Source organism: Neobacillus solisequens, from assembly GCF_051233465.1.
GTDB lineage: Bacteria > Bacillota > Bacilli > Bacillales > Cytobacillaceae > Neobacillus.
On record NZ_JBKFGJ010000020.1, the window covers coordinates 115,344 to 165,007 of the forward strand.

At 34.9% G+C, this 49,664-nt stretch carries 43 protein-coding genes, 9 tRNA genes and 1 rRNA gene (1 of these 53 only partly in view); 11 read left to right on the forward strand and 42 right to left on the reverse strand.

Annotation, left to right across the window (positions count from 1 at the left end; translation table 11 throughout):
* Positions 1–445: the 3' portion of a sensor histidine kinase gene (locus ACI3K6_RS19150; RefSeq protein WP_435556078.1), read on the forward strand. Its footprint begins 1,124 nt before the window's first position; only the last 445 of its 1,569 coding nucleotides appear in the window; the start codon falls outside the window, past its left edge; its stop codon occupies positions 443–445.
* A 26-nt stretch (positions 446–471) separates the two neighbouring features.
* Here ACI3K6_RS19150 and ACI3K6_RS19155 read toward each other — a convergent pair whose 3' ends face one another.
* Entirely contained in the window at positions 472–1,260 is a 789-nt protein-coding gene (locus ACI3K6_RS19155) for a hypothetical protein (RefSeq protein WP_435556079.1), read from the reverse strand.
* Between the two features lie 124 nt (positions 1,261–1,384).
* Between ACI3K6_RS19155 and uvsE the strand changes: the two genes are divergently transcribed.
* Entirely contained in the window at positions 1,385–2,338 is a 954-nt protein-coding gene (gene uvsE, locus ACI3K6_RS19160; RefSeq protein WP_435556080.1) for a UV DNA damage repair endonuclease UvsE, read from the forward strand.
* Between the two features lie 66 nt (positions 2,339–2,404).
* Here the strand turns inward: uvsE and ACI3K6_RS19165 are convergent, their stop codons facing one another.
* From ACI3K6_RS19165 to ACI3K6_RS19190, 6 genes are read right to left on the reverse strand one after another with little or no spacing between them, the layout of a single operon-like run.
* Positions 2,405–3,877, reverse strand: a complete 1,473-nt coding sequence (locus ACI3K6_RS19165) for an aldehyde dehydrogenase (protein WP_435556081.1) — start codon at positions 3,875–3,877, stop codon at positions 2,405–2,407.
* Positions 3,874–4,074: a 2-hydroxymuconate tautomerase gene (locus ACI3K6_RS19170; RefSeq protein ID WP_472850925.1), complete on the reverse strand. Its 201-nt coding sequence runs from the start codon at positions 4,072–4,074 to the stop codon at positions 3,874–3,876. The genes ACI3K6_RS19165 and ACI3K6_RS19170 overlap by 4 nt, the downstream gene beginning before the upstream one ends.
* A 31-nt stretch (positions 4,075–4,105) precedes the next feature.
* Entirely contained in the window at positions 4,106–4,897 is a 792-nt protein-coding gene (locus ACI3K6_RS19175) for a 2-keto-4-pentenoate hydratase (protein ID WP_435556083.1), read from the reverse strand.
* A gap of 19 nt (positions 4,898–4,916) precedes the next feature.
* Complete coding sequence (locus ACI3K6_RS19180; RefSeq protein WP_435556084.1) at positions 4,917–5,693, reverse strand: 2-keto-4-pentenoate hydratase; 777 nt, start codon at positions 5,691–5,693, stop codon at positions 4,917–4,919.
* 31 nt (positions 5,694–5,724) lie between these two features.
* Positions 5,725–6,738 (reverse strand): 4-hydroxy-2-oxovalerate aldolase, encoded by a 1,014-nt coding sequence (dmpG, locus tag ACI3K6_RS19185; RefSeq protein WP_435556085.1) that lies wholly within the window; start codon positions 6,736–6,738, stop codon positions 5,725–5,727.
* Complete coding sequence (locus ACI3K6_RS19190; protein ID WP_435556086.1) at positions 6,735–7,649, reverse strand: acetaldehyde dehydrogenase (acetylating); 915 nt, start codon at positions 7,647–7,649, stop codon at positions 6,735–6,737. Before ACI3K6_RS19190 ends, dmpG begins: the two co-directional genes overlap by 4 nt.
* A gap of 215 nt (positions 7,650–7,864) precedes the next feature.
* Between ACI3K6_RS19190 and ACI3K6_RS19195 the strand changes: the two genes are divergently transcribed.
* Entirely contained in the window at positions 7,865–8,632 is a 768-nt protein-coding gene (locus ACI3K6_RS19195; protein WP_435556087.1) for an IclR family transcriptional regulator, read from the forward strand.
* 75 nt (positions 8,633–8,707) lie between these two features.
* On the opposite strand, the gene ACI3K6_RS19200 is transcribed toward ACI3K6_RS19195, so the two are convergent.
* The 5 genes from ACI3K6_RS19200 to ACI3K6_RS19220 form a co-directional block, all read right to left on the reverse strand.
* Entirely contained in the window at positions 8,708–9,688 is a 981-nt protein-coding gene (locus ACI3K6_RS19200; RefSeq protein WP_335475914.1) for a catechol 2,3-dioxygenase, read from the reverse strand.
* A 196-nt stretch (positions 9,689–9,884) separates the two neighbouring features.
* Positions 9,885–11,765: a XylR N-terminal domain-containing protein gene (locus ACI3K6_RS19205; RefSeq protein WP_435556088.1), complete on the reverse strand. Its 1,881-nt coding sequence runs from the start codon at positions 11,763–11,765 to the stop codon at positions 9,885–9,887.
* Between the two features lie 214 nt (positions 11,766–11,979).
* Entirely contained in the window at positions 11,980–12,864 is an 885-nt protein-coding gene (locus ACI3K6_RS19210) for a cytidyltransferase (RefSeq protein WP_435556089.1), read from the reverse strand.
* A gap of 18 nt (positions 12,865–12,882) precedes the next feature.
* Entirely contained in the window at positions 12,883–13,362 is a 480-nt protein-coding gene (locus ACI3K6_RS19215; RefSeq protein ID WP_435556118.1) for a flavin reductase family protein, read from the reverse strand.
* Positions 13,363–13,387: 25 nt separating this feature from the next.
* On the reverse strand, positions 13,388–14,944 hold the full coding sequence (locus ACI3K6_RS19220; protein ID WP_435556090.1) for a 4-hydroxyphenylacetate 3-hydroxylase N-terminal domain-containing protein: 1,557 nt from the start codon (positions 14,942–14,944) through the stop codon (positions 13,388–13,390).
* Between the two features lie 337 nt (positions 14,945–15,281).
* Between ACI3K6_RS19220 and ACI3K6_RS19225 the strand changes: the two genes are divergently transcribed.
* The 4 genes from ACI3K6_RS19225 (at position 15,282) to ACI3K6_RS19240 (ending at position 18,429) form a co-directional block, all read left to right on the forward strand.
* Positions 15,282–15,986, forward strand: a complete 705-nt coding sequence (locus ACI3K6_RS19225) for a response regulator transcription factor (RefSeq protein WP_435556091.1) — start codon at positions 15,282–15,284, stop codon at positions 15,984–15,986.
* Positions 15,983–17,335 (forward strand): sensor histidine kinase, encoded by a 1,353-nt coding sequence (locus ACI3K6_RS19230; RefSeq protein WP_435556092.1) that lies wholly within the window; start codon positions 15,983–15,985, stop codon positions 17,333–17,335. The genes ACI3K6_RS19225 and ACI3K6_RS19230 overlap by 4 nt, the downstream gene beginning before the upstream one ends.
* Before the next feature lie 69 nt (positions 17,336–17,404).
* Positions 17,405–17,992: a PepSY domain-containing protein gene (locus ACI3K6_RS19235; RefSeq protein ID WP_435556093.1), complete on the forward strand. Its 588-nt coding sequence runs from the start codon at positions 17,405–17,407 to the stop codon at positions 17,990–17,992.
* A 119-nt stretch (positions 17,993–18,111) separates the two neighbouring features.
* Positions 18,112–18,429, forward strand: coding sequence for a hypothetical protein (locus ACI3K6_RS19240; RefSeq protein ID WP_435556094.1), 318 nt, complete (start codon positions 18,112–18,114; stop codon positions 18,427–18,429).
* A 313-nt stretch (positions 18,430–18,742) separates the two neighbouring features.
* Here the strand turns inward: ACI3K6_RS19240 and ACI3K6_RS19245 are convergent, their stop codons facing one another.
* Both ACI3K6_RS19245 and ACI3K6_RS19250 read right to left on the reverse strand, forming a co-directional pair.
* The gene (locus tag ACI3K6_RS19245) at positions 18,743–18,961 is read right to left on the reverse strand and encodes a helix-turn-helix domain-containing protein (protein WP_435556095.1); all 219 of its coding nucleotides are present in this window, start codon (positions 18,959–18,961) and stop codon (positions 18,743–18,745) included.
* Positions 18,962–18,971: 10 nt separating this feature from the next.
* Complete coding sequence (locus tag ACI3K6_RS19250; RefSeq protein WP_435556096.1) at positions 18,972–19,457, reverse strand: DUF2975 domain-containing protein; 486 nt, start codon at positions 19,455–19,457, stop codon at positions 18,972–18,974.
* A 176-nt stretch (positions 19,458–19,633) separates the two neighbouring features.
* Here ACI3K6_RS19250 and ACI3K6_RS19255 point away from each other — a divergent pair, with 176 nt between their 5' ends.
* The 3 genes from ACI3K6_RS19255 (at position 19,634) to ACI3K6_RS19265 (ending at position 22,075) form a co-directional block, all read left to right on the forward strand.
* Positions 19,634–20,308, forward strand: coding sequence for a hypothetical protein (locus tag ACI3K6_RS19255; RefSeq protein WP_435556097.1), 675 nt, complete (start codon positions 19,634–19,636; stop codon positions 20,306–20,308).
* 511 nt (positions 20,309–20,819) lie between these two features.
* Positions 20,820–21,167 (forward strand): hypothetical protein, encoded by a 348-nt coding sequence (locus ACI3K6_RS19260; RefSeq protein ID WP_435556098.1) that lies wholly within the window; start codon positions 20,820–20,822, stop codon positions 21,165–21,167.
* 722 nt (positions 21,168–21,889) lie between these two features.
* A complete protein-coding gene (locus ACI3K6_RS19265) occupies positions 21,890–22,075 on the forward strand; it encodes a hypothetical protein (protein WP_435556099.1) in 186 nt (61 codons plus the stop codon).
* 45 nt (positions 22,076–22,120) lie between these two features.
* On the opposite strand, the gene ACI3K6_RS19270 is transcribed toward ACI3K6_RS19265, so the two are convergent.
* The 5 genes from ACI3K6_RS19270 to ACI3K6_RS19290 all read right to left on the reverse strand — a co-directional run bounded on the left by ACI3K6_RS19270 (position 22,121) and on the right by ACI3K6_RS19290 (position 27,644).
* Positions 22,121–22,564, reverse strand: a complete 444-nt coding sequence (locus ACI3K6_RS19270) for a hypothetical protein (RefSeq protein WP_218936524.1) — start codon at positions 22,562–22,564, stop codon at positions 22,121–22,123.
* A gap of 286 nt (positions 22,565–22,850) precedes the next feature.
* Complete coding sequence (locus ACI3K6_RS19275; RefSeq protein ID WP_435556100.1) at positions 22,851–23,891, reverse strand: hypothetical protein; 1,041 nt, start codon at positions 23,889–23,891, stop codon at positions 22,851–22,853.
* A complete protein-coding gene (locus ACI3K6_RS19280) occupies positions 23,891–24,310 on the reverse strand; it encodes a hypothetical protein (RefSeq protein ID WP_098576347.1) in 420 nt (139 codons plus the stop codon). Before ACI3K6_RS19280 ends, ACI3K6_RS19275 begins: the two co-directional genes overlap by 1 nt.
* 96 nt (positions 24,311–24,406) lie before the next feature.
* Positions 24,407–26,863 (reverse strand): DEAD/DEAH box helicase, encoded by a 2,457-nt coding sequence (locus tag ACI3K6_RS19285; protein ID WP_435556101.1) that lies wholly within the window; start codon positions 26,861–26,863, stop codon positions 24,407–24,409.
* Between the two features lie 13 nt (positions 26,864–26,876).
* A complete protein-coding gene (locus ACI3K6_RS19290; protein ID WP_435556102.1) occupies positions 26,877–27,644 on the reverse strand; it encodes a hypothetical protein in 768 nt (255 codons plus the stop codon).
* Between the two features lie 220 nt (positions 27,645–27,864).
* Here ACI3K6_RS19290 and ACI3K6_RS19295 point away from each other — a divergent pair, with 220 nt between their 5' ends.
* Positions 27,865–33,435 carry a sacsin N-terminal ATP-binding-like domain-containing protein gene (locus ACI3K6_RS19295; RefSeq protein ID WP_435556103.1) on the forward strand — a complete coding sequence of 1,857 codons (5,571 nt, stop codon included), beginning with the start codon at positions 27,865–27,867 and terminating at the stop codon, positions 33,433–33,435.
* Between the two features lie 144 nt (positions 33,436–33,579).
* Here the strand turns inward: ACI3K6_RS19295 and ACI3K6_RS19300 are convergent, their stop codons facing one another.
* From ACI3K6_RS19300 to ACI3K6_RS19410, 23 genes are all read right to left on the reverse strand, one after another.
* A complete protein-coding gene (locus tag ACI3K6_RS19300; RefSeq protein ID WP_435556104.1) occupies positions 33,580–34,521 on the reverse strand; it encodes a DUF4268 domain-containing protein in 942 nt (313 codons plus the stop codon).
* 169 nt (positions 34,522–34,690) lie between these two features.
* On the reverse strand, positions 34,691–34,819 hold the full coding sequence (locus ACI3K6_RS19305) for a hypothetical protein (protein WP_435556105.1): 129 nt from the start codon (positions 34,817–34,819) through the stop codon (positions 34,691–34,693).
* Positions 34,820–34,991: 172 nt separating this feature from the next.
* Positions 34,992–36,011 (reverse strand): hypothetical protein, encoded by a 1,020-nt coding sequence (locus tag ACI3K6_RS19310; RefSeq protein ID WP_435556106.1) that lies wholly within the window; start codon positions 36,009–36,011, stop codon positions 34,992–34,994.
* A 167-nt stretch (positions 36,012–36,178) separates the two neighbouring features.
* Positions 36,179–36,916: a type I restriction enzyme endonuclease domain-containing protein gene (locus ACI3K6_RS19315; protein ID WP_435556107.1), complete on the reverse strand. Its 738-nt coding sequence runs from the start codon at positions 36,914–36,916 to the stop codon at positions 36,179–36,181.
* Positions 36,917–37,111: 195 nt separating this feature from the next.
* Positions 37,112–40,246 (reverse strand): AAA family ATPase, encoded by a 3,135-nt coding sequence (locus tag ACI3K6_RS19320; RefSeq protein WP_435556109.1) that lies wholly within the window; start codon positions 40,244–40,246, stop codon positions 37,112–37,114.
* The gene (locus tag ACI3K6_RS19325) at positions 40,239–40,778 is read right to left on the reverse strand and encodes an ABC-three component system middle component 1 (protein ID WP_435556110.1); all 540 of its coding nucleotides are present in this window, start codon (positions 40,776–40,778) and stop codon (positions 40,239–40,241) included. The genes ACI3K6_RS19320 and ACI3K6_RS19325 overlap by 8 nt, the downstream gene beginning before the upstream one ends.
* Entirely contained in the window at positions 40,768–42,093 is a 1,326-nt protein-coding gene (locus tag ACI3K6_RS19330) for an ABC-three component system protein (RefSeq protein WP_435556111.1), read from the reverse strand. Before ACI3K6_RS19330 ends, ACI3K6_RS19325 begins: the two co-directional genes overlap by 11 nt.
* Complete coding sequence (locus tag ACI3K6_RS19335; RefSeq protein ID WP_435556112.1) at positions 42,090–43,139, reverse strand: ComEC/Rec2 family competence protein; 1,050 nt, start codon at positions 43,137–43,139, stop codon at positions 42,090–42,092. Before ACI3K6_RS19335 ends, ACI3K6_RS19330 begins: the two co-directional genes overlap by 4 nt.
* 846 nt (positions 43,140–43,985) lie before the next feature.
* The gene (locus tag ACI3K6_RS19340) at positions 43,986–44,627 is read right to left on the reverse strand and encodes an amino acid ABC transporter permease (protein WP_435556119.1); all 642 of its coding nucleotides are present in this window, start codon (positions 44,625–44,627) and stop codon (positions 43,986–43,988) included.
* A gap of 69 nt (positions 44,628–44,696) precedes the next feature.
* Positions 44,697–45,479, reverse strand: a complete 783-nt coding sequence (locus tag ACI3K6_RS19345) for an ABC transporter substrate-binding protein (protein ID WP_435556113.1) — start codon at positions 45,477–45,479, stop codon at positions 44,697–44,699.
* 18 nt (positions 45,480–45,497) lie between these two features.
* Complete coding sequence (locus tag ACI3K6_RS19350; RefSeq protein ID WP_435556120.1) at positions 45,498–46,220, reverse strand: amino acid ABC transporter ATP-binding protein; 723 nt, start codon at positions 46,218–46,220, stop codon at positions 45,498–45,500.
* Positions 46,221–46,919: 699 nt separating this feature from the next.
* On the reverse strand, positions 46,920–47,405 hold the full coding sequence (locus ACI3K6_RS19355) for a hypothetical protein (RefSeq protein WP_435556114.1): 486 nt from the start codon (positions 47,403–47,405) through the stop codon (positions 46,920–46,922).
* 68 nt (positions 47,406–47,473) lie between these two features.
* Positions 47,474–48,094 (reverse strand): histidine phosphatase family protein, encoded by a 621-nt coding sequence (locus tag ACI3K6_RS19360; protein WP_435556115.1) that lies wholly within the window; start codon positions 48,092–48,094, stop codon positions 47,474–47,476.
* Between the two features lie 354 nt (positions 48,095–48,448).
* Positions 48,449–48,519, reverse strand: a tRNA-Trp gene (locus ACI3K6_RS19365).
* Positions 48,520–48,522: 3 nt separating this feature from the next.
* Positions 48,523–48,607, reverse strand: a tRNA-Tyr gene (locus ACI3K6_RS19370).
* A gap of 18 nt (positions 48,608–48,625) precedes the next feature.
* Positions 48,626–48,718 (reverse strand) — tRNA-Ser (locus ACI3K6_RS19375).
* A gap of 18 nt (positions 48,719–48,736) precedes the next feature.
* A tRNA-Met gene (locus ACI3K6_RS19380) sits at positions 48,737–48,813 on the reverse strand.
* A 23-nt stretch (positions 48,814–48,836) separates the two neighbouring features.
* Positions 48,837–48,912: transfer RNA gene (locus tag ACI3K6_RS19385), tRNA-Ala, on the reverse strand.
* A gap of 94 nt (positions 48,913–49,006) precedes the next feature.
* Positions 49,007–49,083: transfer RNA gene (locus ACI3K6_RS19390), tRNA-Arg, on the reverse strand.
* Positions 49,084–49,096: 13 nt separating this feature from the next.
* Positions 49,097–49,185, reverse strand: a tRNA-Leu gene (locus tag ACI3K6_RS19395).
* 5 nt (positions 49,186–49,190) lie between these two features.
* Positions 49,191–49,265 (reverse strand) — tRNA-Gly (locus tag ACI3K6_RS19400).
* Positions 49,266–49,278: 13 nt separating this feature from the next.
* Positions 49,279–49,363, reverse strand: a tRNA-Leu gene (locus tag ACI3K6_RS19405).
* A 78-nt stretch (positions 49,364–49,441) separates the two neighbouring features.
* Positions 49,442–49,664, reverse strand: a 23S ribosomal RNA gene (locus tag ACI3K6_RS19410); the annotation flags it as partial.

The following is a 49,664-nucleotide window of genomic DNA, read 5'->3' on the forward strand; positions in this document are numbered from 1 at the left end:
CGTAAACCAACTTCTAAGGCAGCTAATGGAGGAACTTGACCCCATTGCTCAAGATCACAACGTAAAGTTTAAAAGTGAACTTCCGAAAGATCATATTTTGATGGAGGTTGACCCCAATCAAATGGTCCGAGCGTTAGAAAATGTATTAAGCAATGCGATAAAGTACAGCACCCCTCCAGGAAACATCTATGTAAAAATGTTAAAAGAGGGTTCTAACGTGAAAATTTCCATTTCAAACCCCTGTGAAACTTTATCGGAAGATGAGGTTGCCAGATTATTTGATCGGTTCTATCGAGTAGATACTTCTCGCTCTTCCAATAAGTCCGGCGCTGGATTGGGATTAGCGATTACCAAAAGTATAATCGATTTGCATAATGGTTCAACATGTGTCTCCTATGATGATCAAGTCATTCAGTTTTCAATAGTTTTGCCAATTAACCCATGAGAGGACCGTCAAAAATGACGGTCCTTTCAGCGTTTCGTAACATGAAAATCTAAAACACGGTCGATTTGTAAAATGATATCAATTAATTCTTGATAATCATGGTAGATTTCTTCTTGGGCATGTGCCGTATTATTCCGTAACACCTCAAGATGTTTAAAGAATTCCCTGCACTTACTATTGCTTTCAAACCCTAACTGACTCATCAATTTCGGTGTTTTTCTGATAATCGTCCCCTTATCCCCTAGTTGAATGTTATCCAGTAACGATAATCCCTCATTTTTTTCCATTCGTTTTTGCAGCATTTCAGTCGCTTTCACTAACCGTTCATCGGAAAGATGCTCTTTCCAACTATCATCCGGAAAGACATCTTTAATTAAAGAAATTAACAACATTTCTAAAAGCGAAATCAAACTGAATACCAACATCCGAATGGGTTGCTTATGAAGATCCGCAATGGTCACAATTTTACTAACCTTATTTTTTTCCAGAATAAATATATATTTTCTGTCTCTCAGTATTTCCAACAATTCGATTAAAGAGGTTGAATCGGATATGAGGTCCTCCGAATGAAACGGTCTATAAAAATCTTCAACCGTCCCTTCGAATAATTCGTCTCGTAAAATAAATCCGGCAATTTTCCCTTTGATCTCTACCCCATACACATCAAAATCCCTTTGATGCATTTCATTTTTTATTTTTAAGGCATGATTATCCGGCTGACATGTATATAGTTCTTCCGAAAGCAAATCAACATTTAAGTTTTTTTCGTAGATAACCTTTAACTTTTCATAGCCTTTTATGGTTTTTGAATTCATAGAAATCCTGTCCTTTTAGAAAATTAATATTTCACACTATTATAATGCTAATGATGTATATTGAATAGAGAATAGAAGAAGATAAAAGTACTTACTATAGATTGGGAATTTAAGGGGAAAACAGATGAAGATTCGATTCGGCTACGTAGCAAATGCATTGGGATTATGGGATGCAAGTCCATCTAAGGCACTTACTTTTGCAAGATATTCAGCACTTCCTAAAAGCGAACGAATGGAAAAACTAAAATCCATTACAGCACAAAACTTATACCATACTAAAAGAATCCTGTATTATAATCTTGCACACGAAATCGAATTGTATCGATTATCTAGCTCGCTCGTTCCCTTGGCTACCCATCCGGAAGTCATGTGGGACTTTATCTCCCCTTTTAAACAGGAATGGGAAGAGCTTGGTCAGCTTATAAAAAATTTTAATTTTCGAGTAAGCTTCCACCCCAACCAATTTACCCTTTTTACAAGCCCTAGGGAAGAAGTAACAATAAATGCTGTGAAAGATATGGAATATCATTTTAGGATGCTGGAAGCGATGGATGCAATTGGATCGGCTTTAATAAATATTCATATTGGCGGAGCCTATGGCGACAAAGAAACCTCTTTAAACCGCTTCCATCAAAATATCAAAACTCTGCCGCTAGAAATTAAAAAGGTTATGACGTTGGAAAATGATGATAAGACCTATGATGTTCTAGAAACACTCGTTACTTGTGAAAAGGAAAACATCCCCATGATCCTCGATTATCATCATTTTATGGCCAATAAGGGAGAAGTCGACCTTCCCCTTTATCTACAGCGCATTTTCGATACATGGAACTCGTTCCATCTCTCCCCTAAGGTACATATATCTTCTCCAAAATCAGAAGAGGCCTATCGTTCACATGCGGATTATGTAGACTTAGATTTTGTACTCCCCTTTCTAAAAATGGCAAAGGAGCTGAACCAGGACTTTGACATTATGATTGAAGCGAAACAGAAAAACCTGGCGATGCACAAACTGGTTGAAGATATTGCTTCGTTAAGAGGGGTTAAACGAATTTCTGGGTCTTCGGTGGATTGGTGAATTTACTTAAGCCGATTTTAAAAAAAGACGTACACTTCTGTACGTCTTTCCCATTATCATTTTATATTAATTTAATGCAATGCAAATATTTTTCGCTTCTGTAAAGAACTCCATACTGTGGTGGCCTCCCTCACGGCCAATTCCACTTTTCTTAAAACCGCCAAATGGAGCACGCAGGTCACGAACAAACCAGCAATTTACCCATATGGTCCCTGCTCGGACAGAATGGGAGATTCGGTGTGCACGCTGGAGGTTTTGAGTCCAAACGACACCATTCAATCCATATTCTGTATCATTCGCAATTCGTAATGCTTCTTCCTCTGTATCAAATGGAATAATCGTTACAACTGGTCCAAAAATCTCTTCCTGACACAAACGTGACTTCGAGTTTTCTGTAACATACACCGTTGGCTCCAAATAATATCCATTTTGTAAATAGTCAGGAAGCTCCGGACGTTTTCCACCGCAGATTAAGTCAGCCTCCTCCTCTTTAGCAATTTCAAGGTAACTCATTACTTTTTTATAATGTTGCTCACTCACAAGCGGTCCCATTTTCGTGTCTTTAATTTGCGGGTCGCCAACTTTTAATACCAATGCAGCTTTCTTAAACCTTTCCAAAAAGATATCAAAAATGTTGCGCTGTACTAAAATCCTCGAGCCAGCAAGACATACCTGTCCTGAGTTCATAAATGCAGCATGTATGGAACCCGGTACCGCTTTATCTAGATCTGCATCTTCAAACACGATATTGGCGGCTTTCCCCCCAAGCTCAAAGGAAACTTTTTTAAGGGTATCTGCTCCATTTTTCAAAATCCTCTTCCCCGTTGAGGTAGAACCTGTGAATGAGATTAGATCTACTTCAGGATGTGTGGTCAGGGAGGTACCCGCTACATTGCCTAAACCATGAACCACGTTAACAACGCCGTCTGGAATGCCAGCTTCTTTGGCAATTTCACCAAGTAAAGAAACGGACAGCGGAGTCATCTCAGCCGGTTTAATGACAGCTGTATTTCCTGCTGCAAGACATGGACCAAGCTTCCATGTAGTCAGCATAAATGGTACATTCCACGGAGTAATCAAAGCCGCCACTCCCACTGGTTCATAACGGGTATAGTTAATGTAATTTTCCTCCATTGGAAAGGTATCTCCGCCTTGTTTTTCAACAAAATCAGCAAAAAAACGGATGTTGTGCGCTGCACGGGGAACTTCGTGCTCAACGGTTGAATGAAATGGCTTTCCTACATCAATAGCATCCAATCTAGCTATTTCTTCTTTTCTTTCCAAGATTATTTCTGCCATTCTACGCAGTTTCCCGCAGCGCTCAGCTACCGTCATTGTTCTCCATGGACCATTTTCAAAAGCTGTTCTGGCAGCCCGGCAAGCTTGATCGACATCTTCTTCCGTTCCTTCGCTAACCCTTGCAATAATTTCCTGTGTCGCTGGATTTTTCACTTCAAATGTAGCCCCATTGCTTGATTTCACATATTGACCATTTATATATAAGCCAACCTCTCTCACACCAATTTGGACTTTTGTCATTTTGAAACCTCATTTCTTTTTTTTACCGATTCACCTGCAATACCCCAGTGCTCAGGTTCTACTTCCTGAATCATGACGCGGACATTCTGTATGGGTGCCTCTAATATTTCTGAAACTAAATCAGTGACTTCACGAATTAATCGTTCTTTTTTTTCCGATGTCCTTCCTTTAAGAATATTAATCTGAATAAATGGCATGAACATCTCTCCTTTCTTTGTCAGTCCAAGGTCATTCTGTAAAGACAGCTTCAACTGTACCGATTCTGTCAAAGCAGGCAGAAAAATGATCACCTTCAGCAATTGTTACTGCCCCAGATAATGAACCGCTCAACACCACTTCTCCAGGTTGAACACTTTGTCCTTCCTTAAACAATTTATTCACCATCCATGCGATCGCTCTTGCTGGATGACCCATCACGGCTGCTCCTGCCCCGGTAGCAACAACTTCACCATTTTTCTTAAACACCATCCCCATAAGTCTTAAATCAAATTGCTCTGGTGAAAAAAATCTTTCGCCAATGATAAAACGGGAAGATGAAGAATTATCTGCAACTGCATCCGGAAGTGTAAAGCTAAAGCCTTGAAACCTGCTGTCAATAATTTCTAATGCAGGAGCAATATATTCTGTAGCAGCAAGCACATCCGCTACAGTCACATGTGGACCCTTTAATTCTTTTCCAAAAATAAAAGCTAACTCAGGCTCCAATTTTGCATGAATAAATGAAGAAATAGAAATTGGGTCGCCTTCAAATAATTGCATGCTCTCAAGTAACACACCGTAGGAGGGCTCATGGACTCCCATCATTACCTGCTTTGCTTTACTGGTTAAACCAAGCTTACGACCGACCCTTTTTGTTTTTTCTTCATTACATTTAATTTCAATTAATCGTTCTTGTACTTTATAAGCTAACTCCTCATTCATTTCAGGATATTTATCTACAAATTTATCAATCGAATATCTATGTTTTTCTGCTTTGTATAACTCATTGGCGATTTCATCAATCACATGCGTTTTTAGCATGCATTTCACCTCATTTCCCTTACCGCTTAAATGTTGCACTTACCGATCCGATATGTGCAAATTCAGCTGTAAACGTATCTTGATCTTCTATCTCTACAGCACTGGTCAAAGCACCAGAAAGGATAATTTCACCTGCTTTTAATGAAACTTCATATTTGCTCAGAGAATTCGCTAACCATGCAACTGCCCGTAACGGATTGCCCAGTACTGCTGCACCTGCAGCTGAGTCAATCATCACTCCGTTTTTATAAACCACCATGCCGATATGGGCTAAATCAATGCCATTGAGCTTTGTTGGACTTCCACCTATGATGGCACTGGCAGATGATCCATTATCCGCTACTGTATCTTCAAACTTTATTTTCCAATCAAGTATCCTGCTATCGATAACTTCAATTGCTGGGACAATATAGTCCGTGGCTTCGATTACGTCCATCAAGGTAATATTCGGACCTTTTAAATCCTTTTTTAAAATAAAAGCAATCTCACACTCTACTTTCGGCTGAATGTATTGTTTCAGTGAAATAGTATCACCATCAACAAACATCATATCGTCTAAGAGATGTCCGTAATCCGGTTGATTAACACCAAACATATTTTGTATAGCTTTACTTGTAGCACCAATTTTTTTCCCGACAATCTTGGCACCCTTTGCCACCCTTCGTTGGACGATCTCCAACTGGGTTAAGTAGGCTTCATCCACTGTAATTCCTGGATAAGTCACTGTTAACGGTTCAATTACTTTCTTCATTTCTTCTGCTTCCATCAGCCTTGCAGCAGCCTCATCAATAATCATCTAACTCACACCACCTTGTTTAAACGCTTAATCAAACCCTGACACTTTTTTTGGCAGCCAATTCAACTGCAACATCCAAAATCCAATCTTCTTGTCCGGCAATCGCTTGGCGTTTCCCTAACTCATCCATTATTTCTGAAACACTTACCCCAAATTTTTCCGCGGCATGTCTTACGTGCAAGAGAAAGCTATTATATACGCCGGCATATCCGCTTGATAAATTGTCCCGGTCAAGAATAATCGGGGCTGGCATGATAGGCGCGACCACCTCTTCCGCTGCATCCATTAAAACAGAGAGGCTGATATCGGTATCGATTCCCATTTTATTTAATACTGCCACTAGTACCTCTGTCGGAGCATTACCTGCTCCCGCACCAAGTCCTCTTAACGTTCCATCTATTTGGTCCGCACCTTCCTCCAGGGCAGCCAATGTATTTCCAATTGCCAATCCAAGATTATTATGAGCATGGAAGCCTACATCAATGGAGAGTGCCTCTTTTAATGCGGAGACCCTTTCCTTTACACCCACAGGTACAAGAGCTCCAGCAGAGTCAACTACATAAACACAATCAGCTCCGTATGATTCCATCAATTTCGCTTGTTCAGCAAGGACTTTCCCGGATTGAGTGTGGGACATCATTAAAAACCCCACTGCCTCAATTCCTAATTCCTTTGCCAACCGGAAATATTGTTCCGTTACATCAGCTTCAGTACAATGTACCGCAATCCGAATCGTTTCGATTCCAATTTCGACTGCTTGTCGCAGTTCTTCACTCGTTCCAATACCTGGAACAAATAAGGAAGCTATTTTTGCCTTTTTTGCGGTTTTAACCGCGGTTTTAATTAAGTCAAACTCCGAGTAAAGAGAAAATCCTTGTTGAATGGTCGAGCCATGTAATCCTGCTCCATGGCTGACTTCAATAACAGGAACTCCCGCTTCATCAAGCCTTTTGACTACATTTTCGATTAATTCAGGAGAAAAACTGTGACTAACTGCATGCGAGCCGTCCCGTAGTGTTGTATCTGTTATTCTCGGTATTTTCATCGTTGGACCTCCTTTGTTCCAAGAAATTGTTGTGCATACAATTCTCCGACCTTTCGAGCCGAAGCTGTCATAATATCTAAATTCCCTGCATAGGTCGGAAAGAAATCTCCCTCTCCTTCCACTTCATTCATGATCACCATCATCGGTAAGCGTCCCCATGGAGTTTCACGATAATCAACGAATGGTTCTCCTTTTAACCGGTAACCAGGAACGTAAGTGGAAACTTCTTCGATCATGTTCAGCACAGATTTCTTAACTGCCTCAACATCAAAATCGTTATCTTTGATAACGGCATAAACCGTATTCGTCATGGTAATTGGAGGTTCGGCTGAATTAAAGACGGGAATAGCCCGAGCCGATTTCGCCCCGCCAACTTTAACAAGGGCATTTGCAGTCGTTCTAGTGAATTCGTCGACATTTTGTCTTGTTCCCGGTCCAATTGCACGGCTGGCCACCGTCGCAATGATTTCTGCATAATGTACAGGGACTACACGGGAAACAGCATATAAAAGGGGTGTAGTCGCCTGCCCCGCACAGGATACCATGTTTACATTTCTGGCCTCTTTATGTTCTTCCAGGTTTACCGGTGGAACTAAATACGGACCAACGGCTGCAGGCGTTAAATCCACAGCCATTTTTCCTGCTGAACGTAAGAGTTCCGCATTTTGAAAATGGGCTTTTGCACTTGTAGCATCGAAGACAATTTTAATTTCCGGATCTTCTAAAATTTCTTTAATTCCCTCATGGCTTGTCTGGATTCCCATGTCACGTGCTCTTACCAATCCTTCAGAATTAGGGACGATCCCTGCCATTAACGATAATTCCAGATTTCCATCATTTTTTAAAATTTTGTACATCAAATCCGTTCCTATGTTACCGGAACCTAATATAGCAGCTTTCACTTTATCCATTTGCTGCACATCCTCCTCATTTTCAATTTTTTACTGAATGAAATATCACTTGATACTTTAAATAATCCTGGAAAAGGGTCGATTCTAACACCCCGTAAATCCCTCTATTGATCTTTATGATAGAAGATACTCATCATCTGAACAATTTCATCGTCCCTGTATAGTGGACATTTTCGAAATTTTTTTTATAATCAAAATAAGAGGTGTGAATAAAAATGGAAAAAGAACATGTACTTTCTTCTGTTAATAATGCGATTAAAATACTCCGTTCTTTTAAAATGGAAAACCCGCAAAAAGGGGTTCGTGAACTGGCAGCAGAGTTGGGATTAGGTAAAAGCAGTGTCCAAAGAATATTAGCCACATTGGCCAAAGAGGGATTGGTTAGAAAGAATAGTGAAACGAATAAATACGAACTTGGTTTATCCGTCCTTGAGTTAAGTTCGATCGTTTTAGGTCATATTGATCTCCATAAAGAGGCACTACCCATCATTACTAAATTGGCTAATACTTTCAAAGAAACCTCTCATCTCGCCATCTTGGATAATCTTGAAATCATTTATTTATGCAAAGTTGAAAGCGAAAACTCTATTAAATTGGTATCTCATCCCGGTCTTCACAATCACACCCATAGCACGAGCTCTGGCAAACTATTACTCGCTTATAGTGAACCATTTCTGGTAGATACGATATTGGACAAAGGTTTAGAAAGATTCACTTCAAAAACGATAACCGATCCCATAGAGTTTCGCCGTGAATTGAAGCAAATTTGTCAAAAAGGCTATTCTGTCAGTAACGGCGAACTACGTGATGATGTTACTTCCCTATCTGCTCCAGTCCGAGATTATACTGGCAAAGTAATGGCAGCTATTAACCTAGTGGGTCCAAGTAATCGCCTTACCAAACGAAAGGTTGAATGGATGGCATCGGAATTAATTCGTTCCGGGGAGTTGATCTCAGAAAAAATGGGCTATTGGAAACGTTAATTAAGCAATACAAAAAAATACTTATGAAGGAGATTGGTGATCCTCCTTCATAAGTAAATTCAGGTCCATTCGTTTTTAAGATTTTGCAATTTCAGGAACACTGACAGGAGTTCCACGCACCCACCATGATTCAGGGAATGCCGTACCTATCCATGTATCACCATTTCCGGGTACATCCTTCATTTCCCAAATGACAGGCTCCCAAGCAGGATCTAAAATTAGATAACCCGCATCCCCAAACAACTCAATCCGGTTTCCTCCCGGTTCATAGACGTACATACAAAAAGCTTGGCTGATTCCATGCTTATTTGGCGGAACCTCTACGAAAATATCATTTTCCCTTAGTAAATCTGCTAAATCATATAAATTTTGCGGAATGCCATACCAATAGCAAAGATGATGAAGTTTCCCCTGCATTTTGTTAGGTTCTGGCATGAACGCTATTTCGTGGACAAGGTTGGATACACTGATCCAGCTTCCAAGCACGTTGCCATTATCCTGAATTTGTTCCCTTAATCGAAATCCAAGGGCATCCAGCATAAAATCAGTGTCTTTTCCAGGATTGGAAGACATGAGGTTAATGTGGTCCAAGCGGCGTACAGGTACACCGCGATCCGGCCGTTTCGTGGCACGATTTAATAATTTCGTTTTTTCGTTTTCTTTCACTTTGTAATATTCCACATCATAAAATAATTCCATTAGATGACCATCAGGTGTTGTAAATTGGTAGGCCTTCCCATGACCAAGGTCCCCTTCAATCCACCCACGACCCAAACCTGTCGCCTTTACTGCCTCAACTCGCCGCTGGAGAGCTTGAGGAGAAATAGTCCGCCACGCAGCATGCCCGAGACCGGCTTCCTTTGCTTCCGTTACCTTTAAAGAATGATGATAAGACTCTTCGTAGGCTCTTAAATAGACAGATTGACCCGATCGTTCTGTAACACTCATTCCAAGCAATCTCGTAAAAAAGTCCACTGTTTCCTCTGGCTTTGGAGAGAAAATCTCCACATGTGCCAATTGCCCAACATCAAAAATAGGTTCTTTAATAGTTTTCAATATTACTCCTCCTAATTTTAAAATGCGAGATGTGAAGAACTAGTTGAAACCGTTTACATTATAGAGAAATTTTATATGCCTTTATCGGTTATTTTAATAGTAAAAAAGTTTGATATGGATAAAAAGACTATTGTCCCTTTATGGTGGACAGTTAATCAAAAATTTTTTTGTTTAACATTCTAATAACAATTGTTAGTTAAATCTCTAATTCTCCTAAAGAAACAAGAGCTTCTAACACCAAAAAGACGTGATGACTATCTAATGGATTACGAAGGTCTTTTCCTATCATCATTTCGATCTTCTGAATTCTATATAATAGCCCAGTCATAGATAACGACAGGTCCTTCATCGTTTGTTCGAGCTTTCCACCATTTAAAAGAAATACATACAAGGTTTTGATTAATTCAGCACTTTTCGGATCATTATTTTCATAAAGAACTCCCAGGAGCTGATGCGCCAATTTTTTTACAGCGGCTATATTATTTTGATTGATTAAAATTCCAACAATTCCTAAGGAATCAAAGGTTTGTACCTTCTTTTTTGTCACCATACGGCTGGCTATCAATGCTTCTTCATAATATTTGAATGCTTGTTCTATTAGTTCACCCTTGCTGCTTATCCCTAATTTAAAGCTAGTATGTGCGAACGTTTTTTCCAAAAACTTCACATATGCTTCTACCACCCCGGCCATTATACTGTCTTTTTTGGACGATAAAGGGATTAGAAAAACAATTCTTCCTTGTTTCTGAACAGCCAAAACAGTATGATTTTGCTCCTTAAAAAAAGTAATAGTAGATTCAAGCAGCTGCTCATGAAGAACCAATTCATGGTCGATCGATATTTTATGGTGCTTAACTTCTAAAACACCAATATAATATTTTTGCCTTAAATCAATATTCATGAACCTTCCGCGCTTTAAAATCTCTGTTTTAGAAGAATATTGATTATTCAGCAATTGTTCTAAAAAGTTTCCTTTCATTCTCTCAAACGATTCAAAGCTAGTCTTTTCATTGAGAAAAAATAAGGAAGCCGCGTTAGCAATTCTTTCTAAAAGCATAAAATCATGTTCTACATTATGTTCCATTATTTCCGAATATATAAAAGAACAATAACCCAGAACTTTTTTTCTGACGGTAATCGGTGCCAAAAGGAGCCGATGATGTTGAGTCTTAAGGCATTTCTTGCCAAAGGACAACAAAAACTCATCTGGTCTTTCATTTTGATGCTGATGTTTTTCATCTGCTTTACGAAACTCAAGCTTTATATCGTCCATAATTTCTTGAAAATCAGCACTCGTCATTCCTGAATACACCGAGGTCTGAAAACTTACATCATCAATCATAATTGGAATTCCAGTAATCTCGTTGGCGATATCCGCAATCATTTGCAAATCACAGCCATTGGTAACGGATTCCGTAAGCTTTTTATGAAGATTTGCCACCTGATACATATAATTTCTTTGCTCTAACAGCTGTTGATAGGTGTATTTATAATCTTTGATAATCGGAGACTCCGAATAATATTGATATTCCTCTGTTATTTCGCTTCCCCATTCAGCCAATGGTTTAAACTCCCAGCTGCAAACAGGATCGCCCATTGCAATACAAGACGTTTCTTTTGCAATGATTGTTTGATTGCAGATGGTAGACATAAAACCACTTACATATCCCCTAAGGGTATAACAAATAGGAGATTCCGAACGACCAAATCGTTTCAGATGTTCCAAACCTTCAAAAGAGCCTTCCCATGTACCTTTTCCAAATGAAGAAATAACCTGATCATTCTGATCAAAATCCATGTTAATAGAATAATTGACGCCCTTAACATGTCCATAGGTTGAGTGGAAATCCGGCCCCTGCTTAATTACCTCTTCAAGACGGGAAAACCCCAAAGCTAACGCATTCTTTCCGGCATTTGCTCCTAATTCATAACCATATCGAAGGAGGAAACCCTTTACTCGATCCATCCCAATATTTTTGATTAGTTCTTCTCTAAGCAGAGCAAAGGCAGATACAGAACTCAATATTCCCTCATTTTCATCAATACTTTTCACTTCATCTCGTATAACGATACTCATTACTAACACCTCGTTTTGGTTTGCTAGTTTGGAGATTTAAAGTTCAGAAAATTCAATCTAATAATCCGATAATAACAGCATTCTAACCTTAATACCAGAAACTATCATCCTACAAGTTGTCATTCTATTGGAAAAACCTCCAGACTACAGCAACTCACAAACTAAAAGTGTTTGAGCTTTTTCTACCTCTATTCACGTAAAAAATGAATAATTGTTAATATCTCAGTAAAGGTGGGTCATATTCTTCTTGATTGGGACTGAAAAAAAACTTACGTTGTTTAATCCATCTAATTTTAACGCATTTTCCAATCATGTCCTTGTTGGCATGAGCCGTTACAATTTCCAAATGTTTAGCTCCTCTCTTCTTAGTAGTAAGAAGAGATATTCCATAGTGTTCTAATTCATCCACCTTCCATACAACATCATAGGCTCCGCATACAGGTAGCATGAACTTTTCATGGCTGGAGATTTCGATCTTATTTTCCCTGTTATTCATCATTTGAAAACTAGTAATTTCTCCAAAAGTTTCGTGATAATCACCTAAAAGAGTAGGTATTTTAGATACCTCTCCTGCTATTAATAATTCCCTCATATAGGTAGAACTTATTTTCTTATCAAATAAACTGATTTTGGGCACAACCGTGACACCAAATCTACCCAAACCGTCCTGTCCTAGCGTATTCATATTCCCTTTCCCACAGTATCCATACGTAAAATCAAATCCTGCCACCACATGGATAGCCTGAACTCGCAACATGTACTGTCTTACAAATTCTTTTGGAGGTAATTTTGCAAATTCCATATCAAAATTTATAACGTACAAGATATCAATCCCCAATTGGGAAATCAGTTCCTCTTTTCTAGGAAGAGAAATAATATAATCTACCGATTCATTTCCGTTGCTTATGACTTCTTTGGGATGAGGATAAAAGGTCATAACGGCACTTTTGACCTTTTGTTCCAAAGCAATTTGTTTTGCCGCCTTAATGACTTTCCGATGACCGATGTGAACACCATCAAAAAATCCCAGGGCCACTACACACGGTTCCGCATCTTCGAAAACCGCTTCAGAATGATGGGTCAGATATACCGTTTTCAAACCTTTCACTCCTTGGTGTTAGTTTTTGCTGAGGATGCTTTGATTTAACGCATGATAGTGGCCTTGAAAAAATAGTAATGGTTCTCCCTCGTCTAGTCGGATATCGGTTACTTCTCCAATAAATAGAGTGTGGTCACCAGCTTCATGCACATTAACGACGTTGCAAGCAATGGTAGCAATTGTATCTTTTAGGATTGGCAGCCCAGCCAAGGTGGTAAATTCAATCATTCCATCAATATTTTTCTGACCGGCAAACAAGGTTGAGAATTCCTGTTGGTCTGCCGATAATATATTCACTGCAAAACGATTCGACTGTTGAATACGTTGAAGCATTTTAGCATTGTGCCCTACTGAGATCACTACTAATTTTGGATCAAGAGAGACAGACATGAAGGCATTCGCAGTCATACCAAAAGGTTCTCCGTCCACCTGAGTTGTTATCACCGTTACTCCAGTCGCAAATTTCCCCATAGCATTTCGAAATTGACGATTGTCCAAACCAATCACATCCATTCTACCCGGCTCATTTGCCCGCTTTTTTCAACAAATAACTAACGTCACTTGGATTAATAAGATCTGGAACGGTCCAGCCATTTAGATCGTACTCTGCCATACACTGTTCAGCAAAGCCTTTCATTTGATTCACTAATCCTGTACCGGTTGCATGGAAAAGGGTCTCCATTCGGATATTCTCATGATTTCCCGCATAATTGCGCTCATATAGTTCATGGCGTCCTCCAAACTCTGAACCTACCGCATCCCAAAGGAGTTTCATCAACTTCATTTTGTCAACCGCATCATACCCATTTGATCCACGATAATATTTATCCAATAATGGCCTAAGTTCAGGATTTTGGAAGTCAAGTGCGCTGGAATTTACATATATGAGTCCACCGGCAACCGTCTGCTCGATAATTTCTTTTATTCTTGGATAGGCAATGGTTGCAAAGACACGATAGGATGAAGCATAGTACATATTTGGCTGAACTATTCCATCCTGCCATGGTTCCGGATTACGCGCCATAGCATCTGTTAATCCCCAGAAAAGATTACGCCATGCGATGACTTCCCCTACTTGAGCCTGTACGCCGCGGAAATCTTTCGCACCCGTTGCCTCCACAGCTTTTAAAAGGAGCCCTGCAATAAAATCAAGTTTTACCGCTAAACGAGTACACCCGTGGAAGGTAAAGCGAGGTACCCATCCTGATAATGGGACAAAACTATTTGCCTTTTCGATATCACCATATAAAAGAACATTTTCCCATGGAAAGAGGGCCTTATCGAAAACAAGAACAGCATCATTTTCATCAAGCCTGCTGGAAAGCGGATAATCAAAAGGAGTCCCCATTACTTCTGCTGTCATAGCGTAGGAGGCCCGGCTAATGAGTTTAATTCCTGGGTTATCCATCGGAACTATGGCAAACAGAGTAAATTCCTTTTTCGCTTTAATCGGCAATGGCCCATATTGAAAGATAAAGTTGGAATGGGATAACGCAGAGCCGGTTGCAACCATTTTGGCACCGCTTACAATTAATCCTGCATCTGTTTCTTTTTCAACATGAACAAAAACATCTCCCACTTCATCTGGAGGCAGATGGCGGTCAACAGGCGGGTTCAAACCTGCATGGTTCAGGAATAAACACTTTTCCTGAATTTCCTTGTACCAACGTACTGCATTACTGTTGTATTCACCCCAAAAATTTGGATTGGCTCCCAGTGCAACTTGAAAGCTGGCCTTATAATCCGGAGTTCTTCCCATCCACCCATAAGTTTTGCGGGACCACGCAGCAATTGCATCCCTGCTGGCAATGAGATCTTCAGCACTTCGAGGCATCTTATAAAAGTGATGAGTTTTACCACCACTGCCGGTGTCCGTCTCTGTCAATATTGAGGATGCCTCTGATTCATTATGCATAGAGTCATAAAGGCGGGCTATCATTCTAGCTGAATTTCGAAACGCTGGATGTGACGTTACGTCTTTCACTTTCTCTCCGTACAGCCAAACTTCACGTGCTTGATTGCGAATACTTTCCAAATACTCCTCACCTGTGAATGGTTTAGATGCCGTTACTTTCTCCATTCCTTTTCCTCCTTTAATTGGTGTACTGGTCTTCCTTCTAGGACAAAGTGGATAGAAAGGTTTTGATGCCTTCATAATTACTTTTGTTTGTTCTGAATTTTCTGTAACTATCTACGCAAATTGTAAGGCAAATTCCTTAAACCTATCTACCTTAAATTTTTTTTAATTTTAAATAGAAATTAGGAATTTTTTTACTAATTTCACTTTGTTAATGTTTTTTATGTTAGGGCGTCATGTGGACGGCCCATTTTCATAAATAATTAAAAGGAATTAAAGCCTTCCATGTGGAAAATGTAGTAAATTATAGAAATTACATTTTTTTTCTGGGGGAAATCAAATGGAGAAAGTTTCAATATTAGTCATTGAAGATGAAGAAAAGATTGCCCGGCTCCTTGAGCTTGAACTAAGCTTTGAAGGTTATCTGGTTACAAAAGTCATGGATGGTCTGTCAGCGTTTAGTTTGTTTCAGTCTGGAAAATGGGATTTGATTTTATTGGATGTCATGCTTCCCGGACTTAGCGGCATCGAACTGCTACGCAGAATTCGCCTCCTTGATCAACACATTCCCATCCTCTTACTTACCGCAAAAGATTCCATCGAGGATAAAGTGGCAGGGCTAGATTTCGGTGCGAATGATTATATAACCAAACCATTTCAAATTGAGGAAGTCATGGCCAGAATCCGCGCAGCTTTACGAGTAAAAGAAGTTGCCCAACCTGCTCCAATTTTGGAAGATGAAGATACCCTTTCTTTTGCTGATTTAAAAATTAACCAAAAGACACGAGAGGTATTTAGAGGTGACCATCCTATTGATTTAACACCCAGAGAGTATGATTTACTCGTTTACCTAATGGTTCATAAACGCCAGGTTCTAAACAGAGAACAAATTTTATCGGCCGTTTGGGGCTACGATTTCTTAGGGGATACAAATGTGGTCGACGTCTATGTACGTTATATCCGCAAAAAGGTGGACCTCCCTGATATGCCTGTACTGATCCATACAGTACGCGGAATTGGTTATGTTTTAAGGGAAGCCAAATGAAGCTGAGAAATAAAATCAAATTGTATACTGCCGTACTGTTTGCCATTCTATTCATCATCATGAATATCACGGTTTATATTACGTTTAGCAAAATGATTCTTAACAATGAGCTAAAGGCAGCTACGAAAGAAATGGAAAAAACAACGACGGATATAGGAAAAGGCCTAGGAAAAATACCGGAAGCAACTCTGCTTCGTTCCTATGTACCGATTAATGGCATGATTCAGATGGTTAGTGATGATAACAGGAAATTATTCTCCGTTACTAGTTCAACAGAACAAAAATTGATTACCAGAAATACGAAATACCTTCAGGGAGAACAAAGCAAATTCATCACTTACCAAAATAAATCCTATACTATCGTTTCCATGCCCCTTATTTTATTAGATGGTAGTGTTGCAAGTCTTCAGGTCACAAACAGCATCCAGCCCACTGTGGATATATTAACCATTCTTAAACTCGTTCTTATAGTAGTAACGGTTATTGCCATCATCCCTGTCATTTTGTCCAGCCGGTTTTTGAGCAAACTCATTACCAGTCCCGTCACATCGATGATCAGGACGATGACCGATATTAGAGAAAGTGGGCACTTTAAAAGACTGCCATTAGAGGCTAAGTCTAAGGATGAACTATTTCAGATGGGTGAAACTTTTAATCATATGATCGAACTGCTGGAAACCAACTACAAAAAACAAAAGCTATTTGTTTCCAATGCCTCACATGAATTTAAAACTCCCTTAACTATTATTGAAAGTTACGCTAGTTTGCTAAAAAGAAGAGGCTTGGCAGAACCTGAACTGTTTACCGAATCTGTAGAAGCAATCCATGCTGAAGCCATCCGCATGAAAGAAATGACGGAGCAGCTGTTACTCCTTGCCAAGCACCATGAGCAATGGAACATCCATCATACAGTTATTGATTTAAGGAATTTTTTATCACAAGCAGCTCAATCATTCCAAAACGCCTTTGGCCGTGAAATTCATTTACGTTCCAAATACGGGAATAGGCTGGAAGTCAAGACGGATGAAAAAAAGCTAAAGCAGCTGTTATTCATCTTCCTTGATAATGCCAGAAAATATAGTGATGAAGCCATTACGCTCGGGTATGGAATGGAGAACGGTTTAGTTTTTATCAAAATAATCGACAGGGGCATTGGCATCCATCATAATGAGCTGCCAAAAGTTTTTGACCGGTTTTACCGGGTCGATCAAGCAAGAAGCCGAAAAATAGGCGGTTCCGGTCTTGGTTTATCCTTAGCGAAGGAAATTGCCGCTGTCCTTAACATCAAGATTGTGCTTGACAGTACAGAATCAGTCGGAACAACGGCCATTCTTTATTTGAAAAAATAATCAGAATCTAATCATCTTCTAATGTTGGTATTAGAAAATAAAACCATGCTACTGAAGCGAGGTGAAAAAATGCAGAAAAAAGCATGGATATTGATCAGTTTTTTTACAGTGATCCTTATTTTTTTGAGTTGGAAGCTATATAGCCATTCGAATGCCACGGAAACCCTACTCTCCAAAAATGAAGCACAAAAGCTCATTCAAGACCGTTATCAAGGCAAGGTTCTCCAAATCAAGTTAACCAACCAACAATATCTCATCGATTTAAATAAAGATAACCATATTTATAGAATTAAGCTTGATGCTGTAAGCGGGCAGGTTTTATCGTTTAAGCGAAACAATTCAACTCAAGGTCCACCTGAAACAGAACCTACAAAACCACCATCTGACTCACCCACCACTCCAGGGCAACAGGTACCAACAAAAAAATTAACAGAGTCTGAAGCAAAGCAAATCGCAACACGTGAGGTTCAAGGCACGATTAAACATGTTCAGCTAGAAACCAATGAAGGAGTCGAATATTATTTAGTTGAAATAGAAACAAATGAAGGACTGAAAGCAGTTGTGCAGATTAATGCCATAACTGGCAAGGTAACCGCTATATCCTGGGATGATCATAAAAAAGAAGATATGCAAAAGGATAAGAAAGAAGATAATTAAGTATTTCTAATGATTATGGATTCTCTCTCAGAGATTTCTAATGTTCCTCTCCCTCTTTCTCTAATCTTCACTGGATATTCTATAATTGTAAAACAACAAAAATGAGGGAGGAAAAAAACATGAAAAATAAGTTAATGGCCGGTTTACTTGCATCGTTTATGGTTTTTGGAGGAGCTATAGCTGTCGGTGCAGCAAAAAATGACTCGAGGGTAGATGATTCCATCCATCAGGAAGACAAGGTGAAAAGTTCAAGCAATGTTAGCACTCTGAATAACCATAAAGTTGAAGTTGAAATCGAACATGGCCATACGATTATTAAACAGAAGACAAAGAACCGTAATGACGATGGACGCCACCATGGCAGACATAGTGGAAATGATGATTCGAAACCTGGCGATGGAAAACATAAAAATAGGCACAGTGGGGATGATGATTAATCGTTAAAATGACAAAGAAGCCCAAATCTACATTTTAGTAGACGGGCTTCTCTTTTTCTTTTATAAGCGTAATTCAGAAAACTGCCGTTATTAGGCAGCCGCCTGTTCATAACAACCTGCCTTCTCAGTCCAAATAAAAAAACCATCTTTCAACTTTATACTAGATGGATAAAAAAATTCGTCACTATCATTTTGATCATGGTCTTTAACTTCTTGATTTAGAAATTCCATCTACTCAGCATGACTGATTGACTAATTATATTTTAATACTAAAAAATTAAAACGCCAATTTAGTTGACGTTTTTGTCTGTTATTATTGAGTGTCTTCGTCGCTTCTATACTCCAAAATATCACCTGGCTGACAATCCAAAGTCTTACATATCGCTTCTAATGTTGAAAAGCGCACCGCTTTTGCTTTACCATTCTTCAGGATAGAAAGATTCGCCATGGTAATTCCAACCCTTTCTGAAAGCTCTGTTACGCTCATTTTTCGTTTTGCTAACATCACATCAAGATTAATAATAATTGCCATATCCTCCACCTCAGACCGTCAAATCATTTTCAGATTTTATTTTAATTGCCTCTTGAAGAAGCCGTTGGAGGATAGCAGCAAATACACCGATCACCAACGAAGCAAAAATGATGATGAGTCCCAAAAATCCAACAGGAGGGTCAACTTTCCTCGCTATAAAATGAAAGAGTGGCAATCCTAATACATACAATCCACTGATTGTAATCGCACAGTACTTTATGTTCTTTAACGCTTTTACAGATAATTCCGAGAAGGCTGTGTTCTCGTCGATGTACCGTAAAAGGTTGAAAGCCTGATAGAGAGCAAAGTAAAATGGTACAGCCGCTCCATACATCACGATAAAAACGAGATATTTAATTGGAGCAATATGGGGATACAATTTTGCTGTGAAATTCGCTATATGGGGCACTAAAAATATACATAAAGCAAGAACTAAGATTCCTATAATAATCACAGTTATTTTTAAAAAAAGTGTCTTTACTTGAACTTGTTTCATAAACGCACCTCACTCCAAAATATATAATTTCATTTTAAATTATAATTTATCGTTTTACAATAAAAAAATATCTTTATTTATTATATTATTATTGTTAATCTATACTTTTTGGCTGGAATGAAAAAGGATTAACCAAGGGCATTTTGGTGAAACTAGAAAGAAAAGGATCTGATTCCATGAGTACCGTTCTTTACTTCTTCCTTGCCATTGGTTACTTTTGTCTTTTCATTTGGGGATTATTTCTTTCAAGAAAGAATGGGTTTGTGGATCTTACCAACGTGCTCTTACTCGTCATAATCGGACTTATATATGATAATTCCATTATCGGATTTGGAAGATTTATGGGTGAAGGGAACAGTTTGGAAAAATTAAGCTATCTACGGTTTTGGTTACACGCCCTGTTCACCCCTACTCTTGTCCTCTTTGCTTGGAGTATTTGTGTTAGAGTGGGATTACCTTGGGCCAAAAAAATATTTTGGAAGGTTTTAGCCATTCTGTTAACATTCGGGTTGATTCTGTATGAACTGCTAACCTCTGTAAAGGGGCTTGTTCTTGAACCAAAATGGAGAAATGACGTATTGACCTATGAACGTGCCGTTCACTCAGAGAATCCCGTCATGGTCATCCTTGTAACCTTGGTGATCCTGATTGTTAGCATTATTTTCATAAGACGCTTACATTTTCCTTGGCTATTCATCGGCACCATACTCATGATTGCGGGTGGCCTATTAACCATCTGGACTAAGAATTTCGCAATGATGAATGTATTCGAATTTGTATTCATTGTGTCTTTACTTTTGACAAAGCATTTTCATGTTAAGTATCAAAACAATCTTTCACCTACACCATAAGATATTTTGTATAGAAATCAGACTTTCTAATTTTCAAAGGTTTTTCAATTGGATCCAACGCATTAGCCCAATTATTTTTAGGCCTAGATTGGGATTCAGACATCACTGCCCCATTTTGACGAAAGAAGCATTTAAGGAAATACTCAGAAAAACAATTAGTGTAGCTAAAACCAACCATAAAAAGATTGGTCACCATTTCTACTTCTTGGGTTTTACAATGAATTTAAGGAATAAAAACAGAACCCTTGATCCAACTTTGGATTGAGGGTTCTGTTTTCTTAGAGTTGAACTGAATATAGGGATTTTTAGCTTCTTCATTATTATGATAATTAATTTCTTGTATTTACAATTGTAGATTCTCTCTCAGAAATTTCTAATGTTCCTCTCCCACTTTCTCTAATCTTCACTGGATATTCTATAATTGTAAAACCACAAAAATGAAGGAGGAAAAAACATAAAAAGTAAGTTGATAGCCGGTTTACTTGCATCAGTTATGGTTTTTGGAGGGACTATGGCTGTAGGAGCAGCAAAAAATGACTCGAGGGTAGATAATTCCATCCAACAGGAAGACAAATTGAAGTGTTCAAGCAATGTTAGCAAAACAAAATCAACTGCTACTATGAATAGTCATAAAGGTGAGGTTGAAATTGAGTACGGCAAGACGATCATAAAGAACAAGAATAAGGGCCGTATTGACGATGGCCGGCACCATGAAAGACATAGCGGAAATGATGATTCGAAACGTGGGGATGGAAAACATCAAAAAAGGCATAGTGGGGATGATGATAGATTGGTGGAGAAAAGTATGAAGCCCAGATCCATGCTTTTGAGGACTGGGCTTTTTCCAATCAGTAAATAAATATAGAGGTTTTTTTGTCTACAGTTTTGAAGTTAGGGGGAAGGTGGTTTTTCTAGTTATTAATTGATAACATATATTATTGAGAGTCGTTGATTTAGCAGGATTTTCAAACATCTTAATATCATTTAGTAATGTTAAATTTTTAATAATGATTTTAAGTATGTTACCAAAATGTGACCACAATTCAATTTTCTTTTTTAAGCGATCCCTATAGTTACCAACAAATATCTGAGATCCTTTCTTAAAAGGGGGCTGCAGATTAATTTTTATTATCAATTTTTCTTTGCAATATTTATTCTTGTGGCCGAAGTAAAAGGCAGATTATATTACATTATGCCGCCCGTAGGTTGCTAGAGTGTAATATTGTTAACATTGAGTTCAAAAAAGTGCGGTAAATCAACGTTTTGGATGTTTTTGGTTGTAACATCTTTAACGGGGATTTACCGTTTTTTATGTGTGTGCGTTGGGAAGACGTTAGCAAAATGTTAGCAAATTAGGAATGAAAAACTTTCGCCTATTTTTACTCACTCAATAGGGTTGAGAGGACGGCATTGATGTTTTTCAATCTGCCTGTCCTCGGAAACATATCCATGGCAATTTCTGCACCATCAGTAAGCGGGAACATTTAATGATTTTATGGTTCTCGGGAACATATCGACACCATATACTACTCTTCTGGCGGCATTCACCCTTCTTCGTAGTGGCCGGAGTTCGACCAACCGATGTCAGTTGGCAAATTTCAAATCATACCTATCACGGAGATGCACGATTTCATCAATCAGCAGCCAGCGCTGCATACTGAATTTGATGAAATCCTCTCCCGAAGAATGATACAAAAAATCAACATTTTCGAAGACTACTTAAATTTGGAATTCAAATCTGGTGTTGATGCAGATATTGAAGGATAAAGCAAAGCAGGACTTCTTACAATTATTTAGGTGGTCCTGCTCTTTTTAGTCATCGTTAGGTAAATACCATCCGTGTTCACGATGAATACTTGGTGCATGTGGAGTTTCATTGCCCCATGCTCTTTTACTCATCTCTTTATCGAATCTTCCAAGTAAGTTCTGTAGGCTACAAGCCGCTTTAAAATCATCACCTGATGAGCAATAGTCTAGTCTTACTTTTTCTCGTGCTGTATCAAGTTCTGCATCTGTTGCATTCTCAAACCATTTACTACTATAAAGGTTTGCTTTTTCTATCTCATCTTTCAAATTATCAAATAATTCTTTTATAGCATCTTTATTCTTCAATCCAAGCACGATAGCAATAAGTGTAGGGATGCTTATTCCAATGAGAGCAAGCTGCTTTTTATGTGCTTTCATCCAAGTCAAAATTCCATTCTTATCTTCAGTAACTTCTTCTAATTCCTGTTCATTCTGGATTCCTTTATTCATAAGAGTTCTCTCCTTTCAACTTTGCTTCCTCTATAGGGTACAGTCTACAGCCACTTTGTCCCGTCTTTTTCAGCCCCCTCATCTTATTTTAGAATCAACTGCGAGACGCACTCCACGTGGCTTGGATGGTGATGGCAGATATATAGATGTAGTAGTGTTTACCTAATACCTTTTTAGTTAATATTCAATTTAACATGTAAAAGGCAATATAAGCTGAGAGTGTGTAATATCGTTAAGCAAGAAGTTTTGCATCTTTAACGTCTTTTTACCGTTTCTTATGGAATTGTTAATAGTTAAAAGCAGATAAAACTAACTCTTCTTCATAAATAATTCCAAGAATATTACTATACCTCTCATTTGACCTATAACTTTTCCATCTTACAACTTCACCCGGTATATTCAATACACTTGTGTCTTTAAAAATAATAACCATAGCATTTTCACATTCAACTATTGTTCCAAAAGCAGTTCCTGCTCCTGATATAATTTCACCTTTCCAAACTTGGAAATTTAATATTCTAGATTTAAAAGACAATTCTCCAGCCCCTAAATCTAATACCGTTACTTCCTCTAATGTACTTGAATTCAGTTTACGATAAATTTTATTATTATTTACCCAAGTCACCTTAGCTTTCTCTTCATTAACAGAATGTTTGAATATTTGATTTTCGTCATAATATTTTTTATTTAGATTTCGAGGATTTAATATAAACTCTTCAAGATATGAAGAGCTGTAGATGTTATTTTTAACCCAACTTGTTTTATTCGAATGTTTCTTAATAACATTTCTGAAATTTTCTTTATAACTCTTATAATCTTTATTATGATTTGGTGGTAATAAAAGTTCAAATATACCTTCTTCTCCGGCAGCAAAAGCAACTCTCCCATATGTCCCGACACTTATGTTATAAAATGGCATATCTGTTATTTTTTCAAACCTTTCCATATTGTCTAAAAAAGAAATAAACAACCCATCATCTGTATTTATTATTAAATTATCATTAAAAGAATTAATGGAAGTTATTACTTCTTCATTAGGAGTTAATACTTTCTTTTCAAGATACCTTTCTAAATAATTTTTAGAAAGGTATATATCATTATTATCTCTATTAAAACAATTAATATCTTTTTCTATAAATATTTTATTTTTCATTGACCCATTATACAAACTATATATAGAATCGCCGTACTTAATAGAAGTATCTCTTAAAATTTCTTCCCAATTATAAATCTCAACTTCCCCAATAAGATTCCATAAAAATAATTTATTATATTTAATTAAAAACTCCCAATATTCTCCTTCAATTCTAAGATTCACAGCTCTCATTAAATATCACAACCTCTATTATCCACGATTTTTCCCATTTGGCTTCTACTTATTATGCCTTTATCGACCCATTTCTTTAAAATTTTAGTAGGTGGCTTATCGTGTATGGATTCTCGATAATCTACGGGATAACCATGCCATTCAGAATTTTTTGTACTATCAACAAATTTAGCAATTTTGACCCATTCTTGTGATCTGTTTTTTCCTAGTCTCTCATTACTAGAATTGATTCTATGTAAAGACCATCCTTTATACTCATTAAAAATCCAATTCTCATCACACATTAAAGTAAATGAGTTAAATTCTTCATCTTGACTAATTTTCCACTCTGATTTATTACGATTCTGTAAGTTTCTATGTTGGTCTGAAAATATGTAAGTACAGTCATTATATTTTTTAGTTTGATGTGTATTAGGCAATTATAAAACTCCTTTTTAATTTAACTTCTAAATTTCGATTACATCGGTGAAATCTTTGTTTTTTTTGCTTAAATTCATCAACCACTAACAATTTGTTTATAAAAATTTATCAAGCTCAAATCTATAAAACCCTTGCATCGATTTCTTATAGATTTCAAAAGCTGAATTAGTCATTAAGTTGTTATTGCTATCTAAAGAAATGTTATTTAGTTGATTATCTTTTTGAAGCTTAGTAATAAGACTCAAAGACAATCCTGTTTTGATTAAATTTATTTTCTTTTCATCGTTAGTCCCGTAAACAGCAAGGTGATATTCATCTTGGGTTATTAGTGAAAAATCATAAAGTGCAACAATTAGTTTATTTAGATGATAATTTACAAAGTCATCCTCTATTTTCAGTTTAACAATTGCTAGATTAATTATTTCTGAATCAGATTTGCTAGATAAATCTACATAGACTTCCTTATTGTTCTCAGCGTAATTCCCAGTTTCCCTTTTTACTTCTCCATAAGAAGCACCCATGTAAAAAAGACTATTACCTTCCTTCACTCGCTTTTTAAAGTAATGAAAGGTTAAGGTTATATTTTCCTTTAATGAGTTGGTTCGATTAACTTGAAGGTACATCTTATAGTAGTTTCTTGCATGTTCGTTAGTTAAGCGTAAAAATTCAAAATCCTGAATATAGTCCTTAACATCCTTTATAAACACAGTGTATATTTTGTCTATAATACCTAATTCCGACCAATTTTCAATATTTCCCTTGGCAGCTGTTTCTATCTGATTATTTAATTTTGTTAAAAATTGTGAAATTGTAATATCATATACACTTTCTAAACCAGAATTAATTAGATATCTCTTCAATTCACCGTTTTTATCGTCTCCAGTTGTCATTAATAAGTCTTCATTCTCTTTAATTAATCTAAACTTTTCTTCTGCTGCCTGTTTATTATTCTTGTCAATTTTTAAATCATCTAAGTTAAAAGACTCTAATGTTGGATTTTCAATTCTATCTTCAAATATATTACTTCTAAGTGTTTTAATTTTATTTTCCATTTTCCCATTCGCTCGATTATAAATATCATTGTTTACGAAGTGAACTTGTGGAAGTAACTTATGCAATTGGTTTGAATAACCATTAAAAATATTATTAAGCCTGTTAACCCTTCCAATTAAATTTGTAAGAGTCTTCCCATTCATGCTGTGTGTATTTAAGATGAATAAGGTATCAATGGGTAAATTTATACCTTCTAGAATAACTGAATTTGCAACTACGTATCTTAAATTAGAAATATCCTTGAATTTAAACTCTAGATATTCTTTAACAATATCTGGCAATTTTCCATGGAGATATACTACACCCTTTGTAAGCAAATTAATCATATAAAAATCCTCATGTACAAAATTGCTCAAATCTTCTTTAAGTTTTTGAATGCTCGAATCTGAATCATATACTACATTTAATCTATTAATAAAATTTTTAACAAACATTTCAATCTTCCTTGGAGACCGAATGTAAATAAAATTCTTCTGTCCTTTATGTTGGGTAATATATGAATACATATCTCCATTAAAATCAAGTTTATAAAACTCATTTACAAAGCGGTTGTATTGAAGAGTTTCAATAGATGATCTATATTCAAATATTTCAGGTTCCTTTAGATTATTTGATATTTTTTGTTCACTAATCTCTTGTTGTTTGTCTAGCTTTAGGTTATGACTTTCAGATATCAGAGGTGATAAATAAACTACTTTTTGATTAGGATTAAGCTTTCTATTTCGTCTTATTAATCTAGATAATAAAATACTTCTTGGATCTTTACCGAATAGGTTATGGGCTTCATCAATGTACAATAAATCAAAACTTACATCGTGTTTGTCTAACAATCTTAAAGCTCTTTCCTGAGTGAAAATAGCTATAAATGTTTCATCACCTTGATACATTTCATCATGAATAATTATTCTTCTATTAATGGTAGCTTGTCGCACATTTCTATATGTTTGTACTAATAGAGATTTAGTTGGAACTATTATTCCAATTTTGTTTTTTGATTCATTTTGTATAATGTGGTCTAATACAAGGGAACTTTTCCCAAAAGAAGTTGGGGCAATATAACTAACTTCTTGAGAATTATCATTTAACAAACTGTTTCTAACCTTTTTCTGTTGATAAGTCTCAATGTAATTTTGGTTTTTATAACTTTCAATCTTCAATTCCATTAAACTATCATTTAGACTTAATTCTTCTTTAAGCAAATTATAACTAATAATATCTTTTGCAATAGGATAAAAACCAAAGTTTATAGAAAAATCATATAGGGGTAAATAATCTTCATAAGTGATTGAATATTTTAATATAATATAATAAGCAATATCCAAGTAGCTCGTATAACGTCGATCTAGTTCATAATGCTTCATAAATAAGATTGCGCAGCCAAGAATATAACTTTTCTCTTCACTGGTTAGTTCCTCATTTATTGTTAGCTTTTTGATAATCTCCCCAAATTCCTCTATCTTATTTATATTTGTTAGAATTGTCTTCTCAGTACTATTCATAACTTTCCTCTCTTCAGGATTCTAAAAAATCCAAAAATAATTCGATTGATTTTTTCGTAATACAAATTACAATAATTTCCTTATACTCAAAATTAGAAACAACCTCTTCTATATTTGTTTTCAGTTCATCTACATCATAATTCTCCCATTGTTCGTTAAGGAAAATGGTAGATGCAGGTATAATGTTATAGTCTTTAATAGAAGAAAAAATTTTATTAGTAAAATTTTTTGATAATTCTTTAATATTATTTCTAATATTCTTGCTTGTCCCAACATCGATATTTGAGGCATGATTGTAGGCATTTTGCCACGGGTTATTCTTTACATTCCCGCTGAATTTATCAGTTAAGTCATCATAAGCTATTTTTACTTTGTTCCAATGTGTGCTACCTTGGCTGTCTTTCTTACCAGATTTACTCTCCATAATCCACTCTGTCTGGTCCTTAGAATAATAACCATCAAACCCTTTTTTAATTGATCCTTCTTCTAAGTTAAAGAAAGTACATTCTTGTTTAAACCCTTGATGCATTAAATATAAATGAACAAAAAACTCAGCAACTCCACCCATTTTTGTATTTTCAGATTTGCTCTCAAAAAACTGCCTAGCCCTCTGCTTAACAGTCTCTATATCATTTCCACTATCACCTTCACATATTGTTACAAAGTGATTATTGATATATCCTAGGAATTCCCCTGTATAGTCTTCAACATCAATTATATGAATTTCAATATTTTCATCTTTAAAGGATTTAGCATTAAATAGATTAATTGTTGCTTCCATAGTATCACTTCGCCCTAATATTATTGATTTCCCATATTTTCCTACTACCTATAATAATACCATTTTTATCCTTCTACACATATTACTTCTCATCTAATATAAGAGCCTTCTATATACTTACTCATGGTTAAAAATTACTATTTGGTTTTGAATCTTGACGGTTACTTCTTTCTAAAAAATGGTAAAATTAAATTACCAAATGTTAAAAAAGGAGATTCTAATGGAAACAGTTCTTAATGCTAAGAAAAAAATAATTGCCCAAAAGACCATAAATGAAATAAGAACATTTCTTTCTGAGCTTCTAAATGGAACACGCAACTATGAGAGTATGTTTAATCTAACTGAGCAAATGACTCATGATTATTCAAATAGATTTATTATTGAACTCTTACAAAATGCATACGATGCGATTTCATTAGATACTAGTTCTGACACTGGAAAAGTAAAAATCATATTGGATGAAAAAGATGATGGGCCCTCGACGTTATATTTTGCAAACACAGGATTACCTTTCTCTCATAGTAACTTTGAAGCCATTTCCAGCCTTGCTTTAAGTAATAAAGACCCAAAAGAAACGATAGGTAATAAAGGAATCGGTTTTAAAAGTGTCTTACAAGTCAGTAATTCACCTAAAATATATTCCGGAAAGTGGCTAGAAAATAGTTTTTCTGGCTATTGCTTTGAATTTAATCCAAAGAAAGTTAAAAATTTATCGCATATTATAGTGGATTTACTTGAAGGGACTGAAATTCCATCTTTTTATAATCTTTGCCAAGTAAACCTTCCATTGGTTGAATGGGATTCTATTACTCTTAATGCCTTTAAGACAAAACTTATGAATCAGTCAGAAACACCCGAAAAATTTATAGAAACTACAGTTAACAAATTATCACCTTATCAATTACCATTCCCTACTGATGAACAACACGATGAAATATTATATCAGCTAGGTAAAGAGGGGTTCGTTTCGGTTATAAAGCTAGAATTAAATGAACCAGATGCGCTGCTTAATACAAAGAATGCTATAAAGGAATTATCTTCAGACTCTATAATCTTTCTAGATCACTTATCAGAACTTGCAATTGTTCATATTGGTAATAATAAAGAGGAAGATTTGTCACGACATTTAATCCAAACTAATTTAGTTACAAATCATTATGAAATCAAAATAAAAAATAAAGAAATAAATGACCTTTTAACTAATCGCCATTATAATTTTGTAGTATTTTCAAAGAGCATCGGCGGAGAAAATGATAAGTCAAAAAAACAAAAGATTTTAAACGCTTCCAATCAACTGAACGGAAAGTGGGAGAGCGTGAGTGAAGCAAGAATAGATATCGCAGTACCAATAACTAACAATCAACAAAAAGGTAAAATGTATATTTTCTTACCAACTAAACAGCATAGTGGATTAGGGTTCCATATAAACGCTCCTTTCTTTGGTCAAATGAATAGAAAGGATATCGACTTTTCTTTACTTCTTAATAAATTGTATATAGAAGAAACTGCACAACTACTGTTCGATTCAATTAAATACATTATTCAAACTAAGCCTAAAAATTGTGAGAATATTATTATTGATTTATTAAGCTTTAGTAGTGATTTTAGTGACATGACATCAATATTATTTGACTCATTCAAAAATATACTTAGTGAAAATAATCTCAAATTCCCTGAGTGGAATATCTTACCTTATAAGAGTAATAATGAAGAGTTATTACTTGGACCTTTGACGAAGGTCTATTTAGTTAATTCAGACTGGAATTACAATATATTTTCGAAAGAGAATCTAATTAAGAGACTTTCTATTAAATTTATTTCAAGTCTTTCAGTGGATCGCATTAGTTCTATTAATAAGCTTGCTACCCTCTGGAATTATCATATGGAACCCAATGATGCTGATAAGGCCAATTGGGTAGAGAGAATGGCTCAATATCTCCATACTAATAAGGCTCCCATTAATCAATGGCAATTATTTTATGAAGAATTGCCTTCTTTAGTTAACAATGCTGATGAGTTAGTAAAAAAATATATTATATTAGGACAGGATAGACAAATTCATGCTGTTCCTAACAATGAATCAGAGACCTATGTATTTTTTCCACCTGCACATTCAAAAGTTGAAGGAGTCAAAGACGAAGATTTAAACATCTCTACTTTTGATGTACCGGAATTTTTATCAAGTAAAATAGCCTATTTAAATACTAATATTCAATTGTACACTACTGAGAATAGTAGAAGAGTAAGAAGTAAATTTTATAACTATTTACGAGATATCATTGAAGAATTTAGCACCGAAAATATTATTGAAAAAGTAATACTACCAGAAATGCCTAGTACTTCTATTCCTCTACATTCCGAGAAATCAAATGAACTGTATCAATTACTCGAATGGTCAATTTCTCTATATTACGGTGCAAGAAATAAACCTGAATCTCTAAGAGAAAATTTTAAAGATATATATGTACCTTGCAGGGATGGGTGGCGAAAGGCAGATCAAGTATATTTTTCTAAGACATGGGATAAGTCGTCCTTTGTAAATCATGGCCAGCTCATAACAGATTTTTTTATTAATCCAAAAAATGGCCCCATTGTCAATGGTTATAAGAAACTAATTATAGACTTTCATGACCTTGATAATAGGATACAAGCATACGGAATTGATAAAGTCGCTGAATTTCTACATTTCTGTGGTGTTGTAGATCATCTGCATCTAGTACCTGCTGTCCCTGATGGAAAACTAACAATAACTGGCGGAAACCGCTCCTTTAGTTTTCCAACTGAAATTAATGGATACCTTATCCCTGAACAAATTGAGGTTTATCGGAACTATATTGACGAGCTTAGAGGTGAATATGTTAGCAATTTTCAATATGAAGTTGTAAATTTACTAACAGTTGAAGGTTTTGATAGATATCATGATTTAACCGAAGAAGGAAAAAGCTTATTTGCAAAATTAATTTTTATATCTATTCCTAAATGGTCTGATTGGCAAACTTGTAGAATTAGAAAACCCGAAGGAACGTTTTGGTGGAAGGACATACCTTCTCTTATTAAACTATCGTTACAAGAAATTCCTTGGATACCATATTACATTAATCGTAAGGTTTCATATAATTCCCCAAAAGAAATATGGTATATTCCTTCAGTTAGCCTAAGAAGCGCTGCATATACCTATGCTTTCATTCCACATATTGAATATGATTTTGCAAAGCTTTTGGAAAATGAGAATTCTCTTAACGATCTTCAGGAAATTGGACTTGGTAACTTTGAAGTATCTTCGCTATCAGAGGGAGGCAAGCTTCTTGACCATTTAGCAAATATCTTTAAGGTTGGAATGGTTGCTAGTGAATTAACAAACTACTTCAAACATCACTATCGCTTTGCTTGGGAAAAGGTTGTTAAGTATTATGAAGATGATGATTATGACCCTAATAATATATATAAACCTAAATCCTTAGTAATAACAAAAGCGGGGTACTTACAAACCGTAGATATAGAAAATAAGCAGACTCCAATTTATGTACCTGACCATAAAAAGTTATTTATTCAATTACAAAGTAACCCTTCCCTCGGAATACTTTTGATAGATGCCGGTAGAAGATATGTTCCGTTATTAAGAGAAGTATTTGGTGAACGATTAACAAAATTGTCTGATTTAGACCAATCGTTTTATGTAGACGGAATTAAATGGTCACCTTTACAAATTGAAAGTCTTGAAACTAGCATTTTAGATGGCAAACGAAGTTGGTTGTTACCTTATATAATGACAATAGCTTCTTACCGTGAAGATAGTAATCTATCTATTGGTGGCAATCGTTTTAACGAGCTTATTTCACTTATTAAAAGTGCTAAATGGTATGAGTGTAAAGATTTAGTTGTTTCACTTGAATCTAAGGATGGAGAGATTATCGAGCAAAGAACAGAAAACGTTGCAGTATGTAAAGAGACAAAAACATTTTTTATTTCCTGTAAAGAATCTATTTCACTTGAAGAGTTTGCAACTTCAATTCGTGAGTATTTGGAAATTGCACCTATTGAGTTACCATTAAAGTTTGCTTTATCAAAGTTGGTTACCGACTTTGATGTGGAACCAGAAGAATTAGAGATAATTTCATCTTTAGAGCATATAAAAATCACGCAGGAGAATTTTGAAACAATTAAACGACTAGTGAATGATAACCTCCAATGGGTAATTGAATTAATTACTCCAGCCATTGTTGCTTTAAAAGGTGAGCATGATAAGAATGTTATTAATTTCCCAATCATAGACAGTGAAAGTACATTAAAGCAACACTTTAGTCAATTTATTCCTGACCCTCTTGTTTTAGATGAGCTAATTAAGTTCTCCAAAGAATCTCAAAATCTAAAAGAAATGGGATATAAACTATATAAGGCCTACAATATATCTTTAAAGGAGTGGAACTATGCAATTGAATTGACACATAAAAATCCATTTAAAATATATAATGAGGAATTAACAAACCTCTTCATAAACTACAAGGAAATTTATGAAACAATTGTGTTTGGAATAATTCGAGACAAAGTAAATAAACAATCACTTCCCATAAAAGATTATATTGATGCAAAAGAAGCTTATTCTAATTGGCTTATGCCAATAGAGTGGAAATTTTTGTGGTGGGACATTAATGATAATATTTTCTTAGAGAAATTATTGGAGTTCCTAAAAGAACAAGATATAAATTTTCAGTTAGAATTGTCAAACAAAGATACTCTAAATCAGTTCATTTTAGAAGAGAATATTGATTTAACTCCTAGTCTAGATATATCAAGACATAATAATTTATTAATAAAAGATTGTTTAAATCAAATACAAAGAGCAACTATCGCACTATGTCAAAAAAAGCAAATAGACATACCATCATATTGGTTGCAGACAGAACAAACATTTTTAGATCACATAAAGAGCAATAGGGATAAAGAAATTTTAGAAATTAGATATTGGGGAAATAACGAAGCTTATGCTTACATTTTTGAAGGCGAAAAGTTTTTAAATGCTTTTCAAGAATTAAAAGAACTTATCGGGAACATTACAACCTATCATGACCTATTAAACTACCTTAATGATGAAGAGACAAATGTAGCAACGATAGATGATATTATTGAAAAGGAAAAAGAGAAAAAGCGTAAAGAAAAAAGACTCGTTAAGATTAACGGTCAATACTTCGATACCGATGAAAGTAACATTGACAAGTTAAATGACGTTATTAGTAGTTTTGATTTCGAACAAATGAATATCAATGGGTCGGTCGGTAACCCACTATCACTTAAAGAAGTTTCTAAGAAAACTGTTAAACCTCAAACCAAACTTGGGGGTAGTATTAGAAAGGGGAAAACCAAAAGATTAAGTAGACACATTGAGAATGTTATTGGGCTTGCTGGAGAATTAATCATTTATAACCATCTAAAGAAAAATAACAAAGGCTTCAGACCGGAGTGGTGGAAATCAGAAAATAGCCTATCTATTTACTCTGATAATTTGGTAAGTGATTCATTAGGCTATGATTTTGAATTAAAACAGAATAATAAGACATACCATATTGAAGTAAAAGCAACGATAGGTAACGACTTCTCTTTTAATATGGGTACTTCAGAAACTCAAAAAGCCTTCGAAGACTCTAAAAAGAAGAATATTGAGTACATGATTGTTTTCATTACGAATGTATTTGAAAATCCAGAAATCTATTGGCTTCCAAATCCATATTCAAATAAAGGAAAGTCAGTTTTTAACATTAAAGATGCTGGTGTAAAAATTAGTTTCCATATATAGACTTTCCCTAAAATTACCTTTTTATTTTAACCAAATAATTAAAGGAAGTCCTGTTGCCTGTCAATAACAATAACAGAAAACAGGACTTCCTTTGCTTATATAGTATTACTGGAATCATAATGCTAAATATATATCTAGGTCATTTTATTCCCATATCTGGGTGGAAATCTTCTTAATAAATGGACTAAAAACATTATCCCATATTAAAAATTTATTGGTTATTTGGTCTAACCCATTCTCCCATGTTTCTGTATCTAATGAACAATCATTTATATCTACTTGTATCCTACTTGACTTTTTTTGCTCCATTTTTCGCCATATTATTTTTTCACCAAACTCTTTTTCTATCTCTTCACGAAATTCAAAAAGATACTCAAAGATTTTTTTATTGAGTTCAATGTTAGACTTATCAATTACTAATTGTATAGAAGAACTTTCTTTCCTAACAATTATTGAATAATAAACCCCACCCACACCAGTTCCAGCATTCAACCAGTTATCATCTGTTGGGTTCACATTACTATAAATATTTGTTTTCTCATTAAGCTTTTCTAACAGGGCTTCCCAAAATTTACGACGTTTTTGATGCCTTTCTGCAATCCGTTTTTTCTCGCTTCCTAAATTTTTCACCTCTTGACTAGGGCCTACCACTTTTGTAAACAACGGTGAAACAGTAGTATCATTAACTTTCAAAACCTCAATTTTGTATAAAAACCAACTACTATCCACAGGGGTTACTTCATTTAACCATTCAAAAACCTCTATATGTTCTACCCTTGGTTCCGGGCTAATCCAAATAACAGTTTTAGCAGCAGTACCCACTGTATAAGTAAGAATTTGTCCAAGATGTGTGTGATCTGTTTTTTCAAGTTGATTTTCAATAATAGCACTATTTCCTTGTTCATCCTCACAATAAATATCAACATTGAATGAACCTATTTGTTTTTCAGTTTCAATAACATTTAATGTAATATCTAGTTTATCATTCAAAAAATCAATATTCTCTGCAAGCCATTTTGTAAAGTGCCTTGGCTCACTCTTCCATATGTCTCTGACATTTATAAACTCTAACTTTTTAATGTCCATGAAGTAGTCTTCCTTCCCCTCAGAATGACAATAACAAGCTTTATAATTTAAATAGAATTAAGTACCTTTCCCTAATCTGGGGGATGGGAAAGCAATTAAAGTCTAGCAGGATAATTTTACTATTTTAAAATTTGCAAAGGAAAGGAATCATCAATAGCTCCCACATTTACTATCCTTTTTTGATAAATGTTGGACAATTTCTTGGTATTGTAAATGAAGTAAACTCTTTACCCGCGCCTTCTTCTGGCTGGTTAATGATAGCTTCTCTTAAACTTGGATTACTAATACCAATAGGCATAGCACTATCTCCCTCATACATTGCATTAAGATGGTCTATGTATTTCCCCTTTGTCTTCCCACAGCTACATTTTTTCATTTTTAGGTCGAGGCTAAATATCTCGGTACACTCAAGGCATAATAAAAGTTTCATTTATATCACCATTTGTTTCAGCTTATCTACGCAAAACATTTTAATTTGATTCATAACAATAATACTCGTCTAAAAATTTATTCTTACTTGGAAAACCGGAGCAAATCAAATCTGACAATTTCTTGGATTGTTCAGATTCCCCTAATGTGTATTTGCACATATGTATTAATTTTTCTTTTTCAATTGGTAATTCATTTACCTTTAATTCCTCAAATAAATTAAACAATTCACCAATAACTCCAAGTATTATAGCTGTTTCACTAGTATAAATTAGATTTGACTGATTTTTGATATATTCTCTTTGGAAGTAACTCTTAAAATTATCCAACTCCAAATTAAAGTCCAATTGTCTATAACCTTCAAAAGAATAATTCTCAAGGTTTCTTTCTTCGATAAGATGCTGCGGGTAGCTATGGGTCAATTCCGTAATACCGATTTCTTTTGTATTTAAATCCGAATACTTGTTCCAGACATAACCATGTGAACCACCGCTACCTAAATCGTTAGTAATTATCAGCTTACCCTCATTTAAAGATGGATTGATATTGATTTCTATGCCGTACCTTGCATAACTAGCCACAAAACTACCATTCTTCCTTATATTACTTTGATAACCATTATTATTTACTAGCTTATAGATATCTTCAACGAAATTTTTACTACTCCCGGTAACTATATATCTAGATTTTCCTGTTAAATCAATAATACTGTTAGCTAAATAGAATTTTGCATAATACGCAGTAATTTCAATCCAATGCTGTAATCCGCCGTCATATAGCTTTAATGCACATAAGTAATTATAAAAAGCCTTGTAAAAGTTAAATAACGATTCATGTAACAATAACGCCTTAAAATAATCTAAATCTTCCTGTTCTAATTCAACTTCAACCTGATTATTATTTATAGAATTTTTAAACAGGTCTATGTTTTCAGGATATACTTTTTTAATAAAAAGGGGAACATTCCACTCGCTAGGTCTAGGAGGTATTCCTCTTATAGATAAACTCTTAGTCTTATAATCCGTTTCTTTATAAAATTCAATCAAACTTTTTCTATCCATACTTTCCCCCTTAAACACCTAATAAATTACTGTAAAGCACCTTATACTTTGGTTTATTTCTGTCCATACTTAAAATAAGTTGTTAGTGCAACTTGTAAGTCTGACAGAGAAGAGATGCACAAGCATCTCTTCTTTTTATCTTGTAAATATAGTGGGTACTTCTATGGTTACACCCTATATTTCTTAAAGTTCTCTGCCTGCTCAAATATCTCTTTAAAAATCTCGTCTTTAGGAACAGGAGGGTAATCGTTTTCAGCAAGCGTTAAAATAAGATCAACTTTCAGCTCTGCCTTAATATCATCTCTACTCGACCAGTCTGTATATCTTGCTTTATCCGCGATGATTACTTTTATTTCTTGTGATAGTTTAATAAGTTTGTCGTGCGGGTATTCAAATTCATGTTTCTCGGATATTGCTTTGAGAATATCGTAGAAAGCCTTTTCCTCATAATCAATTCCTAAATCCTTGAAAGAATCCCGCTCTTTTATTAGTTCTGCAAACAAATCAGCAAATTGTTCTGCAACATCATCCAAAACATCACTTTGCAAAGCTTGGAAGTCTTTTCTTTCATTATATTGTTCAACCAATTTTTTAAATCTTTTTGAAAAGTCGACACCCTGAATTTTATTGGTTTTTTTAAATTCCTCAATTGCTTTTGACAGTAGTTTTTGTAGAAGCTTAATTTTAGTGTTTGGTAGTTTGATTTTATTAATCTTAGCTAAGTATTCGTCACTAAATAAATCCGCATTATTTTTCGGATCATTTTTATTAAGTTTGAATACTTCTTCCACGCCCTCACTTATTAACGCTTCCTCCATCATCTGCCTTACTTTTTCATTCATTTGGGCAGTATCCGGAGCATCACCTTTTGCCCGTAGGTTGCTAGAGTGTAACATTGTTATCATTGAGTGCAAAAAGTGCGGTAAATCAACGTTTTGGATGTTCTTGGTTGTAACATCTTTAACGGGGATTTACCGTTTTTCGGGGGAAGACGTTAGCAAAATGTTAGCAATTGTATAAAGAATACCTATATTCTACAACAATTAATATTTGGATTTGATTGCAGATATTATGATGCGGTAGTGTTGACTACTCCAAATTTAAACCCTTATCTTTCCAAACGATTCTAATTCAATGAACTTTGAAGATGTGAAGTTCGGATCCATCTTTTTTCGTATTAATTTAAATAATTGGTCATTATGAGTAGAGAGAATAACTTGTTTGTTTTCCTTTGTAGTTATACTTCTTAACAAATCAATAAATGACAATATATTAATACTGTCTAAATGCTGAACAGGATCATCCATAAAAATCGTATTTAAATTATCTTTGTCTTCATTTTCTAATGCTCTAGCAATAAAAATACTTAAAGATAAAATATTCAATTGAGCAGCACTAAAATATATAACTGGAGCAACATCCTCTTCTTTACTACTAGCATAAATATTGATTTCTGGTTTTTCGCCTGAAAAATCCGGCTCAAACTTAATTATTTTCATATCAGGATGTGGCTCTATCCTTTGGTATATATTATTTATCGAGTACAAGTTAAATACTTCATTTATCCTATCCACTATATAACTTTTTCCAAGATTTATTGCAATACTTAGTTTCTCATTAGCCTTTTCTATTGTTGATAGTTGTTTAACTAGTTGAGCCTTTTCTTTAAGCTTTTTTGCCCTAACTAAGTTATTTTCTAGTATATTTGTGTATTCTTGCAATTTTAACAAATCACTTATTTTCGATTCAACCACATCTATTTTTTCTAATGTAGTCTTTTTTATATTTTGAAGTACCTCTTTTTGAATAGGACTTTCCTTAATATTTTTTGTCCAATTTAATATAAAGTTTGAAATACTACTGCTCACAATATTTTTCTTTGAAGTTAATTGTTCTGCTTGAGATCTAATTGAATTAATATCAATATCTTTTAATTCAACCATCAATTTTGCATTTTTTCTTTTTATATTCCTTTTTATTATATTATTTTTTTTAAAGTTATCCTTCATTTCATATAATTTATTATTTATTTGAACTTTATTGTAATCAGAATCTATATTAAGAGTATTTAATAGGTTAATAACATTTTGGTAGAGAGGATTTAAAAGTAACTCTTTCTTACTTAGATTAACTTCCTCAATTTCCATTTCTATATTTCGGATATCTTCTACCAATTTCTTTTGTTCTTTTTCGAGAATAGTATTTTCATTAGTTAATTTAAGTTGTTCATTTCGGGTTTCCGATATCTTCTCATTCAGCAAGTCTATATAATGTTTAGTTACATTAAAAAAACTTTCGTTCCCTTTTATAGAAATTCCAGTACTATAAATAAGAGTTTTTGATTTTTCAAATTCCTCTTTAAGTTTCTGCGTTTCTAGTTTCTTTTTGTTAATAAAATCAAGGTTCAGATTATTTTTCGCTTCTATAAGTTGAATATCATAAGATATTTTTCTTATCATCTTTCTAATTTCTACCCTAAAGTCTTGTAAAACTTCTTCCAGCTTTTTATTTGAGTTTTCAATAATACTTTCGTAGTTATTTATCTCCTTTAAAATTCTCTCTAGTCCAAAAATATCTTGAACTTGTGCATCAACCTTTCTTAATAATTCTTTATAATTACTGTATTCTTGTTTACACAACGGACATGATTTTGTTTGGGTTTCATCTACAAGCTTTCTTCCAATTTTAATTATTTGATTTAGTTGACTATTGAATTCCCCGAATTCCGTATACTCTTTTTTCTTTTGATTGAGGCTTTTTGTATCAGAATTAATTTTATCGAGAATTCCTTTATATTCAGATAGCATTTCATTTATTCTTGGATCAGATTTATAGTTATTTTCAATTAATAATTCTCTCTCCAAAAGTAAAATATTATTATAAAAGTTTAATTTATTTTTTAATTCATTGATACGTCCTTCTCTTTTAGAAATAAATATACTAGATTTTTCATGAAAATAATTCAACCTTTTTCTTGACCAATTATACTGATTATATTTAATTAGACTGTTTTCTAGCAATTTTTTTGAATTTTCATTTTCCCCTTCATAAGATATCTTCTCTTTAATATTTTGTTTATTGGTATTTAAATTTCTTTCTACTTCATTATTTGCTTTCACAAAATCAAGTAATTTTTTATTAAGATCATAAACTTTCTCTGTTAATTTGTTGATTGTTTGTTTACTATTAATAAAAAAATCGGTATTTTTATTAATGTACTTCAACTTTTTGTATTCGTTATATAAATTAATGCCAGAATTAATGTTATTCTCAATTTCCTGATTATTTCTTTCTATCTCTTTTTCTTTATCCAATATTAAATTTTTTTTCTTTAATTCTTGATCTGTTGTTTGTAGTTCTATAAGGTTATTTTCATAATCTTGAAAATTATTATCAATATTATTACAAATATCAACATAATTAACAGAGTTTTGTCTTTGTAACTCAAAATATGTTTTTTTCTCAATAATTAAGTTAACAAAATCATTGAGATGTTCTTCATTACACTGTTCACTAACTGCTTCCAGTTTTATTTTTTCATCTAGACCTTTATTAAAATTGGCAATAACCTTCTTTATGGAATTTAATATGTCACTTGAAACAACTAAAGTTTTTATTTCTTTTTCTATGCCTCTAAGTCTCTCCACAATTGAAGCTTCTTGCTTTTTTCCAGTTTGCAAAATATTAAGTAGATCTAAATATAAACTTGTTTCGTTATTATGGTCCCAAAAGTTTTTTAAGGTGTTATATCTTTCCCTTGGAGAAGCAAATCTTAAAAACGAATCAATTTTATCTTGCCCAAGAACATTTGTTGATAAAAACTGTTTAAAATCAATGTTCTTAAAAAAATCAGATTGCTCAACTATGGATCCGGGTTTATAATCAGTTTTCCTATTGTATTCTCCTATTTTCTTTGTATGGACCTCTATTACGTCATTTGTTTCACTAATGATCTTTACTCTTCCAAGTTCCTTATCAGTAAATTTATTTTTTAATATTACTCCTTGTTCACTTTCAACTATATTTTTAATTTTAGGATTATCTTTTATTCTATTTATTTCCCCTGTTAGGGACCATTCTATAGCGTCAAAAAATGAAGTTTTTCCAAATCCATTGGGAGCATATATTACCACAAGATTTGCTATTTTCCCATCAGGTGTCATAAAGTCGAAAAATTGTCTATCTTTATATACTCTAAATGAATCAATTTCAATTCCCATTAACCTTTTACTCAATCATAAACACCTCCAAATACATTTGAAAAATATCATCCTTGTCCTTTTTTCTTAGCAAATGGTACAAAATTTCGTCATTCTTTTTTACTAAATCTAACAAGTTACTTTCAGCAATACCAATTTTATTATTTTTCACTTTTATATCAAATAATTTATCAATTAGAAGATTTTGTATCTCAATTGTACTTAGAGGGAAATTTACATTTTCTATCACTAACTTTCTTGTTGAATATTTATTTTGTTCAATTTTATATTTAAGTTCTTTAGAGACCGAATCTTTACAAATAAAAACTATGTAAATATTCCAAATTTCAATATCCTTTTCCAATTCACTCTGAAAGTAAAGTGCGATATCACCCGTAATTCTTTTCCAAATTTTTTCTAACTCATGTCCATTTTCAAGTACTACAGTGAATATATGCAATTTATAATCAGTTTCATCTTTTATCCAGCACTCAATTAGATCATATCCTGTATTATCTTCACTTAATTCTTTAATTAATCGCATTATCTCTTCTGATTTATGGAACATCATTAAAAACCCCCGCTATACTTCTCTTAACTTCTTGTTTTATTTCACTTGGACTTTCTAAATCATCATCAAACCTAGAGAATTCGTCGAGGAATAAATCTATATGAATGCACTCTATTCCCTTATGATAATCTGGATCATCTATATCAATTTCTTTCTCATATAGTCTAGCTTTATCAATTTGTTTAAGAACTTTATTCTTTATCTTTGTCTGGTTATAACTTTTTCTTGGAGGGGTCTTCCCATTCATATTTATAACTATAAGATCATTCTTATTTAAATCGTGATATACTTCGTAATATAAATTCATAACACATTCTGATAATGTAGCTTCATTTGAAAAAAACATTCTAATATTTTGTAATGAGTCATTTTTTTCTCTAATCAACCTAAAATTATGTGGACTTGGAATATTACTAGTATCTAAATATAAATAAGTTAATAATGTTATCCATCCTTCCCACAAATTCCTGTTAACCATTTCCATCTCATAGGAATCATTGTATGGTAAAAAAATTTTATGTTTTAAGTTATCTATTAAAATTTTGGGATTTAAGTCTAATAAATTTGTTGCACTTTTTTGCAAGAATTTTTTAGTCATTCCCTCAATACGGTTAAATGCTGTTTCAATATATGTCTCGAAGCTCAATAAGTCCCCCGGAAAAAGTTCAGGCAAGCCCTTATTCTTTAAAATATCATTTACATTCGAAATTTTTAAAGCTTGCAAACAATTAAATGCTCCACCTTTTTCTTTTAAATCTGTAAATATACCAACCAAAAAGAGGTTATCAAAATGTTCTATATACAATCCTGCTCCTGAAAATCCCCTTATATTCGCAGCTGCATCTTGATCATATGAATCAATGTTCATCTCTGGGGAAAATTCAATTATTTCCTTTGACATATAAGTAATTTTACTAGGTAATCGTTGCCTTGTTTCCTCACTCATCTTCGTCTTTAATATATGTGGATATCCATAAATTCCTAATGAACTATTTATTGAAGGAACAGAAATTAAAGTCGTAGTTCTGATTGGAGTATATTCAACTAAAACTACTACAAGATCTAATTTGTCATGCTCATAAAAATCAATAACTTTAAGTAAATCCTGTTCATCATTTCCAATATATCTTTTAATTACTATGTCTTCTTGATTATATTCTTGTTTGTATTCTCCATAACCCTCTAGACAATGTTTAGCTGTCAATACATATGTGAACTCCTTAGTATAAGGTTGGAAAAGACAGCCACTACCACTAATGCCCTTACATTCAACTTTTACAGCTAACTCTTCATATTTTTCGAAAATATTCACTCTTGTTTAACCTCCACGGTATAATCCTTTTTGGTATCTAAAAAAATACATTCCATTCCATAATCTTCAATTTCTTCTTCCGTGAAAATATTCGAAACTGTACTATAATTGAAATAAAACCTAACTTTTTCAGTGGTATTTTTTACAATTTTTGCTAAGCACTCCTTATGGGGAAATCCATGCTTACTTCCATCGGTACTTACTATGAAATTTTTACATTCAATGAGATTAAGCAATTCCACACTTGTATTAAACTTACTACCATGGTGAGAAACCTTCATTAGATTTACTTTTAGCTTGTTTTTATTTGAATATCCTAAAGATCTTAATGAATTAACTACAATAGATGGATGAGAATCTCCTAACATCAAGAGTCTAATTCCATTAAATTCTAGTAAGAAAGCAATACTGCTTTTATTTGGAAGTCTTTTATCTTCTATAAATTTATTTTTTATTAGAGTTTCGATGCTAATATGATAATCTGTAACAGAGGACATTTTAGTATTTGTATCACATTCAATTTCCCATTTATTCCAAAACTCTCTTAACGTATCTATATCTGGAGATAAAATAGTAAAACACATTCCATTAATATCTTCTTTATTTCCTGAAACTAGTACATTTTCGTACCAAGAATTTGTCTTTTTTAATTCTTTCTCTAAACTCAGACCCTGCCGTATACTCATTTTTTTGTTATCTGGTTGAAGTGGAATAATCTTGGAATCATCTTCTTCAAGGGAAAAATAATTTGATATTATGCTACCAGAGTTAAACCAAATATTTTTAAAAATATTTTTATTGATTTTTGTATCTTGAAAAAGCTTAATTATTCCCGATATATGATCATCATCGGTATGTGTAATTACCAATAAATCTATTAATTTACCCTCCATAGAAATATTTTCAATTTCAGACTTTAGTCTTCTATAACACGCTCTCCCTCTACCACCATCTATTAATATATTCATTTCTTTTTCTTCAGTTAGTAAACTTATTAATAAACAATCTCCATTTGTAGCAGGCAATACCTTAACATAACTTTTCATTATTTTCCCCCAAATAATTTGTCTAAAAAGTCTACATTATAAATTTCTGTTTTTCTCAAATAAAAATTTTGTCTTGATACAGTTTTGATTAATCTATCTATTTCAATCCTGTAATCTCACAGTTTTCAACAAGCCATATATGCAAACGAGTTTTCTTTTCGTTATTTTAATTGTATATTTTCTCCATAAACCTTTCTACAAATTTTGCTATAATTTGCACATAAAAGAACATTTATTTATTCACAATTTCTTATTAATTTATAAGTATCCTCCATCTATGTTATGGCAGGGAGGAAGTAGTAACACTTGCCTATATCAAGAATCTAGGACTTTAGAATTTATGAATATATTTCGAAACTTTTTCAGAACTAAAAAATGCCACAGGTTACATGACATATTGTACGATAATGTCATAAAACCTATAGCATTTTTTGAAGGTATTTCCTTTAAGGCTTAATCAGTTTGGTCAACATACTTCTCAATATCCTCCATTATCGTCTTATGCGTGCTCTTACAGGGATAGCAATAATTATCACTTTGTCGATACCTTTCTTTAATCACCAATCGTTTCGTTTAATCCTTTGATCCATTAAAATAGCATAAATATAGGAGGGTGTTCCAAAGGAATTATACCTTAGAACGCCCCCCAAATTGAATCTCGCTACATTTATGTTGATACAATCACCAAAAGTGAGGAAATTCGGTCAAATCCATAATAAAGTGAATTAAGCTTCTTTTTTGTAATACTTTTAATTTACAACGTCAATTCTATTTTAAAACACATTATGTGGCTGCCTCATGATGATGGGTAATCCCCTGTTCAAATTGAACTGACCATTTATTATTTCAGGAAGTTAATTTTGAATCAACATCTAGGCGCCTTTCTAATTTTCGAAGCAAATAGGAAAAAAGCATGACAAGCACTAGATAATAAAACCCTACTACAATATAAGTGTCTAACTGCCGGTAGTTGGCGGCCGCTTCTGTTAACCCTGTACCCCACAAATCGGCCATCCCTACATAGGCAACCAATGAGGAATCTTTTAAGCCGATTATAAATTGATTGCCAAGCGGCGGGATGGACAGCTTAAATGCCTGAGGCAAAATGATACGTCGCATCGCTAGTGAATAGGACATACCGAGTGACCGTGCTGCCTCCATTTGTCCATTTTCAATCGCCTGAATGGAACCGCGAAAAATTTCCGCAATGTAGGCTCCGCTATGTATGGCAAGTGCCAATGCACCTGCCCAGAACTGAGAAAATGTGACGATGGACGCAATTCCGAAATATAGAATCGCAATTTGCACAATCAAAGGAGTCCCTCGAATCAGACCGATATAGAACAGTGCAACCTTGTTCAGCCATTTGTTGCTAGAGATTCTAAAAAAAGCGATGACAAGTCCTATGAAGCATCCGATTAGTAGCGAAGTAATCGTAAGCCTCAAGGTGAGAAGCGCCGCAAAGATAAATACATCATAGGTATCCATAAAAATATTTACGATGAACCTCACCTTCTTTACTCTTTTTTATTACTGTGCCCCTAAAAAACTAACACTCTACCACTCACCTAAAATACTGCGACCGAACCATTTTTTGCTGATTTTTTCATAGGTTCCATCTTTAATAATTTCATCTAGGGCCTTATTTAATTTGTCCAATAGCTCCTTGTCTTCCTTTCGTACCGCAATCGCCTGGTCATCCTGGGAGAGCGTTTTACCTACATCCTTAATCTTGATGGCACCCGCTTTAATAATCGGTAGTCCGATCATTTGATCGGTAATGACCGCATCCAGCCTTCCAGTCGGCAAGTCCATGAGTGCAGTAATGTCACTGTCATACTCAACTACAAGATTCTTATCTGTATTCTGCAGAGCCAAATCTTTATAGGTACTTGCCTTCACGACCCCAATTTTCTTTCCCTTTAAATCCGCTACCGATTTTATATCCTGGTTGCTTTCCGCCACAAAAATTTGTGCTCCGGATCGATAGTACGCATGGGTGAAATGAACTGATTTTTTCCGTTCCTCAGTAACAGTCATGCTTGCGAGAATCGCATCATACTTTTTCGCCTGCAATCCCTGAATCAATGTCTCCCATGGATTAGTGACCGGAACCGGTTTCATCTTCATCTTTTTCGCCAGCGCTTCTCCAATTTCCACATCAAACCCCTGCAATTTTCCATTCTCTTTAAAATTGAACGGTTTGTAGAGGCCGCTCATCGCATAGCGGAATTCCTTCTGTTCCGTACCGCTGCTTTTTTCAGACGTACTGCATGCAGCAAGCAGTAGTGGAATCAATAACAATGACATTAATAATCCAATTAACCAGCGGTTTTTCATGACACCACTCCTTCTTTTTTACAAAATACTTTTTAAAAATTGTTTTGTTTTCTCATTTTGTGGATTCTTGAAAAATTGCTCCGGTGGACCTTCTTCTAAAATTTTCCCATCACCCATAAATACGACTCGGTCAGCCACTTCCCGGGCAAAGCCCATTTCATGAGTAACCACCATCATCGTCATACCCTCCTTTGCCAGCTGCTTCATGACCAGAAGAACCTCTCCGACCAATTCAGGGTCGAGAGCGGAAGTCGGCTCATCGAAGAGAATGATACGGGGTTCCATCGCTAGGGCACGAGCGATGGCGACCCTTTGCTTTTGACCGCCCGAAAGACTTTTTGGATAGGCTGCAGCCTTATCGCTCAATCCGACCTTTTCAAGCATTTTCAACGCTCTTTCCTTAGCCAATGATTTGTCCAATTTTCTTACATATACAGGCGCCTCCATGACATTTTCAAGGACATTTTTATGGGGGAACAGATTGAAATGTTGAAAAACCATTCCGACTTCTTCGCGGATTTTATTTAAATTTGTTTTAGTCGGATCAATTTTTTCTCCCATTAAGAAAATTTCACCCCGATCGAACATCTCGAGAAAATTAAGACAGCGAAGCAGTGTACTTTTTCCCGAACCACTGGCACCGATGATGACGACAACCTCTTTTTCCCCAACGGAAAGATTGATTCCGTTTAAAACTACATGTTGGCCGAACGATTTTACCAGGTTTTTGATCGTAATCAGGTTTTTTCACCCCCTTTATTATCAGTCTATTCTATGATTGTTTTAATAATTATTGTAATCTCCTCTTTTCTGAATGTTTCGTTAATTAAAACGACAATGGTAATGGAAAACCCATTGATTTGGAATTAATGATATTTATTAGATCTTAAAAAATAGAATTTGGTTACTAAACTGACTGTACGTGATAAAAAAATAAAGAAGATTATAATTATCTTTATAAATATGGGATGTTAATGAGGAAAGCTGCCGGTGCAACAGTTGAAATTTTAGTTATAGGGGGAGAACGCTTCATCACCATGAACTCGTTCACATTTTTGCAGAAGAACTTTAAATGGTCAAAGCAACTGGATAACGAGGTATGTAAATGATCCTCAAAACAAAGGTAACCTTAGTGTTATGATTCTTGAGCTAGAATATGTTAATCATCTCGATTCTTGGTGCCCTGGTTTCACTAGCTCTAACTCTATGGCTTCGGCAGAACTTAGAAGATAAAATTGAACATGCGCTTAATAGAGCTTTGGCAAGACTGAACTCTATCGGAAAATTTCCCTGAATAATCAGACTGTTGCTCCTCAAGTTGCTACGTTGATTTTTAGCTGCTGTCTAGTTTGCGCTGTAAACAGCAGCTTCCTTCTGAAATTCAATAATCATTTGTTAAGATTAACAGTAGAAAAAATGGAATATGGACCATAATAGATCTTAGATTTTTTGTTTAAGCTTTTCGATGGTTCCTAGAATTTCATTTCTATTTTTTGCTAGTTTAACCCATTTTGGCAATCTTGCCTCAACACTCAAATAATAAGATCCAAATGGTCTTATACGTTTCCTTACATAATCCTCTACATGTCGAAGATGTTCTAGATTAAAAAACCAAAGATTATGGCCACAGCATTCCTTTTGGAGAAATATTGGTAAACCAAAGTACCAATCAACACCTTGTTTTTCATCAAATAAATCATGATTGTATTTCCATAAATTTTCCCAGTTTCTTTTAGGATGAATATCCTTTGTGAGTCCACAGTGACTGCACAGAAACCTTTTCGATTCATGTCCTAAATAACAAAATTCTTCTTTACCTTTTGCGTTGATTGGAGTAAAAACTCTCGCACAATGATCACACCTTGGACAAATAACTAAAAACAAATCGGAATACTCAATTAAGCTTCCACCGTAGTTTCCTAACAAATTTAGTGTTCCCCTTGATTCATTAAACATTTATAAATTTAATTTTATCCATATTTCAATAAACAAAATTAACAAGTTGCTAAATGAGACGTATCTCCTAACATTTGAACCTCCATTTTTTCTCCATCCCAATTAAATATAGAAAGACTTGTACCATAAATAAATGGAGGGTCCCATAAATTTTCAATAGATTTATTCATGACATAAGAAATAATTGTCTTAATAGCAACTGCATGTGAAACTATTAATACATTTCCATCATGGTTTTCAGAAATGATCCTATTAAAGGATTCTACTACTCTCCTTTTTAAATCTGTTAAACTCTCTCCTTGATGTAGTTTGTGATTGTATAAGTGCGGGAGATTCCAAAAATTATAATACTCATTTTTATAATTTTGTTCTATGTCTGCCTCATTTCTCCCTTCCCAGGCTCCAAAATATAATTCTTTTAAGTTCTCTTCCATGAAAATTGGTATATTCCTCTCCCCAGCAATATATTTTGCTGTTTGAAATGCCCTTTGACTAGGACTCGTATAGATTGCATTAAATTCTGTATTAAATAAACGGTCACCTAATCTTAGTGCACTATTTACTCCTTTTTCTGTAAGCTCTGAATCCTTCCATCCTTGTAAACGTTTTTCAGTATTCCAAAGAGTTTCACCATGTCGAGTTAAATAAATTTTCAGCATACCTTCCCCACCTAAATGTTAAAAAATTAATTTCTATTATATTTTAATAAAGGAGTATATCTTTAGTCGATAATGATGTGAAATAAAATTTGGTTATTTTAAAGTGGTTGATATCAGCTCTACCTATGCATAGCACTTTATGACTAAGGTATTTTTGCGATTTGTCTTCAACATAGAAAAAGATAAAAAAAACGCTCCTACAATAACTGTAAGAACGTTTAATTATATAGATATTAACAAATCTTTGTTGTTGAGGATATTAGAAACCGTACCTAGAGCGGGGACAGAACAATTTTTAAGTCGTGCGCGTCTGCCAATTCCGCCTCACCGGCAAAATAATTTAATAATAATTTACAGGGGCAGTAGGAATCGAACCCACACTGAAGGTTTTGGAGACCTTAGTTCTACCTTTAAACTATGCCCCTAAATGGTGGAGGGGGACGGATTCGAACCGCCGAACCCTGAGGGAGCGGATTTACAGTCCGCCGCGTTTAGCCACTTCGCTACCCCTCCAAAAAAGGCAAAAAAATATGGCGGAGGAAGAGGGATTCGAACCCCCGCGCGGTTTAACCCGCCTGTCGGTTTTCAAGACCGATCCCTTCAGCCGGACTTGGGTATTCCTCCATGATGCCATTATAAAATTGGTAGCGGCGGAGGGGATCGAACCCCCGACCTTACGGGTATGAACCGTACGCTCTAGCCAGCTGAGCTACACCGCCAAATATAAGAATGATTTAAAAAATGGTGGAGCCTAGCGGGATCGAACCGCTGACCTCCTGCGTGCAAAGCAGGCGCTCTCCCAGCTGAGCTAAGGCCCCATTGATTAAATAGTAGGAAAAACAGAATCTAACCTGCGACCTCTTGGTCCCAAACCAAGAGCTCTATTAAACTGAGGCTATATCCTAGAAAATATGGCGCGCCCGAAAGGAGTCGAACCCATAACCTTTTGATCCGTAGTCAAACGCTCTATCCAATTGAGCTACGGGCGCATTTTTAATTAAATGGTGCCGAGGACCGGAATCGAACCGGTACGGTAGTCACCTACCGCAGGATTTTAAGTCCTGTGCGTCTGCCAGTTCCGCCACCCCGGCACATCTGGAGCGGAAGACGGGATTCGAACCCGCGACCCCCACCTTGGCAAGGTGGTGTTCTACCACTGAACTACTTCCGCATATTGAATTAAATGGTGCGGGTGAAGGGAGTCGAACCCCCACGCCTTGCGGCGCCAGATCCTAAGTCTGGTGCGTCTGCCAATTCCGCCACACCCGCAAATTAAATTGAGGTTTCATTCCCTCAAAACTAGATAATATAGAAGAAATTTAGTAAAAACGAGTTTGCCTATAGACTTTGGTTAAGTCCTCGATCGATTAGTATCAGTCAGCTCCACGTGTCACCACGCTTCCACCTCTGACCTATCAACCTGATCATCTTTCAGGGATCTTACTAGCTTAACGCTATGGGAAATCTCATCTTGAGGGGGGCTTCATGCTTAGATGCTTTCAGCACTTATCCCGTCCGCACATAGCTACCCAGCGATGCCTTTGGCAAGACAACTGGTACACCAGCGGTG

Coding starts and splice junctions, on each gene's coding strand:
- ACI3K6_RS19345 (WP_435556113.1), bottom strand. CDS start 45,479: ATGAAAAACCGCTGGTTAATTGGATTATTAATGTCATTGTTATTGATT.
- ACI3K6_RS19245 (WP_435556095.1), bottom strand. CDS start 18,961: ATGGCAATTATTATTAATCTTGATGTGATGTTAGCAAAACGAAAAATG.
- ACI3K6_RS19285 (WP_435556101.1), bottom strand. CDS start 26,863: ATGAATAGTACTGAGAAGACAATTCTAACAAATATAAATAAGATAGAG.
- ACI3K6_RS19155 (WP_435556079.1), bottom strand. CDS start 1,260: ATGAATTCAAAAACCATAAAAGGCTATGAAAAGTTAAAGGTTATCTAC.
- ACI3K6_RS19195 (WP_435556087.1), top strand. CDS start 7,865: ATGGAAAAAGAACATGTACTTTCTTCTGTTAATAATGCGATTAAAATA.
- ACI3K6_RS19300 (WP_435556104.1), bottom strand. CDS start 34,521: ATGGACATTAAAAAGTTAGAGTTTATAAATGTCAGAGACATATGGAAG.
- ACI3K6_RS19165 (WP_435556081.1), bottom strand. CDS start 3,877: ATGACAAAAGTCCAAATTGGTGTGAGAGAGGTTGGCTTATATATAAAT.
- ACI3K6_RS19260 (WP_435556098.1), top strand. CDS start 20,820: ATGGCTGTAGGAGCAGCAAAAAATGACTCGAGGGTAGATAATTCCATC.
- ACI3K6_RS19310 (WP_435556106.1), bottom strand. CDS start 36,011: ATGGATAGAAAAAGTTTGATTGAATTTTATAAAGAAACGGATTATAAG.
- ACI3K6_RS19170 (WP_472850925.1), bottom strand. CDS start 4,074: ATGCCATTTATTCAGATTAATATTCTTAAAGGAAGGACATCGGAAAAA.
- ACI3K6_RS19175 (WP_435556083.1), bottom strand. CDS start 4,897: ATGCTAAAAACGCATGTGATTGATGAAATCGCCAATGAGTTATACAAA.
- ACI3K6_RS19255 (WP_435556097.1), top strand. CDS start 19,634: ATGAGTACCGTTCTTTACTTCTTCCTTGCCATTGGTTACTTTTGTCTT.
- uvsE (WP_435556080.1), top strand. CDS start 1,385: ATGAAGATTCGATTCGGCTACGTAGCAAATGCATTGGGATTATGGGAT.
- ACI3K6_RS19240 (WP_435556094.1), top strand. CDS start 18,112: ATGAAAAATAAGTTAATGGCCGGTTTACTTGCATCGTTTATGGTTTTT.
- ACI3K6_RS19325 (WP_435556110.1), bottom strand. CDS start 40,778: ATGTTCCATAAATCAGAAGAGATAATGCGATTAATTAAAGAATTAAGT.
- ACI3K6_RS19275 (WP_435556100.1), bottom strand. CDS start 23,891: ATGAGAGCTGTGAATCTTAGAATTGAAGGAGAATATTGGGAGTTTTTA.
- ACI3K6_RS19295 (WP_435556103.1), top strand. CDS start 27,865: ATGGAAACAGTTCTTAATGCTAAGAAAAAAATAATTGCCCAAAAGACC.
- ACI3K6_RS19340 (WP_435556119.1), bottom strand. CDS start 44,627: ATGGATACCTATGATGTATTTATCTTTGCGGCGCTTCTCACCTTGAGG.
- ACI3K6_RS19235 (WP_435556093.1), top strand. CDS start 17,405: ATGCAGAAAAAAGCATGGATATTGATCAGTTTTTTTACAGTGATCCTT.
- ACI3K6_RS19335 (WP_435556112.1), bottom strand. CDS start 43,139: ATGAAAAGTTATGTTAAGGTATTGCCTGCTACAAATGGAGATTGTTTA.
- ACI3K6_RS19230 (WP_435556092.1), top strand. CDS start 15,983: ATGAAGCTGAGAAATAAAATCAAATTGTATACTGCCGTACTGTTTGCC.
- ACI3K6_RS19270 (WP_218936524.1), bottom strand. CDS start 22,564: ATGAATAAAGGAATCCAGAATGAACAGGAATTAGAAGAAGTTACTGAA.
- ACI3K6_RS19290 (WP_435556102.1), bottom strand. CDS start 27,644: ATGGAAGCAACAATTAATCTATTTAATGCTAAATCCTTTAAAGATGAA.
- ACI3K6_RS19180 (WP_435556084.1), bottom strand. CDS start 5,693: ATGATTATTGATGAGGCTGCTGCAAGGCTGATGGAAGCAGAAGAAATG.
- ACI3K6_RS19205 (WP_435556088.1), bottom strand. CDS start 11,765: ATGAGTATCGTTATACGAGATGAAGTGAAAAGTATTGATGAAAATGAG.
- dmpG (WP_435556085.1), bottom strand. CDS start 6,738: ATGAAAATACCGAGAATAACAGATACAACACTACGGGACGGCTCGCAT.
- ACI3K6_RS19265 (WP_435556099.1), top strand. CDS start 21,890: ATGTCAGTTGGCAAATTTCAAATCATACCTATCACGGAGATGCACGAT.
- ACI3K6_RS19305 (WP_435556105.1), bottom strand. CDS start 34,819: ATGCCTATTGGTATTAGTAATCCAAGTTTAAGAGAAGCTATCATTAAC.
- ACI3K6_RS19250 (WP_435556096.1), bottom strand. CDS start 19,457: ATGAAACAAGTTCAAGTAAAGACACTTTTTTTAAAAATAACTGTGATT.
- ACI3K6_RS19315 (WP_435556107.1), bottom strand. CDS start 36,916: ATGATAACAATGTTACACTCTAGCAACCTACGGGCAAAAGGTGATGCT.
- ACI3K6_RS19220 (WP_435556090.1), bottom strand. CDS start 14,944: ATGGAGAAAGTAACGGCATCTAAACCATTCACAGGTGAGGAGTATTTG.
- ACI3K6_RS19225 (WP_435556091.1), top strand. CDS start 15,282: ATGGAGAAAGTTTCAATATTAGTCATTGAAGATGAAGAAAAGATTGCC.
- ACI3K6_RS19360 (WP_435556115.1), bottom strand. CDS start 48,094: ATGCTGAAAATTTATTTAACTCGACATGGTGAAACTCTTTGGAATACT.
- ACI3K6_RS19190 (WP_435556086.1), bottom strand. CDS start 7,649: ATGGATAAAGTGAAAGCTGCTATATTAGGTTCCGGTAACATAGGAACG.